The organism is Demequina ureilytica, from assembly GCF_048553575.1.
Classification (GTDB): domain Bacteria; phylum Actinomycetota; class Actinomycetes; order Actinomycetales; family Demequinaceae; genus Demequina.
Genome location: NZ_JBLZIE010000001.1, coordinates 98,586 through 155,734, shown reverse-complemented (window position 1 = coordinate 155,734; position 57,149 = coordinate 98,586). Strand labels below are relative to the sequence as shown.

Below are 57,149 nucleotides of genomic sequence, written 5' to 3'. Positions count from 1 at the left end.
GACCAAGACGGACTACATGGTGGGTGACGCTCTGGATCTTGATGGTCTGGAGGTCACGGCGACGTGGACCGACAGTGCCACGTCGGTGCTGACGGCGGATGAGTTCACGGTGACTGGTTTCGATTCGTCGGCTGCCGGTGACGTGACTCTGACGGTGACGTATGACGCGGACACGTCGATCACGACGTCGTTCGATGTCACGGTGACCGATTCGACGGAGCCACCCGAGTTCGTCGATGTCGATGACTCCCTGGAGCACTACGAGTCGATCATGTGGCTCACGGGTCGGGGCATCACCGAGGGTTGGGAGACCGAGTCGGGCACGGAATTCCGTCCGTTCAGGTCAATCACGCGTGATGCGATGGCGGCGTTCCTGTACCGCTATGCCGGTTCGCCGGACGTGACGCTGCCTGACGAGTCTCCGTTCGTGGATATCACCATGGATAACACGGAGTTCTATAAGGAGATCGTGTGGCTGGAGCAGCAGGACATCACCGAGGGCTGGGTGATGGCGGACGGCACGGAGTTCCGTCCGTTCGAGCCGATCACTCGTGACGCGATGGCGGCATTCCTGTACCGCATGGCGGGCGAGCCCCCGGTTGACACCTCTGGTGGTTCTCCGTTCGAGGACATCACGTCCCTGAACACGGAGTTCTACGAGGAGATTCTGTGGCTGGAGTCCACGGGCATCACTGAGGGTTGGGAGACGTCCACGGGCGTCGAGTTCCGTCCCTTCGGTGAGACCACCCGTGACGCGATGGCCGCGTTCCTCAACCGCTACGACAACCTGGCCGACTAGGCCCGGACAGCGAGTCGGGCCCCGGTCCTCCTCCCCCCAGGAGGGCCGGGGCCCGCTTGCTTGGCGGAGCACCCGCGTGGGTGCCCGCTGCTGCACAGCCCCACCTGAATTGCCACCACAGTTTTCTGCGCGACGAAGCGCCCCCCTCCCGGGTGACGCCTTGCCGCCGCTACCGGGAGGAAACCCATGCGCATCCCCACCCTTGTGCGAAGTACCGCTGTGCTGGCCGCGTCGGCCGCGCTGCTGAGCGCCGGCATGGCGCCAGCCGCGTCGGATGAAGCCGAACTCGAGCTTCCGCCGCTGTCGGACACCGTCAACATCCCCTTCGGCTTCGCGATCGACAACCGAGAGACCACCGGCGCGGCCGCAGAGCTCATGCAAACTCACGCGACGCAGTTCACGCCCGAGAACCACATGAAGCCCTACGCCTGGTACTCCGGGCCGGATCAGTTCTCGCCGTCGCCCATCATCGACACGCTGATGAGCTTCGCATCCGACAGCGACCTCGACATCCACGGGCATACCCTCGTGTGGCACTCGCAGTCCCCGGACTGGTTCTTCGACGGCGCGGACGGCGAGCCGTTGCCCGCGGACGATGAGGGGCGCGAGATCCTGCGCCAGCGCATGGAGACCCACATCTTCGACGTCGCGGAGTACCTCGCTGACGAGCACGGACTGTTCGGGGCCGGGAACCCCATCATCTCGTTCGACGTGGTCAACGAGGTCGTCAGCGACAGGGGCGACACGCCCGGGGGCCTGCGCGAGTCTGAATGGTTCCGGATCCTCGGCGAGGACTTCATCGACCTCGCGTTCCAGTACGCGGACGAGGCCTTCAACGAGACCTACGCCGCTCCCGGATCGGACCGGCCGGTCGCTCTGTACATCAACGACTACTCCACCGAGTGGCCCGACAAACGAGCGCGGTACCACGCGCTCATCAAGCGGCTCCTCGACCGCGACGTGCCCGTCGACGTGGTCGGCCACCAGTTCCACGTTCACTCCTCCGTATCGGTGCAGCAGCTGGACGACACTCTCACCGACTTCGAGGATCTCGACGTGGAGCAGGCCGTCACCGAGTTCGACCGCCCCACGGGGACGCCCGTGACAGACGAACGGCTCCAGGACCAAGCCGACTTCTACCGTGATGCCTTCCAGGTCTTCGCCGACACCCCCTCGGTGCGGGCGATCACGGTGTGGGGACTGACGGACGATCGCAGTTGGCTCGCCGACGATGGTGCGCCGCTGCTCTTCGACGCGCAGTTTCAGCCCAAACCTGCCGCCTTCGCCGTCGCCACGGTGGAGCGGATCTCGGATGAGCCCGCAGAGGTGGAGTCGATTGCGGTCACCCAGATGCCGACCACGATCGAGTACACGGTCGGTGACGAACTGGATCTGGCGGGCCTGGAGGTCACGTCGACGTGGACCGACTCGGCCACGGAGGTGCTGACCAGCGATGAGTTCACGGTGACCGGCTTCGACTCGTCGGTTGCCGGTGACGTGACGCTGATGGTGACCCTCGATTCTGACGCGTCCATCACGACGTCCTTCGACGTGACGGTCTCGGCTGCCCCGGTGGAGATCGAGTTCACCGACGTCACAACCGAGTCGTCGGAGTTCTACGACGAGATCGTGTGGCTCGCGAGCCGGGGCATCACCGAGGGTTGGGAGACCGAGGCGGGGACGGAGTTCCGCCCGTTCAGTGCGATCACTCGGGACGCGATGGCCGCGTTCCTGTACCGCTACGCCGGTGAGCCCACGGTGGACACCTCTGGCGAGTCTCCATTCATCGACATCACTCGGGCCAACACGGAGTTCTACGAAGAGATCGTGTGGCTCTCCGAGCAGGGCATCACCGAAGGCTGGGAGACATCGGAGGGTACGGAATTCCGTCCGTTCGAGCCCATCACTCGTGACGCCATGGCGGCGTTCCTCTATCGCATGGAGGGGAAGCCGGCCGTGGACACCTCTGGTCGTTCTCCGTTCGTGGACATCACGCCTAACAACACGGAGTTCTACCCGGAGATCACGTGGCTGGAGTCCACGGGTATCACCGAGGGATGGGTGGTGAACGGCGAAGCCGAATACCGTCCGTTCCACTCCACCACGCGTGACGCGATGGCCGCCTTCCTCTACCGTTTCGACCAGCTGCCCAAGTAGCCCGTGCCAAGGCCGATGCGCGGGCTTGCTTGGCCCGCGCATCGGCCCGATGCGCGGGCCGGGCCTGTGCGCGACTACCCTTGAGCGTATGGCTGGTAACTCACAACGTCGCGGCGCGACCCGAAACGCAGGATCGAAGAAGGGCGCCTCCGTCGGCACGGGCGGCAAGGGCCGCAGAGCCCTCGAGGGCAAGGGCCCCACTCCCAAGGCGGTGGAGCGCCCGTATCACAAGGCCTACAAGCTGAAGAAGAAGGCCGAAGCCGACGTCGCCAAGCGCCCTCAGCGCTCGGGCAGGGTCACGCCCCGAGACAAGACCTCGAGCTCTCACGAGCTGGTGATCGGCCGCAACAGCGTGCTCGAGGCGCTGCGCAGCCGGCTCCCCGCGGTCGCGCTGTCGGTCTTCAACCGGATCGACGCCGACGACCGGATCACGGAGATCGTGTCTCTCGCCGTCGAGGCCGGGATCGAGGTCCGCGAGGTCACCAAGGCGAACCTCGAAGCGCTGTCGGGTGGGAGCCCCCACCAGGGCGTCGCACTCGAGGTGCCGCCCTACGTCTACGCGGCGCCTGAGGACCTGCTGGAGATCGAGGGGCAGGCGCGGATCATCGCGCTCGACAGCATTCAGGACCCGCGCAACCTCGGCGCGATCATGCGCTCGGCAGCGGCGTTCGGCGCGACCGGAGTGGTCGTTCCCGAGCGCCGGGCCGCGGGTGTCACCGTCGCGGCCTGGAAGGTCTCCGCGGGCGCCGCCGCCCGCCTGCCCGTGGCTCGCGCCACGAACCTCACGCGCACCCTCGAGGCCTACAAGGCCGCGGGGCTCTTCGTCATCGGCCTGGATGGCGGGGGAGACGTCGACATCGCGGACTCCCACCTGCTCGATGGCCCCTTGGTGATCGTGGTCGGCTCCGAGGGCTCGGGGCTGTCACGACTCGTGCGCGAGGCTTGCGACCAGATCGCATCGATCCCCATTGAGAGTGACACCGAGAGCCTCAACGCCTCGGTCGCCGCGTCGATCGCGCTCTACGAGGCGCGCAAGGCCCTGGGCTGACGCCACGCCCTTCGCGGGCGGCGAGGCGACGCGCGCTCAGTCGGCGCTTGGGACCGAGGGCGCCGAGTGCTCGGTGGGCGCCGTTGGTGCCGTGGGCGCGGTCGCTGTGCGCAGCGACCGCCGCTCGACCATAGGGGGTTCCGCGTCCTCAGGCTCGGGCACGCCGCCCCACGCGTGGGTGTTGTCGTTGGCGTAAGGATCGGGCAGCTCGAACGTGTCGCCGTGCTCCTCGGTGAGCGCCGGCAGCTCTGCCGTCATCTCCGCGATCGAGCGGCCCAGGACGGCCTTCTCATCCGCCTTCTTGGGCAGCACGTGCTTGACGTACGATGCGGTCGCCACCGGCATCGGCACGTCGTGACCTGCGGCCTCAGCCAGGTACCAGCGGTGCTCGAGCACCTCGTGGAACACCTGCGCGGGCTCGAGCTTGCCCCGCAGGCCCCGCGGCACGGCGCGCACCGTCGGCTCGAACATGGTCGTCAGCCAGTCGTGCGCGGCATTCGCCTCGTCCATCGCGCTGTCGCCCTTCCAGGCGCGGTACTCGTCCAGGTCGTTCAGCAGCCGGCGCGCCTGGTTCTCCTGGACGTCCAGACCCGTGAGGCGCATCAGCCGCCGCTGATGGAAGCCGGCGTCGACCACCTTGGGGCGAATTGCGATCGCGGTGCCGTCCTCCGTCTGCTCCATGTCGATCTCGCCCAGGTCGAAACCCAGCTCGTTGAGCTGGCGCACCCGCTCCGCCACGCGCATCCGCACATTGGAGGTCGCCGTCGACACCTCGGTAAGTGCCGACCACAGCTCCCGGTACCGGCGCTCGAGGCGCTCGCCGATCTCGAGCGGGTCCACGCTCTCGTCGAGATCCTCGGACCCCTGCAGGTCCAGCAGCTCGCCGGTGATGTTGGTGGTCGCGATCTCGAGGTCGTACGCGCGCTGGCCGTCGGTGAGCCGGGTCTGCAGGTCGCCTGTCTCGGCGTCCACAAGGTAGGCGGAGAACTCCGACGCGTCGCGGCGGAACAGCGCGTTCGACAGTGACACGTCGCCCCAGTAGAAGCCCAGCAGGTGCAGCCGCACGAGCAGCACTGACAGCGCGCCGACGAGCCGCTTGAGCGTCCGGGGGCGCATCGCGGAGGCGAACAGCGCGCGGTAGGGCAGCGAGTAGGCGAGGTGCTCGGTCACCAGCGCCGCAGAGAGGTCCTCGCCGGAGGGCGTGCGCCTGCCCGTCACCACGGCGATGGGGTGCACGGTGGGGGCGTCGAGCCGCTGGAGCTCGCGCAGAATCGTGAACTCCTTATGCGCGATCTCGGGGTTGGTCTCCTTGATGGCGAGGACGTTGTCGCCATGGCGGACGAACCTCACGACGTGGCGCGACAGTCCGCGCGGCAGGGCCGCGATGTGCTCTTCGGGCCATGCGCTGAGCGGGATCTCCCACGGGAGCTCGATCAGGGCGGCGTCGGCGGCTCCGGTGATGTGCAACGGCATGCGGCAAGACTAACGGGCACCGGTGCGGACAACAGCGAAGGGGCGGCCCCGTTCGGGACCGCCCCTTCGCTTGATGCTGTCGCCGAGACTAGCGGCGGGTCGGCTCGATCTTCACTTCCTTGGAGATGCGCTCCCCGGTGGCCGCGGAGAAGATGTGCTGCTCACCCTCGCGAATCTTCACCCACACGGTGTCGCCCTTGCCGGGAACGTCGCGGGGGTCGATGCGCAGGATCATCTGCGCGTCGCCGGCCTGGAAGTGGATGTCCTTTGCGTCGGGGGCGTCGGTGGGAACCTCGCCGTACACGAAGGCGTCGGAGCCGAGCTCCTCGACCACGTCGACCTGGACCGGGATGGCGCCTTCGGTGTTGGGCGCCACGCGGTCGAGCGACTCGGGACGGAAGCCCAGCACCACGTGGTTCTTGTCCTCATCCTTGAGGTGCGACAGCGCCTCACGCTGGAGGGCAACCTGGCCGCGACCGACCTGTGCCTTGTCACCCTCGACACGGAAGGTACCGATGTTCATGGCGGGGGAACCGATGAATCCGGCGACGAACACGTTGGCCGGAGCGTCGTACATGTCGCGTGGGGTGCCGACCTGCTGGAGAACGCCGTCCTTGAGGACCGCGATGCGGTCACCCATGGTGAGCGCCTCGACCTGGTCGTGCGTCACGTAGACCGTGGTGGTGCCCAGGCGGCGCTGGAGGGCGGCGATTTGGGTGCGGGTCTGCACACGCAGCTTGGCGTCGAGGTTCGACAGCGGCTCGTCCATGAGGAACACCTGCGGCTGGCGGACGATGGCGCGACCCATGGCGACGCGCTGACGCTGACCACCGGACAGTGCCTTGGGCTTGCGGTCCAGGTACTCGGTGAGGTCCAGGATCTTCGCGGCGGCCTCGACGCGCTGACGGATCTCCGACTTGTCGATCTTGGCGATCTTGAGCGCGAAGCCCATGTTGTCGGCGACCGTCATGTGCGGGTAGAGCGCGTAGGACTGGAACACCATTGCGATGTCGCGGTCCTTAGGCTGAACGTGAGTGACCTCGCGGTCGCCCACCCAGATGCTGCCGGCGTCGATGTCCTCGAGACCTGCGAGCATGCGCAGGGAGGTGGACTTTCCGCAACCGGAGGGGCCGACGAGGACGAGGAATTCGCCGTCCGCGATGTCGAGGTCCAGCTGGTCGACGGCGGGCCGTTCGGTGCCGGGATAGATTCTCGACGCCTTGTCATAGGTAACAGTGGCCATGGTGATGGTCCCTTCACTGGCAGGTACGTGCCAGACGATCCGTGGTGAAGAGTGCCGATGTGGTGTCCACAGTGACACTGCCCCCGGCAACGATGCTGAGGGTGACCTCATCTTGCCATAGGGCGAACCGCCACGTCACCCCGGGAACGGTACGTTTGGATCATGGCCGGGGTGAAACGCGACACGGGCGAGGAGATCGGCGGATACACCGTCGTCGAGACGCTCGGGCAGGGCGGATCCGGGGCGGTCTATCGAGTCCGCGACGGGGGCGGCGAGACGTACGCCCTCAAACTCGTGGACGCCCAGCATGACGAGGTGGCGGCGCGTCGCCTGGAGCGCGAGGTGCAGGCGTTGCAGTCGCTGCGCCACCCCGCAGTGCCCCGGATTCTCGACGCCGAGCTTGATGGTGCCGAGACGTTCGTGGTGTTCGAGTACATCCCCGGGGTCAGCATCTGGCAGCACGTCCAGGATCATGGCCCGTTGTCGGGGCCGGCCCTCGCGGACTTCGCGGACCGCACCGCATCTGCGCTCGAGGCCGTCCATGAGGCGGGAGTCGTGCACCGCGATGTCACACCGTCGAACATCATGGTGGGCCCGGAGGGACCCGTGCTCATCGACTTCGGCCTCTCGCACCTCGAGCACGACGAGCGCCTCACTCGCGACGGGCTGGTCTCGGGCACCGCAGGCTACGTGGCCCCCGAGGTGATCGACGGAGCCGAGCCGGGGCCCATCGCCGACCGTTGGTCGTGGGCCGCGACCGTGGCGTATGCGCTCACGGGATCCGCACCTTTCGGTTCGGGCACGGGAGCCATCTCACGCACCCTCGCGGCGCAGGTGGAGCTTCCCGATGCGCCCGGTGCCGAGGCGCTCCGGGCGGCACTGGGCCGCGACATCGGCGCGCGACCGAGCCCGCGTGAGGTCGTCGCTGCGTTGCGGGGCGCGACGATCGCCCTGCCGGCGTCGGGCGAGCAGATGGCCGCCACCGAGGTTGCGCCGGGCCTCGCCGCGACATCCGTGATGCCCGCCAATGGAGCGTGGAACGAGGCAGGCTCGGACCCTACTGCCGGACTGACGGTCACGGCCGCGAGCCCCGTGAGCAGCGACGAGCTGCGCCGGCGCGACGCCGCCGATCCGTGGGACACCGCGGACGACGGCGAGGCGGGCGACGTCGACTACGCGGACGACGGCGAGGGTGACTACGAGGACGACGGCGAGGACGGCGCTGCACACGAGCGCGACCCTTGGGCCGCCGATGACGCATCGCTGCCGAGCGCACCGCGCCATCCCCTGATGACGCTCGCGTGGATGCTCGCACTGGCCGCATCGGCCGCACTCGCGCCGTTCATCGCCGCCGCGGCTCTCGTGCTGGCGGCCGTCCTGGCGAGGACGGCGCAGCGGCGCGCGGTCGGGTTGCAGCTCGCGCGCAGGCGGCATGGTCAGCGCCGGGGAGACGCCGCCATCCACGCGCTCGGCCTGCCCTGGCACTTGTTGCGGTCGCTGGGCGAGACCCTCCCGGCGGCAGTCTTGGCCGTCGCAGCGGGCGGGGGGGTGGCCGCGCTGTGCTGGTGGCTGGTGGACGAAGGGCGCTTCGCGGGCGGTGGCCTGGAGGATTGGGGGCACGCGGGAGCCCTGGCCGCTGGTGGCCTCGTCGCCGCAGCCACCCTGTGGTGGGGACCGTGGATGGAGGCGACCCGTGAAGGCGGCCGGCGGGTCGCGTCGGCGCTCGCTCCCACACGTGGGGTGGCGGTCGCCTGGACGCTCGTAGGCCTCGCCGCGCTGGGCGTCGTGGTGCTCGCGGTGTACCTGAACGCGTCCCCGCAATGGTGGCCCGCACCCCAGCTCCTGGGGTAGCAGTCCGGCCGGGAACCGCGTGCTCGTGCGGTACGTTGGCGAGGCGATGCGACCGTGCTCGGACGAGGCTGCGGCGCGCCTACCAGCGGAGGGGTTCGATGGCACTCAGAGAACGGTTTGGCACAGTCCAGCCGTGGCTCAGTCTGCTGGTCCGGCTGTCGATGGCCGTGATCCTGATCGCCGCCGCGATTCCCAAGATGCAGGACATCCCGAAGTCCATCATCGCCGTGCGCGCCTACCGGCTGCTGCCGGAAGAGGTGGTGCCGTTCGTGGGCACCATGCTGCCGTTCCTCGAGCTGGCGCTCGCGGCGCTCCTGCTGCTGGGCGCGTTCACCCGGCTCGCGTCGATCCTGTGGCTCGCGATGATGGCGGCGTTCACGTTCGGAGTGATCTGGGCGTGGGCCACTGGCCTGACCATCGACTGCGGCTGCTTCGGCGGCGGCGGCGAGGTCGATGCGAGCGAGACCAACTACCCGGCGCACCTGATGGAACGGCTGGGCTTCATCGCCCTCGGCACGTTCCTCGCAATCTGGCCGCGAAGCCGCTTCTCCGTGGATCAGTCGCTCGCGCCCGCACCCGAACCTGAACCCGAGACCCGATCCGCGCACTACAGTGCTGACCACACCTGAGACGAGAGAGTAGACCGATGGCCAAAAGCAAGGCGAACGACTCGAACGACAAGGCCTCTGCCGCCCGCAGACAAGCGCAGCAGCAGGTCAAGGCGCAGGAGCGCCGGACCGCGCTGTACATCACCATCGGCGCTGCGCTGGTGGTGCTGATCTTTGGCGGCATCGTGTACTTCATCGTCCAGCAGTCCTCCGTCCCGTCGCTCGACTCCGACGACGCCGTCGCGCCGATGGGGGCCGACGAGACGGGCGGCATCCTCATCGGCATGGACGGCGCGGCTGGTGGCGAGGCGCCCGAGGACGCCCCCCGCGTGGACATCTACGAGGACTTCATGTGCCCCGTGTGCGGCCAGTTCGAGGAGATCAACAAGGAGGACATCGACGCGATGCGCGAGGCGGGAGACATCGAGCTCTACGTGCACCCGATCTCGATCCTCGACCACACCTCGCAGGGCACCAACTTCTCAACCCGGTCGGCCAACGCCGCGGCGACTGTCGCGGATGCAGCTCCCGAGCAGATCGTGCCGTTCATGAGCGCGATGTACGAGAACCAGCCCGCGGAGGGCACCGGTGGCCTGACCGACGAGCAGATCGAGCAGATCGCGATCGATGCTGGCGTGCCAGAGGACGTCGCCGCGACCCTCGATGACGGCATCTTCAATAAGTGGGTCGTCGCCGCGACGGACCAGTCGTCGCAGGACGGCGTGCCCGGTACCCCCGCGGTGATGGTCAACCGCGAGATGCTCGACCAGCGCGACGTCCCGTACTTCCAGCCGGGAGCGCTGAGGGCGCACATCGAAGGCCTCTAGGCCACGCTCGTCACCAAGGTCCCGTCGGCACCGCCGACGGGGCCTTGGTGCGTCCGGCTCAGTGCGGTGCACGGGTATCCTGCTGGGACGGCGCACTCACGCGCTGCACCGCTGGCATGGCGCAATTGGTAGCGCACCTGTCTTGTAAACAGGGGGTTGCGGGTTCGAGTCCCGCTGCCAGCTCTCTTTCGACCCGACGCTCGAGAAACTCCTCGCGTCCTTTCGCCGCCATTATCCGCGGTCATTCCCCCACGCCCATGTGAAAATCGTCACATCTCTGTCGCTTGGCGAGAAAATCCTCAGTAGTTTTCCCACCAATGCCGATATATGGCAGGTATCACACTCTGCGAGTCGCAGCGCGTCGAGCTTTCGGGCGTGCGGATCGTGGAGTCTTGGTGAGTAAAACCGGACAAGAGCGCAGGCAGTACTGCAAGGCACGACGCTCGTCGAGAGGGTGCGGAAACTCTCGAGACGGGCGAGAACATCTCTGCGAGTTGCGGGCCGGGAACCTTGTGAGATCGATCACAACGAAACTTTCACGCAATTCGAAGATGACTCAAGACGCTGGGGGGAACCCCGGGGGAATCCACCCCCGGGGTGACCAGCAACATTCACAGAGGGGTTTTGGATATGGCAGACAAAAGGTACAAAAAGCGTAAATTCGCAGCGCTGGCACTGGCGCTGGTCGGCGTGGCCGGGCTGTCGGTCGCATCAGCGGCGACGCTCACCGTCGAGGCATCGAACGAGGTGGCCATCGGCTCCGGCGAGTTCACGTCATGTGACACGGCAGTCGACGTCGACTACACGTACGACGAGGACACCTTCCTGATCAAGAACGTCAACGTCACTGACATCGCGGAGCTCTGCAACGGCAAGGACGTCCGTGTCGTGCTGATGGATTCTGCAGACGCGGAGCTCGCCGACATCTCGGGCACCGTGGCGAGCGGAGCGTTCAGCGAAGACCTGTCCGCTCTGGACACCCCGATCACCATCCCGATCGGGACGAACCTGGGCGACGTCACCGTCATCATCGGCTAGCAGACAGATACCGCGGACAGGCGCTGATGGCAGCCATGCTCGACGCCAATACCGGCTCGCTCACCGCGAGCCGGTATTGGCGCGTGCTGAGGCAGGCCTTCGCGTGGGCGCTGTTGGCGGTCGCGGTGTACTTCCTGTGGCCGGCCGCCCTGGGTGGAGGCACCTCTCTCGTCATCGTGTCGGGAGACTCGATGGAGCCCACCTATCACTCGGGTGACATGGTGATCGCACGCTCGGGCGCACCGGCCGTGGGCGACGTCATCGTGTACGCGCCTGAGGGACTGGGCGGGGCTCAGGTGGTGCACCGCATCATCGGCGGCGATGCCGAGTCCGGCTGGGAGCTCCGGGGCGACAACAACGACTTCATCGATCCCTTCTATCCGGCTGAGGCCGAGGTCCGCGGGGTGGTCCAGGTCCACATCCCGAACGCCGGCGCCGTGACCATGAGAATCTTGAACCCGCTGGTGTGGTGCGGAGTGATCCTGGCTGCGCTGGTCGTGGCGCTGTGGCCGTCCGAGGGCAAGGACGAGGAGCAGGGTGACGACGAGCCCGAGCCCGAGTCCGATCCCGAGGACGAGGACGAGTCGGATGGCTCGGCCCCTGACAGCGAGGACAGCGTGGCGCCCGCAGGCGCTGTCGCCCTGGCGAGAGTTGCAGCGAAGCCCGCGTCACGGCGCAGGCATCAGCGCGTCGCGCTCGCCGCGTTGGCAGGCGGCCTCAGTCTTCTCGCGGTCGCGTGTGCCACGCCTGCGAGCGCCGCGCAGCTGACATTGTTAGTGGGCCACGAGCTCGCTGTGCTGCCCCTACAGGCGTGTGCCCCGGGACAGGCCGGAGGCGCTCCGGTGATCGACAGCACCGGGACTGACGGGACCTCGGCGGGAGTCTTCTCCGAGGTGAGTCTCAGCGGGGTTCCTGCTGCCTGTCACGGGCGGCCTCTCGAAGTGTTCGTGCACGATTCGTCCGGAACGGTGATCTCCTCGGGAAGCGAGACGGCCTCGGCCAGCCCGATTATCGCGATGAGCGGCTATGCGGCGACCTCCGTGGCGACCGTGGTCGTGCGCATTGGTGGGTGGATCTTCCCCACCACCTGGACGGCGCCGCTGCCACCGGTCCCCACGGAGCCGTACTCGTGCGTGGGTGCGACATCGGCGCCGCAGGGCACGGGCGAGGCGTGCACGGTGACACCCAAGCGCGGGAACACATGGGGCAGTCCCGGCTCGCGCCTGGGCCACCAGACCTTCTCGGTGGACACCAGCGCGCCGAACGCCATCGTCACCATCGACCTCAGCAAGTCGCCCTTCCCCGGGTGGACGGTCGCGGCAGTGATGACGAACGGGGATTGGATCAAGGTGCCCGGCTACTCGTGCTCGGAGCTTCCCCTCGTGCGGGTGTACGCCAACCCCGCTAACGGCGGCAAGAAACAGGGGGCCTACTTCTGGTACCAAGAGAGCGCGGCGGGCATCGGCAGCCAGAATGTCATCTGCCCTGGCCCCTAGGGCGTTCCCCAGCGGATCGGCGAGGCTCCCTGCTCCGTGAGCAGTGCGTTCACCCGCGAGAACGGTTTGGAGCCGAAGAACCCGCGGGACGCGCTGAGTGGACTCGGGTGTGGGCTCGCCACCTGCGGGACATCCCCGAGGAGCGGCGCGAGGTTCTGCGCGTCGCGACCCCACAGCACCGCGACGAGGGGTCCCGCACGCGACGTGAGCACCCGAATCGCGTGCTCCGTGATTGCTTCCCAGCCCTTCCCCCCGTGCGAGCCGGGCGAGCCCGGGGAGACGGTGAGCACGCGGTTGAGCAGGAGCACCCCCTGCTCGGCCCAGTGGGTCAGGTCGCCATCGGGCAGGGTCTCTCCCGTGTCGTCGCGCAGCTCGCGGGCGATGTTGACGAGCGAGCGCGGCATGGGATGGCCGGGAGGTACGGAGAAGCTCAGGCCCACGGGGTTGCCCGGCGTCGGGTAGGGGTCCTGGCCGACGATGAGCACGCGCACGTCGGCCAACGGCGCGTGAAAGGCACGCAGCACCGCGTGCGAGTCCGGCAGGTAGCCGCGGCCGGCCGCCATCTCTTCCCGCAGGAACGCACCGATGCGCGCAAGGTCCGGCGCCATCGGCGCCAAGGCATCCGCCCAGTCGGGCGCCACCTGGGTTCGCCATGCCTCCGACATGTGCGACACACTATCCTTGCGCCATCGCGCCCCCGACACTGCGAACCACGTCTGGCGCGGCACGGCCGCGAGCGGTCAGGAGACCGCCGACGGGCCTGAATGACATCTCTGTAGTTCGCCGGTAGTGTGGGGCTACCAATCGAGACAAGGAGGGTGCTCATGAGCGAGGCCGCACAAGTCGAGCACGCACCCGCCGTCGACCAGCTGTCCGAGCGCGACGCCGGTGTGCTGCGGTTCGAGCGCAAGTGGTGGAAGTTCGCGGGCGCCAAGGAGGACGCCATCCGCGAGCAGTTCGGCATGACGAGCACGCAGTACTACCAGGTGCTTGGCGCGCTCATCGACACCCAGGCCGCGCTCGCCTTCGACCCCATGCTGGTCAAGCGACTGCGCCGCATGCGGTCCGCCCGTCAGCGAGGACGTGCCACGCGCTCGTTCGACGCGGCGTCCCTTCGCTAGAGTGACCCGCGTGTCCGAGCACTACGAGCCAGACGAATTCGACGAGATCGCCGCCCAGGGCGGCCCAGTCGGCGTGCACCGCGCGCCGCGCACGTGGTGGAGCCGCGTGCTCCCGCCGCTGCTGGCCTTCGTCATCGCTGGCGCCGTGGCGTTCGCCATCGCCACCCTGCTGTGGAACCGCGACGTGGTCGGGGGAGCCGAGCCCACGGCCGAGCCGACCGTCACGATCACGCCCTCGGGCGAACCGTCGGTGACGGCGAGCCCCGTGCCCTCCGCGACCACGCAGGAGCCCGTCGCGTCCCCCACGCCTACGCCAACTCCGACCGAGACGGAAGAACCCGAGCCCGTGATCCTCTACGACTCCCAGGTGCACGTGCGCAATGGCGCTCGCATCCAGGGGCTCGCAGGTGAGCAGCAAGAGGCGCTCGCGGACGCCGGCTACACGAACCTCGAGGCGAACAACATCGACCCGTCGCTGATCCCGGACGGCACCAACGTGGTGACCTATGACGGCGAGCGCCTCGCCGACACTGCCCAGGACATCGCCGACATCCTGGGGATCGAGGCCGTCGACGGGGGCGGGACTCCCGGCGGTGCCGAGATCGAAGTCCTGCTCGCGTCCGATCCCGAGTCCTGACCCCGGCGCCCCCGCGCGGGGACGCGCAGGCTCTGCCCGCGCATCGGCGCGACCTGGGTGCCGCCCGCGCGTGCCCAGGGCGAAAAGTGGTCGACACGGTTTGCACTCGGAGGGGGAGAGTGCCAGAATCGGCGTTAGCACTCTCAATGCGAGAGTGCTAAAAACACCGGCTTCCGGGTCGAGGTGCAGGTTCGTGGCGTGAAGGGAACGCCCCGGGCCGCATCGTCCGTCGCGGGCGATTCGGAGCCACCACCCATCGAAAGAGGACTACACACCCATGGCAAAGATTATTGCCTTCGATGAGGACGCCCGCCGCGGCATGGAGCGGGGCATGAATGCCCTCGCCGATGCTGTGAAGGTCACCCTCGGCCCCAAGGGCCGCAACGTCGTGCTCGAGAAGAAGTGGGGCGCACCCACTATCACCAACGATGGCGTATCAATCGCCAAGGAGATCGAGCTGGAGGAGCCGTTCGAGAAGATCGGCGCCGAGCTCGTCAAGGAAGTTGCCAAGAAGACGGATGACGTCGCTGGCGACGGCACCACTACGGCCACCGTGCTTGCTCAGGCGCTCGTGCGCGAGGGCCTGCGCAACGTCTCCGCCGGTGCCAACCCGATCGCCCTCAAGAAGGGCATCGAAAAGGCCGTCGCGGCCGTCACCGAAGAGCTCCTCGCCTCCGCTGTGGAGATCGAGACCAAGGAGCAGATCGCTGCCACCGCTGGCATCTCCGCCGGTGACCCCGACATTGGCAACCTCATCGCCGAGGCGATGGACAAGGTTGGCAAGGAAGGCGTCATCACCGTCGAGGAGGCCTACCAGTTCGGACTCGAGCTGGAGCTGACCGAGGGCATGCGCTTCGACAAGGGCTACCTGAACCCGTACTTCGTCACCGACGGAGAGCGCCAGGAAGCCGTGCTGGAGGACTCCTACGTCCTGCTCGTCGAGTCGAAGATTTCGTCGCTTAAGGACCTGCTGCCCATCCTCGAGAAGACGATGCAGGCGGGCAAGCCGCTCACCATCGTCGCCGAGGACGTGGACGGCGAGGCCCTCGCGGCGCTCGTGGTCAACAAGCTGCGCGGCAACCTCAAGGTCGTCGCCGTCAAGGCCCCCGGCTTTGGCGACCGCCGCAAGGCGATGCTGCAGGACATGGCCGTCCTCACCGGCGGTCAGGTCATCTCCGAGTCGGTCGGCCTGTCGCTCGAGAGCGCCGGACTCGACATGCTCGGTACCGCGCGCAAGGTCGTCGTCACGAAGGACGACACGACCATGGTCGACGGCGGCGGCGCCGAGGACCAGGTCGAGGGTCGGGTCAACCAGATCCGCGCCGAGATCGAGAACTCGGACTCGGACTACGACCGCGAGAAGCTCCAGGAGCGCCTCGCCAAGCTCGCCGGCGGCGTTGCCGTCATCAAGGCGGGCGCGGCCACCGAGGTCGAGCTCAAGGAGCGCAAGCACCGCATCGAGGACGCCGTGCGCAACGCCAAGGCAGCCGTCGAAGAGGGCATCGTCGCCGGTGGTGGCGTCGCTCTCATCCAGGCGGGCACCAAGGCACTGGCCGGTCTGTCGCTCGAGGGTGACGAGGCCACTGGCGCTCGCATCGTCGAGCTGGCGATCACCGCGCCGCTGCGTCAGATCGCCGTCAACGCCGGTATGGAAGGTGGCGTTGTCGTCGAGAAGGTCAAGGGACTCCCGAATGGTCACGGCCTCAACGCCGCGACCGGCGTGTACGAGGACCTGCTGGCCGCTGGCGTCAACGACCCGGTCAAGGTCACCCGCTCCGCGCTGCAGAACGCCGCGTCGATCGCTGGACTGTTCCTGACGACCGAAGTGGTCGTCGCGGACAAGCCCGAGCCCGAGCAGGCCATGCCTGCCGGCGGCGGCGACATGGGCGGCATGGGCTTCTAAGCCCCTCCGCACACGCAGTCGACGAGGGCCCCCGAGAGCGATCTCGGGGGCCTTCGTGCGTCTGGTGCCAGTTCAAGCGGCCGATGCGCGGGCAGGGCGAGCGGGCCGCTTCGGTTCAGTGCGTCGTCAGCGCGGGGGGATCGGGTCAGCCGCGGCCGTGGCGCTCGGCGGCAGTCACGCGCAGGCCTGAGCCGCGCAGGCGCCTCACCAGCTCGCGGGTGCCGACAAGCACGGCACCCAGGCGTACGAGCTCGGGGTACATCTCTTCAGGCACGTCGACGTGGTCGCGGTCGAAGGCGCGCTCCGGGATTCCCGCCCGCGCGGCGAAGGCCAGGAGCTCCTCGACCGACGTGTCCGAGACGAGGTGTCCCCACACCTTGCCGTGGCGCGGCCATAGCGGTGGGTCCAGGTAGACGGTCACCGGGCGAGCGTACGCCCAGCGCGGGCGTTAGCGGGGCGCGAACAGCCGCGCAGCCGTGTCCTCGGCCTGTTGGTACTGCTCGGCGGCCTGGGACAGCGCCACCGTCAGCGCGTCGAGTGCGCTCTCCACCTGCACCTGCGCGCCGCGCCACTGCTCGAGCACTCCCATGAAGGCGGTCGCGGCTCCACCCTGCCACGAGCTTTCGAGCGCCGTCAGGTGCCCCATCATCGAGGCCACCTCCGCGCGGATCGTCTCGGCGGTGCCCGCGGCGCGGGCCGATGCGGTCGCCACCTCCGCGGCGTCGACGTGATAGCGGGTCATGAGGCCTCCTAGGGTCGTGGTGCGGCGGTCGTCGCACCGTGATTCGACGCTAGGCAGGCCTCGGCCGACTGGCCAGGCGGTGGCCAGCAGGCTGTGGATAGCGGGCGGACCTCGCCTCCCGTTACTTCGCGGGCCCCGGCGCGGAGAGCTCGCGCTGGATCCGGGCGAGCTCGGCGTTCAGGTTCTCCCGCGCCTGCCGCTCCCAGCCTCGCCCGAGCGGGCTGGTGTACAACGGGCTGCGGGCGAGCAGGCGACCCACGATCGCACGCCGCGCCTCGAGGTAGTCGTGCGCGGGGATGTGGGCGTACTCCTCGCGAACCTTGGTCAGATACGTCCGGTAGCGCTGAGGATCGGAGGCGAGGATCGCGAGATCCGCGTCCGAGAGCACCGCGCTATCGCCGCCGTCGGCGGGGGCAGTGTGGCGCGCCAGCCCAGCGACCAGAGCCGCCACCGCCTCGACGGTGGGTTCCGGGACACCCAGAGCGGTCAGCTCGTCGCGTGCCACCTCAGCGCTCGCGGCCTCATCCTCGCCGCCCCGCTTGGCGTAGGCGGCGGTCTCGGCGGCGTTGAACACGGCCCCGTGGTACCACGCCGCAAGCCGGACGGCATTGGCATTGTGAGTCTCCTGCTGAAGCTCATCCACGTGCTGGAGCAGATCCACGAGGTGCGCCACACCGTGATAGCTGCGTTCGGGCTCGCTCCATCGGGCCAGCAGGCGGCGTGCCGCCTCCTTGATCTCCTCGGGAGCAGCGGTGGCGCCAACGGCCTCCGCGGCGCGCGCGAAGGACGATACGAGCCAGGACGGGAAATCAGACGTAGACATGTGCACCTCAGCTGCCATCGACGTGCGTGAACGTCTCAGTCTGGCCCTGTGCGCCCCCTGCCGCAACGAGCAGCCGTGGCGCGTCCGCGCCGAGCCGCCCGCGCATCGGCCGTCGAGCGTCCCATGGGTAGACTGGGAAGGCGCCGAATACGCGGCGCCTGAGCAATACGCGAGGTTGATGTGCCCACCGGCAAAGTGAAGTGGTTCGACACCGACAAGGGGTTCGGCTTCATCGCGAGCGATGACGGCGCTGAGGTCTTCCTCCACGCCTCCGCTCTGCCTGCCGGAGTGACCGCGCCCCGGCCGGGCTCCCGCGTGGACTACTCGGTCGCCGACGGCAAGCGCGGTCCGTCCGCGATGACGGTCACGATCCTCGAAACTGCGCCTACGGTGTCGCAGGGCATGCGCAAGAGTCCTGATGACATGACCGCGATCGTGGAGGACCTCATCAAGATGCTCGATGGTGTCTCCACCTCGCTGCGCAAGGGCCGCTACCCCGATCAGGCCAAGGGACAGAAGGTCGCAGCCGTGCTGCGCGCCGTCGCCGACCAGCTGGAGGCTTGAGCCGACCAATGGATGCAGTACTCGAGAAGGCCACCGACCTCGCCTACGAAGCCGCAGTCGAGGCCGCTGAAGACCGCGACGCGGTCGGCCCGCACCTGTCGGTCACCAAGGACGCTGAGAGGCTCCTGACCCACCTGTTCGCCTGCACGCTGCCGGGATACCGCGGGTGGGTGTGGGCGGTCACCGTCGCTCGCCCGCCGCGTGGACGCGAGGCGACCGTATGCGAGGCGCATCTGGTGCCCGCCGACGATGCGCTGCTGGCTCCGCCCTGGATCCCGTGGGCCGATCGCGTGCGTCCCGGCGACCTCGAGCCATCGATGGTGCTTCCGCTCATCGCCGAGGACCAGCGGCTCATGCCCGGCTTGGAGCAGACCGGTGAGGACGAGGACATCCTCGAGATCTGGGAGCTCGGACTGGGCCGCGAGCGGGTGCTCGCCCCTGAGGGCCGTGACAGCGCTGCCGAGCGTTGGTACCGCGGCTCGCATGGCCCCACGGCCGCATCTGCCATCGCCTCCGCGGCGCCCTGCTCGACGTGCGCGTTCTTCGTGCCGCTGACGGGCTCGCTGCGGCTCGCATTCGGAGCGTGCACCAACGAGTGGTCGCCCTCAGACGGCCGAGTGGTGGCTGTTGACCACGGCTGCGGTGCGCACTCGCAGACGGACGCCGAGAACCAGAGTTCGCGGTGGCCCGCGCCGGATCCCGTGATCGACACTGACGCCGCGGATGCCGTGACCCTGGACGAACCGGCCGATTCCGGCGAGGCGGATTCCGACGGAGGTGCGGAGCCGGACGAGCAGGCTTCTCAGGCAGTTACTGCAGATCAGGCCTCAGCAGCTGATGGAGCAGCGGCCGGCGAAGCTGTGGCTGTCGATACGCCAGCTGCGGGGAGCGCCGCCCCCGCCGGCGAGGCCGTTCCGGCCGAGGAAGAGGCGCCTGAGAGCGCAGCCGAGCCGACGGAGGAAGCCGCGAGTGTGCGGACCTCAGAGACGGCAGAGACCGCGGCGACCGAGCAGGGCAGCTGAGGCGGGCCGTGCGTGACGAGCGGCGGCGAGCCGCTCAGCGGTAGTTGGCGGTGGTGTACACCGCGTTGCCGTTCGACGTGGAGGCCGTGCCTGCACCCATCGTGGAGTAGCCGGGGTTCATGACGTTGCGGCAGTGACCGCCCGAGTACATCCACCCGGCGTGCGCCTTGTTGACGGCGGCGGACACCGACATGCCGCCCGATGAACCGCTGACGGCGACGTTCTCGCCGCCGGGCCGGTTCGGATTGTGCGCCAGCGCCGAGCCGTTGCCCGCGTCGTCGCGAGAAGCCATGGACTGCGACCAGCTGGTCGCCGCTGAAGCGAGGCTGCCGGACCACGACAATGAGCCGACGCCGATGCGCGCGCGCTCCTTGTTCGCTGCCGTCAGCAATCCCTTGACCGAGCCCCCTGCGGAATAGGGGGAGGACGGTGCGGAGCAGTACGCGTCGGGTGACTGCTGTGCGGCCGGCTGCGGCGCGGCCGCCGATGCTGAGCCGGACGATGCGGACCCGCTCGAGGAGGAACCGGACGGCACGGACCCCGCGGTCGAACCGCCGGAGGAGCCGCCGTTGGCGACTGGAGCGCTGGCCTGCAGCGGCTCGGGCTCCGGTGCGAAGGAGATGTCGATCTGAGGGATCCCGGCAGTGGCATCGCCCGTGACCTCGGGGGCGACGACCGCGGCGAGCACGTCGGAGCGGGTCTCGACCAGCGCCACTTCCTGCGCTGTCTCATCGACGGGCAGCGACGCCGGCTGGGTCACGGTGTCGGGAGCGATCTGAGCTGCGGCGGCCCCGCCCGCGGCGGCGACCAGCAGCGGCACTGCGGCGAGCAGGAGGGTTCTCAACGGTCGACGGCGTCGTTCGCCGGTCCCGAGGACCTCCTGCTGTGCGCTCATGTCTGCAATCTCTCCACTATCCAGTCGATGCTCGCCGTGAGCGCCGAGACGTCATCCGGGTCCACCGCCGGGAACATCCCGACGCGGATCTGGTTGCGCCCGAGCTTGCGGTACGGATCGATATCCACCACTCCCTGGGACCGGAGGATCGTCCGCAGCACGGACGAGTCCACCGAGGGAGACAGGTCGACCGTAGCCACCACGGAGGAGCGAGCAGAAGGCTTTGTGACGAAGGTCTCAGCGAAGTCGGAGGCGTCGGCCCACTGATAAATGCGGCGTGCAGATTCCGCGGTGCGGGAGAGCGCGAAATCCATGCCGCCGTTGCCGTTGAGCCAGCGCAGCTGCTCGGCGAGCATGACGAGAGTGGCGACGGCGGGAGTGTTCAGCGTCTGATTGGCGCGCGAGTTCTCGAGCGCGGTAGCAAGGTCCAGCGTCGCGGGAATCCAGCGGCCGGAAGCGGCGATTCGCTCGATCCGCTCGATGGCGGCGGGGGACACGAGCGCGAGCCACAGCCCGCCGTCCGATCCGAAGCTCTTCTGGGGCGCGAAGTAATAGACGTCGGCCTGCGTCGGATCCAGCGCCAGCCCGCCGGCGGCGGACGTGCCGTCGATCACCGTCAGCGCGCCCTCCGTGCCCTGTGGGCGTAGCGCGGGCGCCATGGCTCCGGTGGACGTCTCGTTGTGCGGCCATGCGTACACATCGATCCCGTCGGCGGGCTCGGGCAGTGCGATGTCGCCTGCCGGGGCCTCCCGCACCTGCGAGTCGTCGAGGAACGGGGCCGCAGCGGTGGCCTTCGCGAACTTGGCACCGAACTCACCGAAGGCGCAGTGCTGCGCGCGCTGCTCGACCAGGGAGAACGTCGCGGCGTCCCAGAACGAGGTGGACCCGCCGTTGCCGAGGATCACCTCGTAGCCGTCGGGCAGCGCATACAGCTCGGAGAGCCCATCGCGCACCGCGCCCACGACGTTCTTAACGGGAGCCTGACGGTGGGACGTGCCGAGCACGTGAGGCTGAGCGTCGACGACGGCCTGGATCTGAGCGTCGCGCACGCGCGAGGGTCCTGACCCGAACCTCCCGTCGCGGGGCAGCAGTTCGGACGGAATGACGAGTTCTGGCGGCATGACATCAGGGTAGTGGTGGGCATGGCTGGCACACTGTTCCCCATGCACCTCATCACTCCTGCGCTGCGCGATTACGCGTGGGGCACCAGGGACGACATCGTGGGCCTGCTCGACATCGAGCCGACAGGCGGTCCCGTCGCCGAGGCGTGGTGGGGAGCCCACGAGTCCGGCCCCGCGCATGCGCACACGCCGAATGGCATCGAACGGCTCGATTCGGTGATCGCCGGCGAGCCCGCATCGTGCCTGGGTGATGACTGCGCGCGCAGGTGGGGCGTCCGACTGCCCTTCCTGCTCAAGCTGCTTGCAATCGACAAGCCACTGTCCATCCAGGTGCATCCCACAAGCGAGCAGGCACGGGCGGGCTTCGAGGAGGAACGGCGGGAAGGCTCCGTGGGTCCCTACGAGTTCCAGGACCCCTTCCACAAGCCGGAGATGGTGTTCGCACTCACCTCGCTGCGGGTGCTGGCGGGCGTGCGGCCTGTCGACGACCTGCGCTCCGATCTCCAGCTGCTCGGCACCCCCGACGCCGCCCGCCTCGCGGAGGCAGTGCAGGACGACATCGCCGAGTACATCTCTCTGGCGCTGTGTGGAGGCGCGGGCGAGGACACCCTCGCGGCGCTCGCAGAGCGCGGCCGCTCGGCTCCCGAGGGCTCTCCACTGCGAGTGAGCGCCGATGCGCTGGCACAGTTTCCCGGGGACGCGGGAGCGATGGTGGCGCTCGCCCTGAACGTCGTGGACCTCGCGGCCGGCGAGTCGTTATTCATCGGCGCGGGCGTGCTGCACAGCTACCAGCGCGGGCTCGGCATCGAGGTGATGGCGAACTCCGACAACGTCGTGCGCGGCGGCCTCACCCCCAAGCGCGTGGACGTCCCGCTGCTGCTGAGGCTCGCGAGCACCACCCCCGGCCCGGCATCGCGGCCCCGTGCCGACGTCGAGGGTGCGGCCGTGACCCTCGTTCCCGAGGTCGACGAGTTCGCGCTGACGGTGGTCACCGATGGCACCGCTACCGTTCCCGCCGGTCCCCGCGTGGTGCTCGTCGTCCAGGGGGAGGCGGAGGTCGAGTGCGATGACGGCACGATGACATTGCGCCGTGGACAGGCCGTCTTCGGGCGCTACAGCGAGGGGCCGATGCGGGTGCGAGCCCGCGGCGCGACGGTCGTCGCGCACCTTCCCGGGTAGCCACCCGGCGCATCTGCACCGCTATCCTGATCAGCATGTCTGAACGCTTATCCGTCATCGGAACCGGCTATCTCGGCGCCACCCATGCTGCAGGCATGGCAGAGCTGGGCCACGAGGTGATCGGCCTCGACATCGACGCCGAGAAGATCGAGCGGCTCAGCCGCGGCGAGGTGCCCTTCTACGAGCCCGGCCTGCCGGAGCTGCTGCGCAAGCACGTCGACTCGGGGCGGCTCCGCTTCACGACGGACGTGCGCGAGGTGGCGGAGTTCGCCGACGTGCACTTCATCGGCGTCGGCACCCCCCAGCTCAAGGGCGGCTACGGCGCCGACATGTCGTATGTGGACGCCGCGATCGAGTCGCTCGCGCCGTTGCTGACTCGGCCCGCGATCATTCTGGGCAAGTCGACCGTTCCGGTCGGCACCGCCGCCCGGCTCGCGGAGCGCGTGCGCGAGCTGGCCCCCGTCGGCGACGAGGCGCAGTTGGGCTGGAACCCGGAGTTCCTGCGCGAGGGTTTCGCGGTGGAGGACACCCTCCGTCCGGACCGCCTGGTCCTCGGCGTCGATCCGGCGAACCCTGGCCGCATCGAGGAGGTCGCACGCCGTGTCTACGCTCAGGCGCTGGCGCGTGAGACCCCCATCGTCGTGACTGACCTGGCGACGGCAGAGCTCGTGAAGGTCTCCGCGAACGCCTTTCTCGCAACCAAGATCTCCTTCATCAACGCCGTGGCCGAGGTGTGCGAGGCGACCGGCGCGGATGTGAAGGACCTCGCCGATGCGATCGGCTACGACGAGCGCATCGGCCGCAAGTTCCTGGGCGCCGGGCTCGGCTTCGGCGGAGGCTGCCTGCCGAAGGACATTCGCGCCTTCATGGCACGCGCGGGCGAGCTGGGCGTCGACGAGGCCCTGACGTTCCTGCGCGAGGTCGACAACGTGAATCGGCGCCGCCGCCAGCACGTGGTCCAGATGGCGGAACGCGAGCTGGGCGGAAAACTGGCGGATGCGAAGATCGCGGTGCTCGGTGCCGCGTTCAAGCCGGACAGCGACGACGTTCGGGACTCGCCCGCCCTCGACGTGGCCGGTCAGCTCCACCTGGCGGGCGCGCACGTGCGAGTGCACGACCCGGAGGGCATGGCCAACGCCGCCAAGGTGTGGCCCACGCTCGACTTCGCCGATTCGCCGGAGGACGCGGTTCGCGATGCCGACCTGATCATCGTCGCCACGGAGTGGAAGCAGTTCCGTGCGCTCGACCCGAACGTCGTCGGGGAGCTCGTGGCGCACAAGCGCATCATCGACGGTCGTAACTGCCTGCCGGCGGAGGAGTGGATCGCGGCAGGCTGGGACTACCGGGGGCTGGGTCGGCACTCGGCATGAGCGACCTCATCGACACCACGGAGATGTATCTGCGGACCATCTACGAGCTGATCGAGGACGACGTCACGCCCATGCGTGCGCGCATCGCGGAGCAGTTGGGACACTCAGGCCCGACGGTGTCCCAGACCATCGCACGGATGGAGCGCGACGGCCTGGTCATCGTCTCCTCCGACCGGCGGCTCGAGCTCACCGAGGCCGGCCTGCACGCCGCCGTGAGGGTGATGCGCAAGCACCGCCTCGCCGAACGTCTGCTCATCGACGTGATCGGCCTCGACCTGGCCCACGTCCACGAAGAAGCGTGCCGGTGGGAGCACGTCATGAGCGACCGGGTCGAGCGGCGGCTGCTCGAGCTGCTCGACAACCCCCGCTTCTCGCCGTACGGCAACCCCATCCCGGCACTGGCCGAGTTGGGACTGCTGGACGACCCGGATGCCCCGGAATCGGTCTCGATCTCGCTCGAGTCGGCGGCAATTTCTGGGGTGACCAGCGTCACAATCACGCGCATCGGAGAGAACCCGCAGGCGTCCGAGGGTTTCCTCGAGGAGGCCATCCGCGCTGGACTCGTACCAGGGGCGACGGTCGAGGTGAGCCTCGAGGACGATGCGGTGGTGGTGACCTCCGCGACGGGGTCCGTCGTGGTGTCCCGGGACGCCGCCCGACACCTCTTCGGGCAATCTCGACTTGGCGAATCATCACGAATTGGTAACATGGTCGACTAGTACATGAAAAAGCAGGACCTCGCAGGCCCCGGAGATGGCATTGGAAGCTAGGAATAGTTCCACTCGCAGGGCCAGGGAACATCAACGCGCCTCAGGTGCGGAAGGAACGTGATTTTGACGAACGGATACATGCGCGCCAGGACGCGTGCGGTGGCTGCCACCGCCGGAGCTGCCCTCGTGGTGGTTCCCCTGACGGGCGCCGCTGCTGCGGCCCTCGTCGCCCAGGACCTGACGGTCGACTCCGTCACCCCGAGCACCCTCGCGATCGAGACGCAGGCCGACGCCGCGTCCACGGATCTGGCCGCTGTTGCCGGCGAGGTCAAGGCCTCCGACGAGGCCGAGTTCGAGGTCTCCACGCCCGACATCGACGTGTCGGCACACCCCGAGCCCGAGCCCGAGCCTGAGCCTGAGCCCGTCGCGGCAGCGCCGCAGTCGACCAGTTCTTCCGGGTCGTCCTCATCCTCGTCGTCGGCTCCTGCGCGTCCGGTCGCCCAGTCCAAGAACGTCACGGCTGCGATCTCTGGCTCGGCGGTCATCGCCGAGGCCGCAAAGCACGTCGGCACGCCCTACGTTTCCGGCGGTGCGGCACCGGGCGGGTTCGACTGCTCCGGCTTCACTTCATACGTGTACGGCCAGTTGGGCATCTCACTGCCTCGCACCTCCGGTGCTTACTACAACGTCGGCACCCGCGTGTCGTCGCCCCAGCCGGGCGACATCATCGTGACGCCTGGCCACCTCGGCATCTACGCCGGCCCAAACCTGCAGATCGACGCGCCGAGGCCCGGCAAGACGATCCAGTTCCGTGGCATCTGGCAGAACAACCCCACGTACGTGCGCGTCACGGGCTAGTCCCGCCGCTCACCTCAAGAGCCGTCGCCGCCTTCGGGCAGCGGCGGCTCTTGGCGTCTGCGGGACCTTTCGTACGGAACATCGGTCATATCGGACACCGGGTCGCAGCGGTCAGTCCTGCCGCATAGGGTGGACACATGCGCACCTCATTCGTACCGCGGCTCGGCCGCGAGATCTCGCTCATCGGACAGGGCTGCTGGCAGCTGGGGGCCGACTGGTCCCACGTCGCTGACGACACCGCGCAGGACATCCTGCGCGCGGCGGCCGATGCCGGCGTCACCTTCTTCGACACCGCGGACGTCTACGGCGACGGCCGGTCGGAGCGCGCGCTTCGCGACTTCGTCGCGGACCGCGGCGGCGAGGGCATCACCATCGCCACCAAGATGGGCCGTCGCGCGGACCCGCACGAGGCGTCGCAGTACACGCTCGACAACTTCCGGCGCTGGACCGACCGCTCCCGCGAGAACCTGGGCGTCGACACGCTCGAGCTGGTCCAGCTCCACTGCCCGCCGTCCGAGGTGTTTGCGAACCCGCAGACATACGACGACCTGCGCACCTTGAAGCAGGAGGGACGCATCGAGAACTATGGCGTGTCCGTCGAGACGTGCGACGAGGCGCTCGACGCGCTGCGCGACCCCGATCTCGCCACCGTGCAGATCATCCTCAACGTGTTCCGCCGCAAGCCGCTCGAGCATGTGCTCGGCGTGGCTCGCGAGAACGGCGTGGGCATCATCGCGCGCGTACCGCTGGCGTCCGGCCTGTTGACCGGCAAGTACGACAAGCACACGACTTTCGGCGAGCAGGACCACCGGAACTTCAACCGCGACGGTTCCGCCTTCGACGTCGGCGAGACGTTCGCGGGTGTGCCCTACGAGGTCGGTGTCGAGGCCGCGCAGGAGGTGGCCAAGCTGACGCCAGAGGGCTGGACCACGGCCCAGTTCGCGCTGGCATGGATCGGCGCCGTCGGTGCCTCGACCATCATCCCGGGGGCCTCGAAGCCCGAGCAGGCAAGGTCGAACGCCGCAGCGGCGGACATGCCCGAGTTCGACGAGGAGACCCTCGCCGCGCTGGCCCACCTCTACAACGAGCGCATCCGCGAGCACGTTCACGCCAAGTGGTGAGATTCCGCTGAGCGGTCCGGTGCCGGTACCCTCGTAGGTGCCCCGCGCGCCTGTAGCTCAGGGGATAGAGCACCGCTCTCCTAAAGCGGGTGTCGGCAGTTCGAATCTGCCCAGGCGCACTTGTGAAGTACCTGGTAAGTGATTGGTTGGATGGGCACCTTTGCCCTTCAAGCCGCGCTCGGGCTCTCCGACATCCACATTTCATCCACGAGAGCCTCGCTTCTCTTCGTGTTCATGCTCGTTGCGACATCCTCCAGATCCGAATCGAAGAGGTCCGAATAGATGTCGAGGGTCGTTGAAGGCTTCTCGTGGCCGAGCATCCGTTGGACCGCTAGGACGTTCGCGCCGCCGCTGATTGCCAAGGATGCTGCGGTGTGACGCAGACCGTGTGGAGTGAGTCCGTCGAGCCCGGCCTCCTTGACGGCAGGATTGAATGCATCACGGCGGAAGTTGCCCTTCCTCATGGGTGTGCCTGCAGCCGAGGGGAAGACTAAGTCCTCCGGACCGAGTCCTTCGATCCTCGCCTGCAGAATCGGCACCAGGAACTTCGCAAGAACGATGGGCCGCCGCTCATAGTCCTTCGGGTCTTTCCAATGCATCGTCCCGCTATCGAGTTCTACGACCACCTCTTCGACCATGAGCCGGGGTCGAGAGCGCGCTAGGTCTAGGTACTTGACCTTGAGGCCTGCCAACTCGCTGAATCGCAGGCCGGTGTACGCGAGAAGTTGGATCGCGTCATGCCCTCCCGTGTGGGCGCGGGCGAGGCGCTCAACCTCTGCGACGTCAAGGTAGCGGCGGCGGCTTGACCTCGGGCGGGGGAGTCGAACGTCGTCGGCTGGGTTCGACGAGAGTCTTCGTGAGCGGACGGCCTGCTCGAGCACGCCTCTGAAGACGCCTACGACCTTGTGGATCGTGCGAGGTGCTAGCGGCGCGCGGCTGCCCGGACGTACAGAGACGCAGAGGTCGTTTACCCAGGCCTGAGCGGCTTCGTGCGTGACGTGCCGTATTTGGTACCGGCCCCACTTCGGAAGCACGTGGACACGCAAGATGGATGCTTGGCGCTCCCGCGTGGTGGCTTCCCAGGACGGATCACCCATCCATAGTGCTGCGAGTTCCTCAAATGTCATGCGCCCACGTGAGGGATCGACGTAATCGCCCCGTGTCATCTGGGCGTCAATTTCACGCTTGAACGCATCGGCGTCACGTTTGTATTCGAAGGTCTTCCCAGACTCCTTGCCGTCTGGAGCGCGCCACCGAACTTGGAACTTGCCGTTGTTTGCCTTGCGTACCGTCGCCGCCACTGTTCCTACTCCCCAGTTTCTTGGTTGAGTAGATTCCCAGTGCCGGGAGGGCGCTCGACTGTGCCCCCGATTGCATTCGCCCAAGGCGATTGCTGCGTGTCGCCTGTGAGGAAGGCTATGAAGCGCGGCACAAGGCTCTCGTCGATCCGGAGGCTCGTGGACCAAGTACGCACCGCCTGCTCGATGCTGTCGCGGGAACTTTTTCTGGCCCTGTCTAGTAGTTGTTTTTCGCTTCTCAGTACCTCGCCTCGTTCATGGGTGAGGCGCTCGACTCGGTCGGAGTAGTGCTGTAGCGCGACCACTATGTGTGTCGGCTCCGAGGAACTCGGCGCGGTGATCATCGTCTCAAAGTCGAGGCCGAAGACCTCACAGAAGGCGAGCACCTCATCTACGTTGACGCGCCGCGGAGGGTTGTCTTTCTCGAGGCGGTTCAGCGAACTAATGGCGACTTTGCAGCCAGCGGCGTCCATCTTTCGAGCGAGTGTTTGGTACGTCCAGCCCTCTTTCTCGCGTTCGTACTTCACGCGGGCTGCGATGTTCAATTCCGCTGTTCGGGGACGCTTGTTGCTGCGCGGTGTCATGGCTACCTCTCGTCTAGGGGTCCGGGTGCGTCTAAACGGGAAAACTGATTCTCGTATAGGGTTGACCTGCTGCTCTGTGGACCGTTACATTCAGACTACAGCCAAAAGGGATCAACATTTCCCGGATAGAGGAGTGGTCATGGAAGCAGAGTTCTTGACGACCGAGGAGGTCGCGGAATGGTGCAGGACGAGCCCGAGCACGGTCCACTACTGGAAGCACATGGGTCGTGGGCCTCGGTCTGCGCGTGTGGGCAAGCGCGTGCTCTATCGCAGGACAGACGTAGAGGCGTGGATCACGGACCTCTACGCTACCGAGGCGTTCTTTGCTGCCTCGAGTGAAGGCCGACGGTAACTGACTGTGCGCAAGGAACGGCGTGGTCGCAACGACGTGGTGTCGGTCCGTGCGGTGAGCCTCCACTCGCCTCGTTCCGCTCTAAGAAGAGGGGCGTTTCGCAGGTCTGAGGATGACGCGAAAAGTGGTCGCCGCACGTCGGCTCGCGCGCAGGGGCAGGTCCGGGAGTGCAGGAGAGGCAACAGAGTAGGCGTCACGCGCCAAGACCCTGCGCCGACATGTTCCCGGCGATTTGCTGCCGGACGAGGACCCAACGGAGGTCGAATCGCCGATCAACGCGCGCCCGCCGTTGCCGTCTTCGACGTCTGCATCGTGCTCTGCGAGCCTCGGGTTCCAATCGCCCCGCGCGGCAGGCAAAGCACTCAGCCCGGTCGACGTCGGCCATCATCCAGACGGAGGAAGACATGACAGCGGCAGATCAGGGCGCGGCTCGCAAGCCGCAGCAGAGCAAGACCTTCAAGCCCACCACGCAGCGCAGCATCCGGGTGGGGCGGGTGAAGGAGGACCCAATTTCGCCCCAAGACGTAAGGACAGTCACCGAACACCTCACGCTCGAGGAAATCTTTGACCCGACAGACGGCTGGAGGATCCTCCCGAGCGAGGAGACCCCAGAACTCGAGGGGGTCTACAAGATACTTCGCGACAACGAGGACGGCACCGTGACGGGAGTGTGGGCCAGGCCATACGACTGGGACCGAGCAGTCAAGGGCGACAGTAGCGAGCCCTGGGTAAGGATCCCGAATACAGAGCAACTCGAAAAGTTCGGTGTCGTTCCTCCGTCCGGGGTTGATCCCGACACCAAAATGAACTTCTACGAGGCGCTGGCCATCTTCCGCTACAACGGCGACACCGGACTCGCCGACGCACACGTGCGGTTTGCGCTCTCCGGCATGAGTAAGCCCAAGGGCACCGGCGAGAGTTTCCACGCCCCTACCACTGGCACCATCGGACGGAAGTTCACGTCAATGTGCGGGCACGAAATCATGTTCGCGCGGAACGGAGAGGGCGGGACCTGGTACCGATGGAAGAACAAGGGCTGGGTCACCGCGTCCGCCGACGAGATTGCCACCCAGGTTGCGGCACCGTTCGTCGGCATGCTGGTGGCGAGCAAGGACTTCTCGGCCCAAGCGCGCTCTATCGATACGGTGGCGACCTACCGCGCCTGCGTCAGTCACGCACGAGGGCACGAGGACGTGTCCGTCAACGCAGAGGGTTTGGACGCCAACCCGCACCACCTCGGCACGCCAGAAGGCACCGTGGACCTCAAAACCGGCAAGATACTCCCGCCAATGCCTACGCACCGAGTGACGCGATCTACCCGCGTGGAACCAGTACGAGGCGACGCCACCGAGTGGACCGAGTTCATGTCCTGGGCAATGAGCGGGGACCAGGACCGCGTCGACTGGCTGCAGGAAGCACTCGGTATGTCGTTGGTCGGCGAGGTGATGGACGAGGCCTTCTTCGTCTGCATCGGCGAGGGGGCGAACGGCAAGACGGTGATGTTCGAAGTTGTGCGCGAGTTACTTGGGACCACCGGCTCCGGAGGCTACGCGCAGAACGCTCCCCAAGGGTTCCTCACGTCCGGCATGGAACGTCACCAGACGGAGATCGCACGCCTGGACGGAGCGCGGTTCCTGACCCTGTCTGAGACCAAGGACGGGGCCCGGTTCAACGAGGACAAGGCGAAGAACCTGTCGAGCACCAACCAGTTGTCCGGGAACCTCATGAGGGAGAACATTCGCGACTTCAGCCCCACGCACACCATGTGGATCAGCACCAACCACATGCCGCAGGTTGAGTCCGGAGGCGCTGGCTTCTACCGCCGCATCAAGGTTGTGGAGTTTCTGGAGACAGTCCCCGAGCGAGAGCAGGACAAGAGCCTGGCGCGAAACTTCGTCAACGGTGAGGGTGGCGAGATCCTCAACTGGCTCATCGAAGGTGCTCGCCGCTACCTGGCCCGCGGCCGCCTACCCGAGTGCGCGGCCATAGAAGAGGCCGGCGAGCGCTTCCGCCGAAGCCAGGAGGGGCACACGATCGAGGAGTTCGTCGAGCAGTACTGCATCCTCGGCCGTGACGAGTTCGAGAGTGTGTCGAGCCTCTACGAGGCGTACCTCGAGGTCAGCGAGACGGCCGACGCCAAGCCGCTAGGCCGCAATAAGTTCTCGGCCGCAGTGGCAGAGGTTCAGGGAGTTAACAAGGTCCGTCGCAAGAGTGGCTACGTCTTCAAGGGTGTGGCGCTGGACCCCGATGCACTGACGTGAGCAAAGTGCACTTTCCGGCTAGCGAAAGTGCACCAGGAGAGGGAGACGCACCCCCGGAGGGCCGGCCACAGGCTGGTACACCCTCCGGGGGTGTACTTTTTTGCCCTCAGGTGTACCCTCCAAAACCCTAACTACACCGCCATAAACCCTGGTAAACCTCCGACTAGTGTACTTTGTGTATGTTCTGACTCCCTATCGACAAAAAAACCTCACACCTCTAGCAGCAGCACACCGGGTGGTTGTGGTGCATATAAGTGCACTAACTACACCTGCCTGTCTGTGGCGGTCAGGGCGAGTGGTTGACGGACAGGTGCTTGGCAGAGAAGTAATCCCTATCGAGCGCCCCCAGGGCGTAGTCCAGGTCCCCGTCCATGCCTAGGCCGAACACTCGCGTCACGTGCCCCGTGTCTGGATGCACCCACCTCCCGGCCACCGGAAAGTGGTAATGCCCGTGCAGCAGCAAGTCAGGCTGCACTCCCGACCCCGCCTTGGTGAACACCTCGCGGCACGCCTGCGCATACTCGAGGTCGGCCGCACCCCACTGGTTGGCCGAGCCAACTAGCCGCGACGCAATCTCGGGCACGCCCACCGGTGCGTCGTGAGCCACCATCACGTCCGCGTGGCTGGCCGTAACTGACTTTGCGACGTCATCCTCGGTTACTGCCTCTTGCGTTTACCAGACCTTGTCCGGTCCGTGCTTTTCGCGCCAAGCGCGGTCCATGCTGCCAGCGCCACTGAGCCGCACGAAGGTGCGGCCACCCACGTCAGTGCGCAGGCGCTTATGCGCGAGGGGTTACTGGGACCCGGAACTGTGGCTGGCGGCCTTCCCGCGCCGCTGTGCGCCAGACGCAGTCCCAGCCCACATGCTTGCCGGGGATAGCCAGCATCGTGATTTGGCATGACAGGAGTTACCTGTTCGTTCGGTCCCACGGGTGGACTCCGCGCATGCTCGCACTTACACCGAACGTGCCGAACTGGATTGTGACTGCGCTGTCTCGCGACAGGCGGCTTTCAGCCCTAGGTGCCTGCGGCCTCCGACAGCGCGCCGTACTGCCCAGCCCCCCTATCAGTCCGGGCTGCCGTTCGACGCGGAGGATGAGGTTCAGTAACCTTCCCCGTCGTGTTCTTTGAGTGTTGGGCCCGCTGAGTAGACGCCGTCTGCATAGTCCGCGATGACCGCTAGGTCGTCGTACTGCTGATCGAGTAGCGCGGCGAGGTCAGGGAAGTCGGCATACTCCTGTGTGTCGGGTAGTTGTCCTGCGTAGCGGAACGCGGTGCCAGTCGTGTCTGCCTCATGCAGCATCACAATGAACCGCGCGACCTCTCTTGGGAATGGCTCCGGTAGTGCGAGAGCAGAGTAGTGAGTACTGGCCGCATTCAGCAGTTTGTGTAAATTGTGGCCCAATTCGTCCTTGAACCGCTTTTTCGAGATGGCCTGTCTAAGTTCGAACGTGTCGCCTTCGACATAAGCGACGCGGATGTGCACGAGAAGGCGGATGAGGTTTTTCAGTTCGAGTTCGAACGCTTGCCGGTAGAGGGCGAGGAACGGCAGGAGGATGAGGTCGTCCTCATTGTTCCCCGCGAAGGACTTGGCGAGCCGTTGCGCGGCGAAGCGGTACGAGAGCGCGTAGTCCCGATCCGTCTGATAGGGGTATCTGACGACGAGGCGGCGATATACCTTGTTTGGCACCGATTCAAGCAGGCGGATGGATTTCGACGGTGGATGGTGCATGGCTCATCGTGGCACCATTTGGCTTCACGAAGCCAGCGATCTTTCACAGTGCGGGCTCGACGGCGCACGCCACGCCGTAGATCGATGGCCCTCCGTGATGGGCACGGCGATCAAGAGTTCGCGGCCAGGACCTCAACGACCTCTGGGCTCTCCGGCGACAGTTCCCGCCAGTCCAATTGAGCCAGTGCTTTGAGTGCCCGGCTGCGCTCGGGGACGCCGAACTTGGCCGCAATCATGAACCGTATTGCTTCGCGTGCAGTCTGCCGCACGTAGCCTTCTGGGTCGTGGGCAGCCAGGTGCCGCATCACTTCCGCTGGCGTCACCCTGCCTATTGCCAGTTGCTCACGGACTGAAGGAGAAGGATCCCTTGCCAGGTTCCAGAACACCCGCAACGGCACGGTGCGGTTCACGCAGACGACGCCCCGGATTCGTTCATCTTCATCGCGCGCTAACTCTTCGATGAGTTCCAGGGGTGAGTTAGGTGCTGCAGCCGCCTGCACCCTCAACTCCCGTCGCATATGAGCCAATCGCACCATCACATCCGGAGGGGCGGCGCGATTGGTAACCAACCAGCGAGTCACCTCGTCGTCTTGATCGTCAACCAGAGCGCGCAAGATTTGGGCAGGTGTGGACGGGTTGTGTGCGACACGTTTACGTACTTGCATGTCTGGGTCAGTGGCGAGCGCGTGGAGCGATTGGGCTGGTGCTAACGGATTGGATGCCACCCCGCGCCTGACCAGTACCGACTTGGCCTTCGCTGCTCGGGTCAACACGAGCGAAGACGCGTGCGGATGCGCGGCCGCGTACTGACGCACCGAAGCCACGTCGGCTGACAACATCGAGTCAATCTGACTCCTGGGGGTCGTGCGGTTCTGCGCTACGGCACGCCGAACTACCTCCGAAGGATCCTCTGCCAACGCCGCGAGGACCCGTTGGCTTACCCACGGGCTGCCCGCCGCCGCCGCACGCGTCGGGGGATCATCAGAGGACGCTAGGTTCTCAACGATCTCTATTGGAGCGCCACGATTTCGTGCCGCAGCAGCCCTGGCCTTCGCGTCTTTGCTATGTAATGCCGCCTTGATCGCCGAGACGTCCTCGGTGCGTTGCAGCCACCACGGCGATCCCACTGGGGCCGGTAGGTCCTGCGAGCGGGAGCCGGGAGTAGTGGCACCATGAGTGTCGATCTGCTCGGTGAGCCAGAAGTTGCGTGCCTTCAGCGTCAACTCGCTGTCTAGATGCCACGGCTCGGGAAGCAGGGGTAGGCGGACTTGCTGACCCGGCGCGTAGTCGCAGAACACCTCGATGTCGGTGTCGTTCGGAAGCACGCAGGCATCGAACCCCTGTGCCTCCAGTTCCTCCAAGACAGATGCGGCGTCAACCGGACTGCTTCCGACGCGTTCGAACAGCAACGAGCGCCCGGGACGCAGGTACGTGACGTCCACAACAGCGAGGGACCCCTCCCACGGCACGCACCGCACCACGTCACCGCGCCGCAAGAACACTATGTCCGGCGTCTCGACCAGCATGTAGAGACCGTGGCTGTCGGGCACTGCGACCGCGCGCACGCTAGTTTCGTCGTGTCCTTGGCACGCCTCGGGCTCCAAGAGCACCTGTACCGCGAACTCACGCATCATAAGGGTGACGTTACCGCTTGCATTTTCGCCATCGTCTGACTCGCTGGTGGGCCAGGGCGCGGTATGACTCGGTAACGCCCCTGGCTAGCGGATCCTCAGGCGATCAGCGCTGAAGTCTTGCCGCAGCATGTCGGGGAACTCGAACGCGACCACACTCTGCTTGGTGAGCCCTGCCCGACCGTTGATCCGGTGCGCCACCATACGCTGTCGACGCATCGAGCCCGCGGCCGCCGCCTCGGAGACCACCCAGCGGTCATCGCGCGAATCGGCGAGAGCAAAGGCTTGTTCCTGGTGTCAGACGCTGTTCGTAGTCTCGCGGTGGAGGTTCATCATGGGTGTGAGAGTCGTCGTTGGTCCCGGTCCCCTCGATGCTGGCTGGGGCGGTGCTGATGTGACTGTTCCGTCCTTACCGTCCGAGGTGGAGTGGCAACTGTCGCCGACGACGGCGATGTTGCTTGAAAAGGCCGGGCGGGCAATCGGCTGGCTCGAGCATGCGCACCGGTCCAATATGCCGTCCGAGGCCGGGATGTGGAACACGTTGCTCAATGAGGCACACGCATCTGCGACGCTCGCGTACGGCCCGGTGCGGAGGGATCGTGCGCGTGCAAAACTTGCCGAGGGCCGTGACTGGGTTAGCGACATGCATGATGCACCAACGGCGGCCGCCGGGATGCTGCAGGTGCTGACGGGACTGACCCCGCAACAACCACAGTGGCACCCAGATCCGATCGTCGCCGGGATGATGCGCCTGACCGAGTCGCAGCCGTCGGCTCTGAAACGTGGCGGCAGTGCTCTCCCCTCGTTCACCGAGGGTTTCGCTCAAGATGTCAGCGATTTGCTGTCGAACCACAACGCACCAGCGCTGGTCAAAGCCGCGCTGGCGATGCTGACGGCTGCAGCCGTGGACCCTGACGATCCACACACAGGCATGCTCGCCCGCCATCTTTTCCTACAGGTGCTGATGGAAGCCGACGGCTGCGCATACCAGTGGGTACCGCCAGTGTCCTGGGGGCTGCTGGCCAGTCCCGGCGATTGGGAGCGTGTGGCATCAGTGTTCGCTGTCGATGGCGCACCTTCGCGTGTGGCCGTCGACGACGCACTGGCGACAGTGTTCCGTGCCGTCGCACACGGCGCGATGACAATGGGCTACTTCGTCGAAGGAGCGGGCGGAGATGCCCGACAGATCGCGGCCGCGCTGAAGCCTGAGTCGCGTTTAGTGACTCGCAGCCAACGCAAGGTCATTGACGTGCTGGTCGGGTTGCACTCCGTCACCTACGCCCAGTTGCAGTCGCTCACGGAAGTGGGGCCGCGGACGCTATCCCGAGTGCTGGCGGAACTTGAAGCAACGGGACACGTGGACGTCAAAGCCCATCGCAGCGACCGTGCTCTCGACGTGGTCCGTGCTCGTCGCCTGCTGTGGAAGCCGGTACTGGAAGCCATTCGCCATTATCCGTTGCCCGGGGAGCCCTGGCCCGACGCCGCGTAGACGCGCGCTGCGAGGGTCATGAACCGGGTCCCATCGCCCCGCTCGCGAAGGTCCCTGAGCGCCACGGAGTAGAACCGTGACAGGTCCGTGGCACGAGGAACGAGCGGGCTGCCGACCACCACGTCCCTAGCCATGTGAGACAGGTACCACCGAGGCCGGGACAATCCTGCGGCCACAATGATCGCGGACGACCAGGACCGTGCGAGCACATCATCCACGCCGGCCGCGATCGCGCGCGCAGCGAACGTCGCCGCCCGCTCATACACACAAGGCACAGAGCCGTCTGGGCCGAAGTGGCCTGCCAGGTTGGGAAACCCCCCGGTGGTCAGATGTGCTTGTGCGAGGGCCGCGGCTGCGTCGTGGCAGACGTATATGTGGCGCATGCGCCGGGCAAGTACCTGCTCGGCCAGCGGCTTATCGGACGCGAAAGACTCGTCGACATTGCGCCAGCGTGCCGCCGCCTTTGGTTCGCAACCGAACGTGATCGCTGTGGCATCGAGTGCGAGATCGGCTTTGAGGGAAGTCGTTGTCTGGGTCAGTGCGCCTTCCCAGCGGTAGTCGCGCTCGCCCAAGTCCCATGCAGACTCGAACTCGAACCCGGTCGCGAGTGGGACGGTGTTGAGTCCGCTGATACCGACCGTGCGTCGGAAGGCGTGCTGGTCGTAGCGCACCCTCGGGGCGACCGCGGGGAGGTGACGTGCCGGGTGCAGCGGATGCGCGACGTCGGACAGGCGCACAGGGACCGGAGCAAACGCCACCTGTGGCATGACATCAACTGCGCCGTGTGCCGTTATCGTCATCGTCATCGTGCGCCTCCCTGTCAGAGGTCTCGGTGCAGCCGCAACGCGAGCCGCACAGTCGGATCGTTGGCATCGAACGTCGGGAACGCTCCAGTCGGACCAGAGGGGCCGAACGCACGGTCGAGCATCGTCACTGCTCCGGTGTTGTCGGGAGAGAGCCCGACTTGCAGGTGGCACCAATGCGCCCAAGCCTCGTCCCGACTGTGTTCGCCACCGTTGAAGATGAAGCGCGCCGGCCCACGACCATAGATCGCGGGACCGTCATCTCGGGTGATGACACCTCGTTCCCAATGCTCGAAACGTTGATCCCAGCACACCGCGGGCAGACCGCCTCCCCGATGTATCTCCCCCTTGTGGACGTACGCCCAATCATCGCCCCGGACTACCGCAGGCTTGTGATCCCGTGTGATGCGCCCGTGCTGGGCCCAGATCTCCCAGGTGGAGGACTCCAGTGCAGGCAGGTTCGGGTCCTCGCGGTGGAGGCGACCGGCTCGGTCCAGCCACCGGCGGTGCGGCCATGGCATGGCATCCCGATCCCATTCAGGTAGATCCAGGTCGCCGCGATCATCCTCGAAGCGCGCCTCCAGAGGAGTAGCCGAATCGGGAAGTCCCGCTTCCCACGCGCACCGCTCACACGTGGCCCGCTCGTCGTCATCCAAGTGCAACCCACGCGCGGCGCACCCGAACATCACTAACTCAGGAGCAGCGGCAACGTGCTCGATCTCAGCGGCCGATGCCGGAAGAGCGCCGCACGCCCACGTCTGCGTCAACGCCGTCATCGCCGACCGCCACGAACTCGCCGGCCAGGAGCGACACCGTGGCGATCGCAGGGGCGTGGGCTACGCGCGGAGGAAGGGCTGCTCGCGACTCGGCCGTAGGCTCTCGGTATACGGGATATGGACGCCGGGAACGCTGCGAGTTGTGTCGGGCACCTCCCGCACATCTCGTTTGTGGTGCCAATATCGTGGATGGCCCGTCGGTGGAGGTCAGGGTTCCGCCGAGCATGGGCGCTCCGGCGACCTCTCTTCCTCCTCATAGCCGCACAGTACCTACGACGTGTGACACGCGAATGGTGGCTGCTTTTCCACAGTTTCGGAGCCTGTCGGACGAGGAAAGGCCGTGCACGCCCGCTAGCCTGTTCACACGAACGGGTCTGCGTCTAGAGTTCCGTTGAGCACCGATGGCGGGAGTGAGTCGATGGTGAGCGAGTACAGACGGACCTGCAACGCGTGCGGCAAAGTGTGGCACACCCTCGTGGGCAAGGAAGAAGAACTCCGTCGCCGACTCGGCGCGAATGCGTCTCAGATGGTTGCAGGGTGTGGAAGTCCCAATACGTCGTCGCAGGGCATGGCTACGAGCAGGCTCATCAACGCCGACCTTGAGAGTTTGCGCACGTGCCCTGAGTGCGGGTCGTCGAACTACAGCGAAGAGACGGTCACATATGAGGACCCGACCGCTCGGTAGGTTCGGAAGTTGGGTAATCCTGGTGCTCTGGCAAGGACTACTCGGTCCCCGCTGGAACAGTCGGCGCAACGTGGTCTGCCGGTACTTTCCGACGTGCTCACAGTACGGTCGTTTAGCGATGGAGAGACACGGTCTCATCGGGGGAGCCCGCCGCACCATCCGTCGGGTGAAACGTTGCGTTCCTGCGAACACGGATACGTGCGTGGACTTCCCGTGAATCCGAGAACCGAAGCGGGTCCATAGGGCGCGTGAAAGACCAACTGTCTAGACCGCCGGGTGCGAATTCATCAGGTATCTACGAGGTCGACGTGGGATGCTCGTGCCGTGACAAGGTCCGTGTGGCACTACAGTTCCGCGCGCAACGCGCTGTCGATCGTTCGAAGCGGCGAGTTGTGGGCACACAGGTCTTCTCAGATGACGGACGACTCGCTTGAGATCGTTTACGCGCTCCGGCAGATCCGCCGCTTCGCACTCGACGAAGAGCCCGGTCTCCTCAGTGCCACTACCCGAGACCTCATTGCGAACGCCCTGGAAGTTCCTAACCCGAGCGAGCAGCAACGCAGCGTCTTCGTGCTGTCCGCCTGCGCGGACGGCGCATCCGACTATCTGTGGGACAAGTACGCGGGCCCAACGGGTGTTGCAATCGAGATCGCCACTACGCCAAGGGTGTTGTTACGCCGTGCGCTAGCAGAGCCCGAGCCGCTTACAGGCTGGTACCCAGTCGCTTACACGGATGACCACCAACGAACGCTGGTTCGCGACCTTGCCGACACCCTCGAGCGGAACATCAACTACGGCGAGCGTTATCCGACGCACCCGGTCTGGTCTCGATATGTGGGGCTGTCGGGACGGGACGTCGCAAGTCTGATTAGCCCGCTCGTTTCCACGATGAAGCACCCCGATTTCCTCTCCGAACGCGAGTACCGATACGTCGATCGACCTGGAATCGGAGACGCGATTGAGACCAACGCAGCGACTGGTCGCGACTTCACGCGAATCAAGCCGACCGACAGAGGTTTGCCGATCCTGAAGGTCGCGCTCGGTCGCGACTGCGGTGAGCGTCACTATGCGGAGATGCGTAGTTTGCTAAGGCGAAAGGACCAGTCGGCCTCGATAGCCAGACAGACTCGCTGAATCGCCCCCGACCAGTTGTTCATGCCGAGTGTGTTGTGAGCCCTTCATGCATATTGGCGCAGGCCCTGTCAGGTGTGTCGAAACGAACGTCGTTTGGTGCCGCTTGCTCTCGAGTCTGGAGCGCAGATCTCCACCGGGCGGGGACGCAATCCTCCGGGCACCAAGCAGTGTCCTACACGGTTGGTCCTCCACCATCGCGACGAACACTGGCAACGATTCCGCGGCTGGCACCACAGATGGCGGGCGTGGTGCGACTGGACGAATGGCGAGACCGGCGACCAGCAGAGCCCTTCCTGAGAATTGCCGGTCGTGTCTGCCACACCGGCTCCGCCAGTTTGGAGGTCGTGCACTAGCGGCCGCTGTGTGATCGCCGGATCCTCGTAAAGGCCCCGTGCGAGTTGCCGCAACTCATAACGAAGGTCGGTTCGCTCATGGGTACCCATTGCGGGCAGACACGCACGAGTTGCAGCAACTGTGCCCGGACTCTCGTTGGCGGACTCCCGTCGATACACAAGACTGCTCGCGAAGGTCCAGTGCGAGTTGCCCCAACTCTCGACGAAGGTCGGTTTTCACCTAGTTGGCCTTTGCAGCCGCGCACGCACGAGTTGCCCCAACTCTGGCCTCATCTGAGCAGTGCCAGTGCTGGGCCGCCGAGCGCGGGCTATGAACCCGACTGCGTCTTCTCGGGACGGCGTTCTGAACGCTCCGGGTGCACGCTCTGGGCATAGTCCCAGGGTCTAGCGGTGCTTGCAGCAAGCCGCAACGAAGGTCGGTTTTTCACTGGTCGCCCGTTGCAGCGATTTACGCACGAGTTGCCCCAACTCTGGCCCTTTCAGCGGCTACGCCCCCTCCACTCCCTTTGCCCTCACTGTGCCCGCCACGTGCCCACTCACCGTCAGTGAGACGGAGGGCGGGGTCGAGCCTCGCTTGCACATGGATCGAGCGATCCAGCGGGCACCAACCCAGGGGCTGTGCCTCCTCGCATGTGACGCCGTCCTCGCCGTGAATGCCTTGGCCCTGCTGCCGTCGCCTCGACGTCGAGCACGGGGCGGCACCGCTCGACAGTCGTTACTACCGCGAGTTCACGCATCCGGAGCACTTGGTGCCCCAAGACGGAAGGAACACTCCTATGGCTGCATCAGGAGACTTCAACCACGTCACGTTTGGTGTCGCCCACGAGGGCGTGGCTGACTCGTACGTTGTGACCGTCCTCGACGGAGCCCCCGTGCCTGCCCGCGCGTGCGCCGTCATTGGCCGCCTGTTGGCCGTCGAGTTGCTGCGCGACGCGGTGGAGCCACGGGTACTGCGGCAAGTGCTCGGGCCCATTTCGACCCACGGACCTCGGGTGCCTCAGGCCGGCTCTGCTCAAATTCGGCTCGACCGGCAGGCCGATCTCAGGGTCGGTGACGTGCGGCACCGTGGCCCTGGGGTGCTGTCTTGGCTGGCGTGCGGTAGAGGGCATCTGCGTTGCGCGATCGGGGCGGTTCTATGCTTTCGGCATGTTCTGCTTGTCGTGTGGGTCGGCTCTTGATCGGTACCGCTTCTGCTCGACGTGCGCGGCGTTCGCTGACATCACTGAGGATTCTTCCGGTGAGACGAGTTCTGACACTCAGGAAGATGCAGAGGGTTGAGGTGCGGATCGGCGTCGCTGTCAGTACGCGGTTCGTAGGGTGCTAGATCGAGCGGGACTGCCAAGAGTTTTGGTGGCTCGGTAGGTCATGTCGCTCATGCGCCGCTCGGACTTTCGGACCCCTCGGTCGCCGGGGCCCGGTGTGGCTCTCTTGGCTGCTGGCGGTGGTGGGCGCGCGGCAGACGACGGGACTGAGGGCGTGATGGTGAGCGAAGGGCGACGGAGGCGGCTGCGGAAAAGACGGCCGAGGCAGGAGGGCGGGAGCGGCGGATGGGTGTTGCGCGGCATGTCGCTCGAAGGGTTGGCAGACGAGTTCACGGCTTGCATCTTCGATTGGTCAAGGGAGCAACGGCCGGCAGAGTCAGGTGCGAGACGCTGGCTCTGGGGCGATCTCATGGCAGTCGACCTTGCCGATGTTGAATTTCCGCCTTTGCACCAACCGCGGTGTTCGAGGCCAGGCTCATCGGTCTGCGGCCGGATACCAGAGAGCCTCGTGTCTTGGCGGTGCCCTACCTTGGTGCGAGCAGTGATGGGTCCGCTACTCCATTCTCTTTAGAGGCTTTGGCGTCTGCTGCTTGCGAGTGTGAGCCAGTTCGCCACCTCTTCAATCGTCTCGGAAGGTCGAGGCGCAGTCCCGTAGACGACGATCTCGCGGTAGCGCGCGTGAGCAAGTGCAAGCGGAAGTAAAGGGTGCTCACGGAGCCGGACAACGTACGCGCCGGACGTCAGAAGGTCTCTCGTTTTCCGCTGGTCAACGGCCCTTCTCTCGTCGGATGAGTGCCAGTACGCACCGTCGTACTCGATGATGAGCAGCGCACCGTCCGGCAAGTCGACAGCGATATCCACATCCCAGAACTTGCGCGCCTCGAACTCTGGAGACTGCAGTCGCCTCCCGGACGCCGCAACACCAAAGCGGCGCTTCGCTGCGGCACCGTGGTCGAGTTCCACTTGCGACTTTCCCGACTGCTGGCACTCCGGGCAGCCCGCCCCGTTGACGCGGGCTCCTGGTGCCATTGGCCAGACGTGGTTGGGATCGGCCGCACATTCCCAGGTAGGTGTGAAGTCGAGGTCTCCAGTCGGCCTGACGTGCCAGGCACTCAGTGGGTTCGAGGCCGACCACTGTTTTGCGAGATCTGGGTGGTGATATGCGAGGGAGTCGAGGACGGAGTCGCAGCGCGGGCATCGGCGGCGTGAGCCTTTGTCGCGGTCTGCAGGACTGGCACACCACTCGTGACCACATGCACGGCAAAGCCACCACACCTGGCGCTTGGAACGAGGCCCCACGTCGCCGACTTCGCGTGAACTGTTGCGCGTGGGGTGCCATTGAGACGCGATCTCCGACCGCAGCCAGACCTCATGCTCGTCGGGGGCCGCAGCCGCACCGAGAGAAGCATCAACCGCTACTTCCTCGTCGGGCGTTTCCAGGACCGAGCCCAGGTGAGGAATGGGCAGCCCTTGCCGACGGCAGAACGGGCAGCCACGGTCGAGATAGGTGAGTGGAGTGACCCGCGGATGATGGCCGTTTGTGCAGGTGAATCTCCGCACCATGTGGTCGAGCACTGGGACGCGGTTGGGGTCGAGGTCGTCATCCCAGGCGTCGGCAAGGAGCGGTATGTCTGCCACAGCGAAGTGCGAGAGCCGCTCGCGTCGTTCCTGTCGCTCTGCGCGAGCACGCTCGTTGCATGCCGGGCATCCGTGGCCCGAGGTCATGTCCAGGACTTTGGCCTGGAAGCGGTGGTGGCACTCCGGGCAGGCCCACCACGCAATGAGGTGCGCTTTTTCGGTACGCGAGTTCCAGTCATTCGGATCGTTGCGCTCGTGATCCCACCATGATGCGGACGGATGACTAGAGTCACGCAACAGGGACTTTTTGCCGCGCTCGACGGGCGACTGCCGTCGCGCGTTAACGCGGCATCGGCAGCCGAATGCGATGTCACCGAGGCGTTGCGCGGAAAGGGCCCGACACTGCTTGCAACGGACGTGGTGCGGGTCGTTAGGCAGCGACGGCTCGGTCAACGGTCCGAGATAGTCAAACCCATGGGCCGAGGCCGTGCTCTCGGCTTCGGCGCGTGCGACGGGTACGACCGGTTCTGGCGCGTAGCCCCGGAGGTTCTCGCGATTCCTCGCGGCCCACTCGCGCCAGTGGCACGCTCGGCACACGCCGGACGTGTTCAGGTCCAGCCCCGAGGAGGCACCTGGAGCCTTTTCGAGCGCGTAATCGATGCGGTAATGCGCCTCGCAGCCGCACGAGACGCAGCGCGTGAGGGCGTGCTGTCCGCGCTTCGTTGGGATCTCGAGCAGGGTCACGCCAGCATCGAGATAGACCGCTGCCGTGTGCGGCTCGCACCACGCTGGGCGAGAGCGTGCTCGAAAGATCGCCGGCGACTCGCAACCGGGGTGGCTGCACGGCTGGTTTCGGTTCGTAGTCATGGTGACCGGATCTGGAACTTTGGAGTCGCTTGAGTGACTGACTGCTTGAGGGCAGGTCCCTCAAGGGGCCCCTGGTAGCGACTCGCACACGACACCATCTCCGTCGGCATCGAGACGCCCGACATCGCCGTAGTGCCGGTAGTAGCGGTCGTGCCACTCCTGGGCGTCGGACCAGCGCGAGAAGTCGCCGCAGTTCTTGGTGTCGCCCGGGTTCGGTGGCACCGCTCCGCCGCCCCCTCCGGTGCCGACTCCTACACCGACAGTGTCATCGAACCGGTACATGAACGCCGCCATCGCGTCACGGGTGATTGAGGAGAACGGACGGAACGTTCCGTCGGACCATCCGGTGGAGACGCCTTCGTCTGCAAGCCAGGTGATCTCCTTGTAGAAGCCGCCAGACGTGCGAATGTCTTCGAACGGAGACCGAGCGGGAGCGCGGTATGACGGCTCGCCCGCCAGCCGGTACATGAACGCCGCCATCGCATCACGAGTGACCGGACGGAATGGCTTGTACTCGCCGTCGGAGTAGCCCGTCGTCACCCCAGTCGAAGCGAGCCAGGTGATCTCCTTGTAGAAACCTGAACCGGGCTTGACGTCCTTGAAGGGAGACTTCGCGGGAGGGTTGAATGATGGCTCGCCGGCCAGGCGGTACATGAACGCCGCCATCGCGTCACGGGTGACCGGGGAGAACGGGCGGAAGGTGCCGTCGCTGTACCCGGTGGAGATGCCTTCCTCGGCAAGCCAGGTGATCTCAGCGCGGAACTGCGAGTCGTCGTTGATGTCGGTGAACGAGTAACCGCCCCCGGAACCAGACACCATCTTCGTTGGAAGGGTTACGGCCTTGGAACCGCATGAGCCGGAGAGGTACGTCGACAGCGCGGACTTCTCTGAGGCGTCCACGGACAGGCCCCACCGGTACTTCACCAGCACCCACTCAGTCGCGTACGTGCAGTGGTAGGCGTTGGCCGGTGGCATCCACTCGGCAGGGTCGCGGTCAGATTTCGACCGGTTCGACGACGCGCTCACCGCGATCAGCGAGTAGTCCACACCAAGGTCGTTGGCGAACTGCTCGCGCTGGGTGGATGTCCAAGTGTGTGCGCCGGACCTCCACGCTTCTGCCAGAGGCACCATGTGATCGACGTCGAACGAAGATGGGTCTGTCGTGGTCGTTCCATCGAACTTCGATGACCATGCACCTCCCGACAGGTAGCAGCCACTGCTGCTGACCGACGGCTTAGTCGTCGCTTCGTCGATCAGTACCTCGTATCGGGTGTTGCAGCCATCACTGTCGGCGTCGATCCAGTGGCGAAAGTTCGCCCGGTCGTACGTCGTCGTCTGCGTCTCAGAACGCACCGTCAGTTCCGCGAGCACGGCTGCTGCGGTCGAGGACGCTGCGGCCGCTGGTTGAGCCACCGTGATCGTGAGCGAGAAGGTCAGGGCCAATAGGGCCATGACCGCTAGCGGACGGGTCGTGCGCATGGATTGCTCCCTCAGCATTGGCATTGATCCGGAGGCTACACCTGGCTACGGCGGTGCGCCGTGTGCAAGATGCTAGGCAGCGTCTGCCGCAAGGGCATCTTCGTGCGCGGCCACCAGCGTGATGACGGTCGAGATCGTCTCCGCGGGTAGAGACCGCCACCGGCCCCGTCGGGCTCGAAGAAACTCACCGTCCCGCTCTAGCCAGCCGACGATGCGGCTATCCATTGCGTTGATAATCGCGGTCGCTCCGGCGCGCTCGGCGGCATAGAAGCGAAGTTGCGGAGCCATCACTCACACATCGTCGCCCGTTGCTCTGACTCCGGAGCAGCGAGGCGCTGGGCGTGCCAAAGATTCGTGTCGACCCTGGCCGCTACTCTCGAGAGAAGCGCCGACACGTTCAGCGCCAACGCTGGTGCCGCAACGAGGGGACGCATAGTGAGCAGGATCACGCAGCAGGAACTCGAGACACGGCCGAAGGCCTGCGCGGTCCAGACGACGCGGCCCAACATAAGACCTACGCTGCGGCGAGGCTCCTCCGGAAGCGAGCCACCATCGCTCCAACGCCCCCGACGCTTCGGCGGCACGCACGAGCATATGCCTGAGAACTTATAGGAGCGGATTGACGTGAATAACTTGGGAGGTCTTGCCCCGTACCCTTACCAGCAGTTGGCTTGTGCCCTTGCAACCCGCAAGTTTGGGGTCGGTGTCAAAGCGTTTGGTCGCGGTCCAGACGGCGGGCGAGACTTCACCTTTCACGGCCCGATGAACTGGCACGGCGACGGACAGCCTGAACAGGTCTGGAACGGATACACCGTGTTTCAGGTCAAGTTCAGAGAAGAGCACGACACCCGTAGAGAATCCGACACTGAGTGGTTTATACGGCGCGTCAAGGCCGAACTGAACGACTGGCTCTCGCCTGATAGCAAGCGCGACCCCATGCCTGACAACTTAGTCTTCGTGACGAATGTCCATCTCTCCTCGCCCCAAGGAGGAGGGTCTGATCAGGCTCAACAGATCCTCACCGAATTGTTGAACGAGCGCAAGACTGCGAGCAACGAACTTGTATCCAAACGGGCCAAGAAAGTCGTGCGCTGGGCGGTCTGGGACGGACGCGCTATCGACAATCTCGTCAGCGCATACCCCGATGTAAGGAGGGGGTTCCGCTCTCTGTGGACGACCGAGGACTTCCTCGAGATTCTAAGTCGAGACAGGGCAGTCAGGACGACGGAAGAGATACAAGGTGCTCTCGCAGAGGACGCCCGGAAGCGTCTATTGGCTGAGAGGTACATCCGGCTGGAGCAGTCTGGAATTAAGTCTGACGGAAAGGTCCTTCTCACGGACGGGGCGATCGACCTTCCGCTCTCATCGTCCACTGACAGCGCCAAGACAGCGCTGCGGGAGATCATGAGGATGTCTGATGCGTGCCACAACACCGATGCTCCGAACACGACGCCTCGTCATCACATCGTCCTAGTCGCCGGGCCTGGCAACGGCAAATCTACGATTGCCCAGTTGCTCGCACAGATTTACCGTGTCGCCTTCCTTTCTCCACGCGATTCATCAGGTTCTACCTATCGTGATGCCGCGGCCGCCGTTGACGCAGCACTCGAGCGTCTCGGGCTCACCCGCCCGCAGAATCGCCGTTGGCCTTTCCGCATCGATCTCGCCAAGTACGTCGACAGGGCGGGGCAGCCAGATGGCGAAACCGGAATCTACCGCTGGATTGCTTCGGAGATGAGCGCCGGAGATGGAAGCGCTGAGGTCAAGGCCCGCGAGATCAAGCAGTGGCTTGCTGACTGGCCCTCGCTCCTCATCCTCGATGGGCTCGACGAGGTGACCGAAGTCGCCTATCGGAGAAAACTCATCGCAGAGATTGAGACTCTGATCGCTGAAGCCGAACAGGACGGAGCGGACCTTCAAGTCGTACTGACGACACGCCCAACAGGAGGTGAGGACCAGGAGATTCCGGAAGGCAAGTTCCTCACTTTCGGATTGGGGAGGCTAGCGCCTGATGCCGCTCTTGCCTTTGGCAAGCAACTTGTGACCCTGAGGAACGTCGGTGACCCAGACCAAGTTGTTCGGGTAGAGAGTCGTCTCGAGTCAGCATTCTCTAACTCGTCTCTCGCGCCGTTCATTGGAACGCCGCTCCAGGTGTCGATTGTCTCGTTCTTGGTTCAGACCGCCGGCGACCTGCCTTCGGGGCGTTTGGCGGTGTTCGACGGCTACTACGAGGCAGTCCTCCGAAGGGAGATCGACAAGCCGATACCCCTCTCCAAAGTCTTGCAAAAGCACGCTACTCATATCGAGACGCTCCATCGCCAGGTTGGGTTTGTGCTTCAGTGTCGTAGCGAGCGCGCGGCCGGTGCTGCGGCGACAATGCCCATAGACGAGTTCAGACGGCTAGTCGGGGACACGCTCACGAACGCAGGGTTTCCACCAGACTCTCCGGACGTTGACCAGATTCTTGAGGCTGCAACTTCGCGGCTCGTGCTACTCGCTCCGCGCGAGGGAACCCCGGGAATCGGATTCGATGTGCGACCGATCCAGGAGATGTTCGCCGCAAAGTGGATCACGAGCAAGGAGCCGGATCTCATGTGGAGTGCCCTGCCGGTGGTCGCTGCCAGCCCTCAGCATTGGAAGGACACCTGGCTATTTGCTGTAAGCGACGTCTTCGGGCGTGGAGAGGCATCGATAGAGCGGCTCACCAATTTGGTACTCACCCTCGACGATGAGCCGCCGTACCGATTGGCAAGCATTGTGCCTCTCAGCCCGATGCTCGCGGCAAGCATTGTTGACGACGGAATCGCGGATGCCTGGCCAAAGTTTCTGGAGCGGCTGTGCAACAGGGCAGCCGTCATGATTTGGGGCAACGCACCGTGTGATCCCCTCCTCTTGGCCCGCGCGTTGTTGCGCGCGGCATCGATCACGCCGGAACTGCGCAGGACGGTATCCCGCCTCCTTGACGAAGGTGACGCGGGAAGCGAACGTGCGCGCGAAGTGACTGGTCGAGTCAGGTCGCTGGTGGGACAAGTCGTAACAGAACTTGGGGTGGACGCCAGACTCCACGGCTTGTCCACCGGCTCAGCGCGTTCGAGTACGGGAGTGGCCCTTGAGTCGTCGAAGGGCGAAGTGAGGGAGACTATGCGGCGTCGACTCGACCTCATCGAGCACGACCGGGCACTATCAGCAGACGAGTGTGCGGCACTGAAACAAGTTGTCCGGCTCCTCCACACTCCTCGTGAGCCAACTGCTGTTGAACAGGCGGCGCTCGACACGGTCGCATGCAATGGGAACTCACTCCAGGCGCTCCAGAGCGCGCTGTCTGGTGATGTGTCGCCCGAAGTGGCTCGACGCGTGCGGGATCTAATTGTCGTCAGAATTGAACGCGAACCCATTGGAGACAGGGTGGGTCAGATTCTTGGTTGACGCGACAGGTTGACGCGCGTTGTCCGGGAGCGCGCATATAGAAGCAGCGTGCACGCCATCCGTGTAGCCGTCTCGGTGCTGGGCGGTGCGGCGTGGATACTCTCCGAACGCAAGCCCTAGAGACTCACCGGAGGGACCTTTCCTTGTACGCACAAGAGCACACCACAATCCGCATCACACCAGCCCAGCAGGAACTGCTGTCACGCCTGGCCGAAAGGCTCCGCGACCGTGAGTTCCTCAGCGAGTTGCTCACCACCCATGACCCCGACGATTCTGGGCCGGCATCGATACTCGACATCGCCAAGGCACTAAGTGGTGCTGCCGACGGGAAGTCCGTCACTTTCCAGCCCCCGTCCAAGTACGTCGCCGTCGCCGACATTCGCGCCGGATTTGGTATCACCCAGGAAACGATGCGCCGGTGGTGCGCACGCCTCGGGATCACCATGTATCGAGCCAACATTGGCGTCGAGTCGTACCTGGCGCGGGACGACTACGACAAGTTGCGCCAGTGGCGCTTCGCACGAGAGCACCCGAACCTTCCGTGAGACCGCCGGAGAGGCTCTACTGCTCGCGCGAGGCAGGCAAGACGTTAACCGCTGCGGGGCATCCCTTCTAGCCTGGTCGCTCTGGGGCGTTCGCGTTCCACGGGGTGGCGTTCCGGCGCGGAGCGCCGGCCAGGCGGGCGATCAGCCACGTGAGACCGCACACACTGAGCAGGGCAAGAGGAATGACAACTGTTGCGAGCAGTGGGATACCCTTCCTGCGTATGTTGAAGACCAAATGTGAGCCCGCGTTGCGGGTTGCCGCGACGGCGCTGTTGGCTTTAGGTCTGGCGGGCTGTTCCGGAGACCCAGCGGAACTCGCGCCGGACCTACCTCCGGTCGTCACAATGAGTTCCCCCGCGCCAAGCGAGAGCGCGCCTGCGGAACCGACCGAACCTTCACCGCACCCCAGCGAGTCCTCCACCGCAACGCAGAGCCCGGCCGACGGGACACTTGAAGCATGTGCCCTCACATCGGAGCAACTTGAAGCAGTAGTGGAAATCGAGATTGGTGAGTCATCCGAGGATCCCGCCTACGGCTACCCAGGCGACAAGTTGTGCTACTACGACGCAGGCGGCTGGCCTTGGTACACCTATTTCTTGCCTGCCGGTAGCGACCATGCCTTCTCGCAGCGGGTAGGGGTCGAGAGCCGGCACCCCGATGCACAGCCCTTGGCGCTCGACGGCACCCGCGACGGGCTGCTGTACGACGAGGGGCAGCAGGCAGTTTTCGAAGTTGGAGATCTCTTCGTGAAGATTGAGGTCCCACACTCGGACGGTGTCGGTCACGCAGAATCGGTCGCCGCAGCGATCGCGACGTCACTCTCTACCACCCAGTAGTTGCGTCCGAGTGCTTGCGGCGGAAGCCACGCGGCGCACTGCAGGACCGCCAACGTGCCGCTGGAAGTTAGCCGCAGCCAGACCGCCCGAATCAACGGGGACGACTCAACAGCGCCGCCCAAGCGGCAGGCCGACATTAACCCCTGCGCTCGTGGGGCCCGGGCAGACACAAACACGGACTCATTGCTGTTCATCCCGGTCGGGCATTCGAGCACTCAGAGTGTCGAGACCCACGTCTTCGGCTCCGCTCGACATGCGGAGCAACAGGTCTTGACCACAATCAAACCCGACCGGCTCCCCAATAGCGGCCTCGTCCTCGTTGAAAGAGATGCTCCAGCAAGCGACCGCGCCGAAAGAGGAACTGCCGCCGCCGTGGTTACTCTTCGCGAACCCATGCGAGATGACCTGCAACTGATCCGCCCCTTGCCCGTCGGAGATCGGAACGAGGTACGAACCCCTTGAGAGGATCGGCATATCGTGGACCTCCACTTCGCGGAAGTCTCCGTCAAAGCAGTCGACGGTGAACACGTCCCTCAAGCCCAAGTCGTACTCGCCTTCCGCCACGCTTTCGAGACACCAGAGCGACTCGGCGTAGCCATGCGCGGCATCATTGAGTCCGCGGTCTTCAGCATCCGCGCGCGCGTTCTGACCGCAGCCCGAGGTCATCAGCAAACCGAATGCGGCCGCGACTGCGAGTACTTTCCGCACGAGGGAATCTCTGGAGCGGCCTGATCGCGAACCAATCCCGTCACCATCAGCCATGATCATTCAGCACCTGCGCCAACGTGTCTGAGTAGAGGTCGGTTCTGTGATCCGCGGCATGGAGCACTGCCCACATGAGCCACGGCCTATGCCGAAGAAATGCCCAGCAACACCGGCGATCATATTGCTCACCGTATCGGAGATAGTTCTGTCTTTGCCGAACACTCCGTCGCTATCGACCTACGCCTCGCGCTCTCGGTCTGGCTCTAGCCAGGTATCGGGTTCATAGCGAGATGGCATGTACTGGCAAGTTGAGAGGAGATCCCGTGCGTCTGACTCTTCCAGGTCAAAAACTGAGATGAAACTCGGAAGGTGCCACGCCTCGTTCACCTTGATGAGTCGCATGAGTCTAGGGCTTACCGCGCCACTCGCACGCCAATGCGCGGCCTCACTCCTATGTTCTGCGTATACGCGCTGTCGCAGTTTCGCAGACGCGAGCGACTCGCCACGTTTGAGGGCTTCCCATGCCGCTCCGGATAGAACCACGTCGAGGAGCCAGAAGTCTGGAGCGCCACCGCCTCCGCGGCCAAAGTCGTCCATGTAGAGGGTGTCGTCACCTACGAGCCCTTGGACTTGTCCCAGTGTCACGTCTTCATCGATGAGGCACCAGGCGTGGGCGTGGGGATTGTCAGAGCGGATGCCGTCTTCGATCAGCAGCAGACTGAAGGTCGAATCGTTGGCAGCGAAAGAAGCGCGCAATAGACCAGAGAAGGTCGCGGTAGAGGGACCAGCAATGTGCTGGCGCTCGAAGACTCCCGGCTCGCGCGCGAATGCGACCGAAACCTCGGTGGTGTTGTCACGTCGTGTGCACATCCCAAAACTCCTTGCTCGACCGACGAGCGCGATGGCCATGTGGGGGAGACTCCCGGGCGGACGACTACAGCGCGCATAGAAGCGCGCGAGTCTTTCGGATAGGCAAGAGCGTATCGGTTTCCCCAAGGGGGCAACTTGCGCGTGCCCCCACTGCTAGCGTCACAGCGATACGCCGATTCCGATCACGTCAGAAGGCTTATTCGCCATGGTAGGTCCGAGCAGAACCCAACTAGAAGCGCGCGTGCTCCGCGTCGTCGAGAATGTTCGTCAGGGCGCTCAGGCAGAAGACGACGCCTGTGAACTGAAGCGTGATTGGCCCTCCTTGAAGAAAGTCAGACAACTCGCAGGCGCGGCGAACAGGTCCAACGGGGCTGAACTCATTTACGTGATCGGGATCGATGAGACCGATGGGTCTTTGCACCAGACGTCAGGGTTGGATGCTGCCGACTGGTGGGCCGGGATGCAGGCGAAGTTCGACCAGGTAGCGCCTGAACTCGTTCAGCATGTCGTCGTGAACGTTGATGAGGAACACGTCGTTGTGGCGCTTCAGTTCACGACGGATCGAGCCCCGTACGTTGTCAAGACGGACGGCGGAAGTCCCGAGTTCGAGGTGCCAATACGCGAGGGGTCTCGAACCAGGAGCGCCCACAGGCACGAGGTCATCCGAATGCTCCAGAACGTGGCTCAGGTGCCACAAATGACCTTCGCATCTGCACAAGGCACGATGGTGTGGCAACCTGCGATGGACCAGAGCCAGGCCGCGTGGGACTCATGGCCTGAGCATTGCAATGCCGAGTTCACCTTCGAGATCTTCTTCCAGAGCCACTACGACAGCATTGCATTCCTGCCGTGGCACCTGGCGACCGCCAGATTGGATGCAGCGAATGTCAGTTTGCCGCTCACCCTCGCGCCGCGCCCGTCGAACAAGCCCAGGGCGATGGAGCCTCAAGGCATCCACCTACGCCATGACGGCATCGCAGTAGCGGGTTCCGGCGTTGCAGGTTTGGTCGCCAACGGCGGACAGATCGACCCCGCATACAGGAACATCTTCGAGAAAGTTGAGAGCCTACGCATCACGGTCGAGTTCGTAGCGAGCGTACATGGACCCAAGGTCTCCGTGTCGGCACACCTGGCCCGCAGCCAGAGCGCTGTCAAGGCCTCGTTTGGTGGGCAGGGCCTAGGCCGCTTCGTGCTGAACTAGTAGTACGCGCGGCCTGACTTGATGTGACGACATCGTTTGGAGAGCGCTGGCGCGTGCCTGGGCCTCGCACTCGGATTTCGCAAGTGGCCGGGACTGAGTGACATGCTGGAGGCCGTACAGGTGCGTTCGCCAGACAGGGTGCACAGGCTGGTTGCTCCGCAAGTCGACGTCGTGCACTTGCGCCCCCTTGGTGACTGGCCAAGTGACTGGCGCGGACTGAGGGCGGACGCGCGAATCGAACCCGAAGGCAAGATAGGTCGGACCTGTAAGGCTGGGCGCTTCGGCATTGTCGAGGGCGATCGCCGACAGAATGGCTACCCGCGCTAACTGTATGAAGCGTGCCACGCGCGCCAAGTTCGGCGGTTAAGTTCGAAGTCCGGCTCGACCCTTGTTGGCTACAAGTGCAACCACGAGGCGGCCTAGTTCAGATACATGGACGAACACTCCCACTCGACAGCCTTCTCGAGGTTGAGCGCGTACTTCGGCGGGCGCGGTGCACCTTCGGTCTCATCACCTATGCGTGCTTGACGCCCTTGCGACATAACTGAGAGTCCACCTCCGAGGATGGCTGCGCTAACGGCACGCGTGTCGTCGAAGCGGTAGGCAGTAAGCACATTCGGACGGAAGCGCATCTTTCTGGCGCGGCTCCAGTTTGCGTTCGAACGGACTGGTAGATGACCTTTCGCGGGACGGGTCGTTTCGCGGTGCCAGGTGTAGAACTCGCCAGTCTCATCGAAAGTCGCCTCCCCGCCAAGGACAACGAAACCTATCCCGGTATCCGCGGCGCATACGTCGACAGCCGCTCGATCGTTGAGCGGGGCCGCCGGCCGTCCAGGTGTGCGCTTGCCGGACGGGATCCAAAGCGAGGCATCCGTGTGCGTCTTGAGGTCCCACACGTAGCGGTACGCGTAGTCGAAGGTGGTGCTTCCGTGCGTCTGTGAAGGGCCATCCGTGGGGCGCGGACCGAGAGCATCATGCAGCGCTCGCAAGCCGCGGTATTCGAAGTACCACCCCGGCCACTCGGTTTGACGCCACTGGCGGTAGCCGTCGTCCCGCATTTGCACGACCGCTGTTCGCGCGTCCCATGTGTCGCCAGCGAACTCGCCGTGCAGGATTCCTAGGAGTTGCTGTGCCTCAACGTCCGGCGCGTCGGTGCGGTGACCGTAGCGGTCTCGGCAGAGGCGCTCAGCGCCTCCCAGCACAACGTTGAGCCCTTCGAGCGTGATCGTGTACCCGGTCGACCCGCAGGTGTCTGTCCATACGACGCCGAGCGCGTCGGCAACGGCTTGCCCGAGGTCGACTTTGGACAACGTTCGATCCACGTGTAAGTCTGCGCCGACGACGAGGTTCGTGAGCACCGACTTGCGTTCCTTGCCTCCTGGCCCGAGTTCCTCTGGTCCGGATCGAGTTAGGGAGGAGATGCGGTTCACGGCCTCCAGTTTTGACCGGGCAGGAGTAAACCATTCCCACAGGGGCCCGGTGAATTGTTGCGGCAGCACACTTGAGCGGGGAAGCGGGTGGCTTCGAAAGTAGTCGTCGGCTGCTTCGAGTAGGGCGTTCAAGCCAGCCAGCGTCACTTGATCTGATTGCGTGGCGGCCCGGCGGGGCCAGGCAATGCCTAGGGCGTCAGCCAACAGCGCGCCGAGCGTGCCATTGGTGAGATGCACCGGCACGTCGACCTCGAGAGCGTGCGCGAGGGAACGTAAAGCCCGCTTGGGCCCACGCGTCTTCACGACCACTCCGCCGGCGAGGCCGTTCATGCGCACTTCGGCCTCCGAGACGGAGAGCGCTGGAGCAAAGTCAGACATGCCACGTAGCGTGTCACCTCAATGCAGGCAGCAAGTTCCTGGCACGCCCGCCACAGCCGGAATAGCGCTGCGAAAGGGAGCTAAAGTTACCTCATGGTCACACCCAGTCCGTCCCCGTCCACGGGGTTCTCGTACGCCGACCTGTTCGCGGGTGTCGGCGGCTTCGCAGCAGTGCTGCGCGCAATGGGCGGCTCGCACGCATACGCAGTTGAGATCGATAGAGCAGCCGCAGGCGTCTACGCACGCAACTGGGACCACGACCCCTTGGGGGACATCACGGAAGACGCCAACGACGAAGTGATGACCATCCCATCCCACGACGTGCTGGTCGGTGGTTTTCCGTGTCAGCCTTTCTCCAAGTCTGGCGCACAGCGCGGAATGGACGAGGTGAGGGGAACGCTGTTCTTCCACATTGAGAAGGCGATTCGGGCCCACAAGCCGACGCTGATCGTGCTCGAGAACGTGAGGAATATTGCTGGACCTCGTCACCGACACGAGTGGGAAGTCATCATCAACCACTTGCGCGACGTCGGCTACCAGGTTTCGTCGGTACCAGCAGTGTTCTCACCGCACAAGATCGCACCCGAGCACGGAGGCGCACCCCAAGTGCGTGAGCGGGTCTTCATCACTGCGACCCTCGTGCCCGAGGGCATGGTGATGGACCCGGAGCCGGAACCCGTCGTCCTCCCGCCCGAGGTCCAAATGGACCGCGAGTGGGATCTCTTTGCGGACCTTCCGATCGATGACACCGCCCACGTCCCGGGCACTGAACTCAGCGAGGACGAGACACGCTGGATCAACCATTGGGAGGCCATGGTTCAAGTCATGCGCCAGTGGCGTCAGAGTCAAACTAGGACAACCGGTGAGGCACTTCGTCGGCTTCCCGGGTTCCCGATCTGGGCTGATGCATGGGTTTCCGAGAGGCAGCGTGAAGCGCTGCTGGACGGTGCACCGAAGTGGAAGGCAGACTTCCTGCGTAAGAACTTTGACCTCTATGACGCGTTACGAGACATTGATCCGAAGTGGATGAGCACGTGGCTGACGGAAGTGCGGAGGTTCCCGGAGTCGCGACGCAAACTCGAGTGGCAGGCTCAGGATTCAGAGTCGCTGTGGGATTGCGTCATCTCGTTCAGGCCGAGCGGCCTAAGAGCGAAGCGCCCTACCCACTTGCCTGCGCTGGTGGCAATCACCCAGACCCCGGTACTTGGACCGTTGCGGCGCAAACTCTCTGCGCGAGAGGCCGCACGACTACAGGGCCTGCCGGACACGTTCGACTTTGGCGATCAGCGCGATGCTCTCACCTTCAAGCAAATGGGTAACGGCGTGAACACCGGAGTGGTGTGGAACGTGATCAAGGCCCACGTCTCACGAGACCGGCATCTGCTTGAAGGGTCTGCTCAAGGAAGGGCATTGCTCAGCGCAGTCTCGGAGGCTCCAAGCAATCCCCGGGTCGCCCTCGCCAGAGCGGCAGTCAGCGAGTTCACCGTGAGCGCACCTGCCTGACCCCCCGCATGCCCGATCGGGTCCGCGCTAGATCTGGCTTTGGCCACTGACGAGGCCAGTCACTGCCACGAGAGGCGCACCTTCTGGTCGAAGGTATTGAAGTTGAAGTGTGACGAGTTCAGAGCGTCTTGAACCGCGGCGAACACGTCCTTATCCGACAGTTTGCTGATGCCGCCGACCGAAAGGCTGGTGCCCACAGAAGTGGATGCGGTCCAACCGGCAAGGCTCTGTACCCCATCCTGGAACGGGTCGGGCCATCCCGACAGCGTAGAAGCGAGTTCGACGTGCGTGGCGATAGACGTCGTATCGTCGGCCGCAAGATTCCAGTCAGCCTTCCAAACGGATGCAACGTCGCCGTACTCCCAACGCAAGCGACGGTCGACTTCCTCTCGCTGATTTGGGCGCTGCTCGGTCGCAACGCGGAAGATTGCCTCTGACATGCTCGCCGGACCCGCAGCCGCCGCGAGGCCGTTCCACCACAGTTCAGCGTTCCAGGCGTACAAACGAATCGTGCCCAACCCACCATCGGCATTCGCGACTAGCCATGGCAGGATCTGGCGATCGTAGAAGCGCGGTGCGTGTCCTCCGATCTCGAGTGCCGCAAGGAGTAGTTGCGCCGTGCCCAGGGGGTACTTGTACTGAATCCCATGGGCTGACTCGTAACCTTGCATCGCCCCAATGCCTGCTGCCGCGGACAGGTTCAGCGAGCCGAGTTGCTCAACGCTCGTCTCGACGGACATATCGAACAGCCGCAACGAGTCCTTGTACGACCCCTTGCCCGGCTTTGGACGCCAGAGCAACGGATGGTTCGAAACACCGGGGCACTTGCGATTGAAGAGGTCGACGCAGTAGGTCGAGCCCGAAGTGAGGAGTGAGTCCAGCCTCCCATGAGAGGGGTGGATCAGTAGTCGCCCGCCCTTCGATAGCAATGCACCGATCTTCCAGCCAGTCACTGCACTCAACATCTGCGACGCCAGGAGGCCATCCATATCCGCGTTCGCAACAATGGAGTGTGGCTTGCCGCTGTCGATCATCTGGCGTAGCACTGAGACGGGAGAGTCGGCCCTTCCAAGGTCAAAGACCGACTCCATGGTGGCCATGACCAGTCTGCGGCGCGCTGGCAAGGTCGCCTGTCGCAGTTGCCACGCGTTCTCGGTGCCCATGCTCGCTAGTCAACCCCATTTGGTGCTGTTAGTGCCAAGCAGTGCGTGGTTGCCCCTAGGCACCGGCTGGACTGCGGTCCACCCCGCACGGCTGTAAATCTTCCCCGGTTTGGAGGCGCTTCTTGTCGCTTCTGGAAGTGAACTCGACTTTGAACTAATCGAGAACGGCCCTCACGGCTCAACCGTCCCGGCCGACCGCTGC

At 65.3% G+C, this 57,149-nt stretch carries 51 protein-coding genes and 2 tRNA genes (1 of these 53 only partly in view); 30 read left to right on the top strand and 23 right to left on the bottom strand.

The features are described from left to right. The 3 genes from ACNI3K_RS00675 to rlmB form a co-directional block, all read left to right on the top strand. Positions 1-799, top strand: partial view of a carbohydrate binding domain-containing protein gene (locus ACNI3K_RS00675; protein ID WP_419389939.1) — the 3' portion only. The gene continues 2,642 nt to the left of window position 1, outside the view; 799 of the gene's 3,441 nt are visible here — the last part of the coding sequence; the start codon falls outside the window, past its left edge; the stop codon is at positions 797-799. A 186-nt stretch (positions 800-985) separates the two neighbouring features. Beyond that, positions 986-2,956, top strand: a complete 1,971-nt coding sequence (locus tag ACNI3K_RS00670; RefSeq protein WP_419389938.1) for an endo-1,4-beta-xylanase — start codon at positions 986-988, stop codon at positions 2,954-2,956. A gap of 88 nt (positions 2,957-3,044) precedes the next feature. Next, positions 3,045-4,004 (top strand): 23S rRNA (guanosine(2251)-2'-O)-methyltransferase RlmB, encoded by a 960-nt coding sequence (rlmB, locus tag ACNI3K_RS00665; RefSeq protein WP_419389937.1) that lies wholly within the window; start codon positions 3,045-3,047, stop codon positions 4,002-4,004. A 36-nt stretch (positions 4,005-4,040) separates the two neighbouring features. Here the strand turns inward: rlmB and ACNI3K_RS00660 are convergent, their stop codons facing one another. Both ACNI3K_RS00660 and ACNI3K_RS00655 read right to left on the bottom strand, forming a co-directional pair. Continuing rightward, positions 4,041-5,477 carry a DUF4032 domain-containing protein gene (locus tag ACNI3K_RS00660; protein ID WP_419389936.1) on the bottom strand — a complete coding sequence of 479 codons (1,437 nt, stop codon included), beginning with the start codon at positions 5,475-5,477 and terminating at the stop codon, positions 4,041-4,043. Between the two features lie 88 nt (positions 5,478-5,565). Continuing rightward, positions 5,566-6,720 carry an ABC transporter ATP-binding protein gene (locus ACNI3K_RS00655; protein WP_419389935.1) on the bottom strand — a complete coding sequence of 385 codons (1,155 nt, stop codon included), beginning with the start codon at positions 6,718-6,720 and terminating at the stop codon, positions 5,566-5,568. A 162-nt stretch (positions 6,721-6,882) separates the two neighbouring features. On the opposite strand from ACNI3K_RS00655, the gene ACNI3K_RS00650 reads away from it, so the two are divergent. The 6 genes from ACNI3K_RS00650 to ACNI3K_RS00625 all read left to right on the top strand — a co-directional run bounded on the left by ACNI3K_RS00650 (position 6,883) and on the right by ACNI3K_RS00625 (position 12,540). Continuing rightward, a complete protein-coding gene (locus ACNI3K_RS00650) occupies positions 6,883-8,571 on the top strand; it encodes a serine/threonine-protein kinase (protein ID WP_419389934.1) in 1,689 nt (562 codons plus the stop codon). A gap of 98 nt (positions 8,572-8,669) precedes the next feature. Next, positions 8,670-9,200 carry a MauE/DoxX family redox-associated membrane protein gene (locus ACNI3K_RS00645; RefSeq protein ID WP_419389933.1) on the top strand — a complete coding sequence of 177 codons (531 nt, stop codon included), beginning with the start codon at positions 8,670-8,672 and terminating at the stop codon, positions 9,198-9,200. Between the two features lie 17 nt (positions 9,201-9,217). Next, positions 9,218-10,006 (top strand): DsbA family protein, encoded by a 789-nt coding sequence (locus ACNI3K_RS00640; RefSeq protein WP_419389932.1) that lies wholly within the window; start codon positions 9,218-9,220, stop codon positions 10,004-10,006. A 110-nt stretch (positions 10,007-10,116) separates the two neighbouring features. After that, a tRNA-Thr gene (locus ACNI3K_RS00635) sits at positions 10,117-10,189 on the top strand. 447 nt (positions 10,190-10,636) lie between these two features. Continuing rightward, on the top strand, positions 10,637-11,044 hold the full coding sequence (locus ACNI3K_RS00630; RefSeq protein ID WP_419389931.1) for a hypothetical protein: 408 nt from the start codon (positions 10,637-10,639) through the stop codon (positions 11,042-11,044). A 26-nt stretch (positions 11,045-11,070) separates the two neighbouring features. Further along, positions 11,071-12,540 (top strand): signal peptidase I, encoded by a 1,470-nt coding sequence (locus tag ACNI3K_RS00625; RefSeq protein ID WP_419389930.1) that lies wholly within the window; start codon positions 11,071-11,073, stop codon positions 12,538-12,540. On the opposite strand, the gene ACNI3K_RS00620 is transcribed toward ACNI3K_RS00625, so the two are convergent. Further along, positions 12,537-13,205 carry a uracil-DNA glycosylase gene (locus ACNI3K_RS00620; protein ID WP_419389929.1) on the bottom strand — a complete coding sequence of 223 codons (669 nt, stop codon included), beginning with the start codon at positions 13,203-13,205 and terminating at the stop codon, positions 12,537-12,539. The genes ACNI3K_RS00625 and ACNI3K_RS00620 overlap by 4 nt on opposite strands. A 159-nt stretch (positions 13,206-13,364) precedes the next feature. Here ACNI3K_RS00620 and ACNI3K_RS00615 point away from each other — a divergent pair, with 159 nt between their 5' ends. The 3 genes from ACNI3K_RS00615 to groL all read left to right on the top strand — a co-directional run bounded on the left by ACNI3K_RS00615 (position 13,365) and on the right by groL (position 16,201). Next, the gene (locus tag ACNI3K_RS00615) at positions 13,365-13,661 is read left to right on the top strand and encodes a DUF3263 domain-containing protein (protein ID WP_419389928.1); all 297 of its coding nucleotides are present in this window, start codon (positions 13,365-13,367) and stop codon (positions 13,659-13,661) included. A 10-nt stretch (positions 13,662-13,671) separates the two neighbouring features. Further along, the gene (locus ACNI3K_RS00610; RefSeq protein ID WP_419389927.1) at positions 13,672-14,298 is read left to right on the top strand and encodes a LytR C-terminal domain-containing protein; all 627 of its coding nucleotides are present in this window, start codon (positions 13,672-13,674) and stop codon (positions 14,296-14,298) included. A gap of 277 nt (positions 14,299-14,575) precedes the next feature. Then, the gene (gene groL, locus ACNI3K_RS00605) at positions 14,576-16,201 is read left to right on the top strand and encodes a chaperonin GroEL (protein WP_419389926.1); all 1,626 of its coding nucleotides are present in this window, start codon (positions 14,576-14,578) and stop codon (positions 16,199-16,201) included. A gap of 145 nt (positions 16,202-16,346) precedes the next feature. Here the strand turns inward: groL and ACNI3K_RS00600 are convergent, their stop codons facing one another. The 3 genes from ACNI3K_RS00600 to ACNI3K_RS00590 all read right to left on the bottom strand — a co-directional run bounded on the left by ACNI3K_RS00600 (position 16,347) and on the right by ACNI3K_RS00590 (position 17,766). Next, positions 16,347-16,622 carry a DUF4031 domain-containing protein gene (locus ACNI3K_RS00600; RefSeq protein WP_419389925.1) on the bottom strand — a complete coding sequence of 92 codons (276 nt, stop codon included), beginning with the start codon at positions 16,620-16,622 and terminating at the stop codon, positions 16,347-16,349. 27 nt (positions 16,623-16,649) lie between these two features. Next, entirely contained in the window at positions 16,650-16,943 is a 294-nt protein-coding gene (locus ACNI3K_RS00595; protein WP_419389924.1) for a WXG100 family type VII secretion target, read from the bottom strand. Between the two features lie 121 nt (positions 16,944-17,064). Beyond that, positions 17,065-17,766 (bottom strand): HD domain-containing protein, encoded by a 702-nt coding sequence (locus ACNI3K_RS00590; RefSeq protein WP_419389923.1) that lies wholly within the window; start codon positions 17,764-17,766, stop codon positions 17,065-17,067. Positions 17,767-17,946: 180 nt separating this feature from the next. Here ACNI3K_RS00590 and ACNI3K_RS00585 point away from each other — a divergent pair, with 180 nt between their 5' ends. Together ACNI3K_RS00585 and ACNI3K_RS00580 are read left to right on the top strand one after the other, a co-directional pair. Further along, the gene (locus ACNI3K_RS00585; protein ID WP_419389922.1) at positions 17,947-18,330 is read left to right on the top strand and encodes a cold-shock protein; all 384 of its coding nucleotides are present in this window, start codon (positions 17,947-17,949) and stop codon (positions 18,328-18,330) included. Positions 18,331-18,338: 8 nt separating this feature from the next. Continuing rightward, positions 18,339-19,352, top strand: a complete 1,014-nt coding sequence (locus tag ACNI3K_RS00580; protein WP_419389921.1) for a DUF3027 domain-containing protein — start codon at positions 18,339-18,341, stop codon at positions 19,350-19,352. Positions 19,353-19,386: 34 nt separating this feature from the next. Here ACNI3K_RS00580 and ACNI3K_RS00575 read toward each other — a convergent pair whose 3' ends face one another. Further along, positions 19,387-20,247, bottom strand: coding sequence for a CAP domain-containing protein (locus tag ACNI3K_RS00575; RefSeq protein WP_419389920.1), 861 nt, complete (start codon positions 20,245-20,247; stop codon positions 19,387-19,389). Further along, positions 20,244-21,368: a phosphoserine transaminase gene (gene serC, locus ACNI3K_RS00570; protein ID WP_419389919.1), complete on the bottom strand. Its 1,125-nt coding sequence runs from the start codon at positions 21,366-21,368 to the stop codon at positions 20,244-20,246. Before serC ends, ACNI3K_RS00575 begins: the two co-directional genes overlap by 4 nt. Positions 21,369-21,389: 21 nt before the next feature. Between serC and manA the strand changes: the two genes are divergently transcribed. From manA to ACNI3K_RS00540, 6 genes are all read left to right on the top strand, one after another. Next, on the top strand, positions 21,390-22,547 hold the full coding sequence (manA, locus tag ACNI3K_RS00565; RefSeq protein WP_419389918.1) for a mannose-6-phosphate isomerase, class I: 1,158 nt from the start codon (positions 21,390-21,392) through the stop codon (positions 22,545-22,547). Positions 22,548-22,582: 35 nt separating this feature from the next. Beyond that, positions 22,583-23,917, top strand: a complete 1,335-nt coding sequence (locus ACNI3K_RS00560) for a UDP-glucose dehydrogenase family protein (RefSeq protein ID WP_419389917.1) — start codon at positions 22,583-22,585, stop codon at positions 23,915-23,917. After that, a complete protein-coding gene (locus ACNI3K_RS00555) occupies positions 23,914-24,636 on the top strand; it encodes a metal-dependent transcriptional regulator (protein WP_419389916.1) in 723 nt (240 codons plus the stop codon). Before ACNI3K_RS00560 ends, ACNI3K_RS00555 begins: the two co-directional genes overlap by 4 nt. Positions 24,637-24,750: 114 nt before the next feature. Beyond that, on the top strand, positions 24,751-25,485 hold the full coding sequence (locus tag ACNI3K_RS00550; RefSeq protein WP_419389915.1) for a C40 family peptidase: 735 nt from the start codon (positions 24,751-24,753) through the stop codon (positions 25,483-25,485). 137 nt (positions 25,486-25,622) lie between these two features. Continuing rightward, a complete protein-coding gene (locus ACNI3K_RS00545) occupies positions 25,623-26,606 on the top strand; it encodes an aldo/keto reductase (protein ID WP_419389914.1) in 984 nt (327 codons plus the stop codon). A gap of 46 nt (positions 26,607-26,652) precedes the next feature. Beyond that, a tRNA-Arg gene (locus ACNI3K_RS00540) sits at positions 26,653-26,725 on the top strand. 48 nt (positions 26,726-26,773) lie between these two features. Here ACNI3K_RS00540 and ACNI3K_RS00535 read toward each other — a convergent pair. Both ACNI3K_RS00535 and ACNI3K_RS00530 read right to left on the bottom strand, forming a co-directional pair. Continuing rightward, positions 26,774-27,907: a tyrosine-type recombinase/integrase gene (locus ACNI3K_RS00535; protein WP_419389913.1), complete on the bottom strand. Its 1,134-nt coding sequence runs from the start codon at positions 27,905-27,907 to the stop codon at positions 26,774-26,776. Positions 27,908-27,912: 5 nt separating this feature from the next. Further along, the gene (locus ACNI3K_RS00530) at positions 27,913-28,431 is read right to left on the bottom strand and encodes a helix-turn-helix domain-containing protein (RefSeq protein ID WP_419391116.1); all 519 of its coding nucleotides are present in this window, start codon (positions 28,429-28,431) and stop codon (positions 27,913-27,915) included. Here ACNI3K_RS00530 and ACNI3K_RS00525 point away from each other — a divergent pair. After that, positions 28,349-28,840: a helix-turn-helix transcriptional regulator gene (locus ACNI3K_RS00525; RefSeq protein WP_419389912.1), complete on the top strand. Its 492-nt coding sequence runs from the start codon at positions 28,349-28,351 to the stop codon at positions 28,838-28,840. The genes ACNI3K_RS00530 and ACNI3K_RS00525 overlap by 83 nt on opposite strands. Positions 28,841-29,244: 404 nt before the next feature. Further along, a complete protein-coding gene (locus ACNI3K_RS00520) occupies positions 29,245-31,101 on the top strand; it encodes a DNA primase family protein (RefSeq protein WP_419389911.1) in 1,857 nt (618 codons plus the stop codon). Between the two features lie 286 nt (positions 31,102-31,387). On the opposite strand, the gene ACNI3K_RS00515 is transcribed toward ACNI3K_RS00520, so the two are convergent. From ACNI3K_RS00515 to ACNI3K_RS00505, 3 genes are all read right to left on the bottom strand, one after another. Continuing rightward, positions 31,388-31,711, bottom strand: coding sequence for a hypothetical protein (locus tag ACNI3K_RS00515; protein WP_419389910.1), 324 nt, complete (start codon positions 31,709-31,711; stop codon positions 31,388-31,390). Between the two features lie 492 nt (positions 31,712-32,203). Beyond that, positions 32,204-32,833, bottom strand: a complete 630-nt coding sequence (locus ACNI3K_RS00510; protein WP_419389909.1) for a hypothetical protein — start codon at positions 32,831-32,833, stop codon at positions 32,204-32,206. A gap of 110 nt (positions 32,834-32,943) precedes the next feature. Then, positions 32,944-34,467, bottom strand: coding sequence for a hypothetical protein (locus tag ACNI3K_RS00505; protein ID WP_419389908.1), 1,524 nt, complete (start codon positions 34,465-34,467; stop codon positions 32,944-32,946). Positions 34,468-34,885: 418 nt separating this feature from the next. Between ACNI3K_RS00505 and ACNI3K_RS00500 the strand changes: the two genes are divergently transcribed. Then, a complete protein-coding gene (locus ACNI3K_RS00500) occupies positions 34,886-35,953 on the top strand; it encodes a hypothetical protein (protein ID WP_419389907.1) in 1,068 nt (355 codons plus the stop codon). Here the strand turns inward: ACNI3K_RS00500 and ACNI3K_RS00495 are convergent. Then, the gene (locus tag ACNI3K_RS00495) at positions 35,914-36,759 is read right to left on the bottom strand and encodes a hypothetical protein (protein WP_419389906.1); all 846 of its coding nucleotides are present in this window, start codon (positions 36,757-36,759) and stop codon (positions 35,914-35,916) included. The two genes, ACNI3K_RS00500 and ACNI3K_RS00495, sit on opposite strands and share 40 nt — an antisense overlap. Positions 36,760-36,773: 14 nt before the next feature. Then, on the bottom strand, positions 36,774-37,412 hold the full coding sequence (locus ACNI3K_RS00490; RefSeq protein ID WP_419389905.1) for a hypothetical protein: 639 nt from the start codon (positions 37,410-37,412) through the stop codon (positions 36,774-36,776). Positions 37,413-38,047: 635 nt separating this feature from the next. Here ACNI3K_RS00490 and yidD point away from each other — a divergent pair. Together yidD and ACNI3K_RS00480 are read left to right on the top strand one after the other, a co-directional pair. Next, positions 38,048-38,434: a membrane protein insertion efficiency factor YidD gene (yidD, locus tag ACNI3K_RS00485; protein ID WP_419389904.1), complete on the top strand. Its 387-nt coding sequence runs from the start codon at positions 38,048-38,050 to the stop codon at positions 38,432-38,434. A 197-nt stretch (positions 38,435-38,631) separates the two neighbouring features. Continuing rightward, positions 38,632-39,351, top strand: coding sequence for a DUF2971 domain-containing protein (locus tag ACNI3K_RS00480; protein WP_419389903.1), 720 nt, complete (start codon positions 38,632-38,634; stop codon positions 39,349-39,351). 1,138 nt (positions 39,352-40,489) lie between these two features. Here ACNI3K_RS00480 and ACNI3K_RS00475 read toward each other — a convergent pair. The 4 genes from ACNI3K_RS00475 to ACNI3K_RS00460 all read right to left on the bottom strand — a co-directional run bounded on the left by ACNI3K_RS00475 (position 40,490) and on the right by ACNI3K_RS00460 (position 45,181). Further along, a complete protein-coding gene (locus ACNI3K_RS00475) occupies positions 40,490-40,687 on the bottom strand; it encodes a hypothetical protein (RefSeq protein ID WP_419389902.1) in 198 nt (65 codons plus the stop codon). An 846-nt stretch (positions 40,688-41,533) separates the two neighbouring features. Then, positions 41,534-43,288, bottom strand: a complete 1,755-nt coding sequence (locus tag ACNI3K_RS00470; RefSeq protein ID WP_419389901.1) for a zinc-ribbon domain-containing protein — start codon at positions 43,286-43,288, stop codon at positions 41,534-41,536. Positions 43,289-43,471: 183 nt separating this feature from the next. Then, entirely contained in the window at positions 43,472-44,890 is a 1,419-nt protein-coding gene (locus tag ACNI3K_RS00465; protein WP_419389900.1) for an S-layer homology domain-containing protein, read from the bottom strand. A gap of 72 nt (positions 44,891-44,962) precedes the next feature. Continuing rightward, complete coding sequence (locus tag ACNI3K_RS00460; protein ID WP_419389899.1) at positions 44,963-45,181, bottom strand: hypothetical protein; 219 nt, start codon at positions 45,179-45,181, stop codon at positions 44,963-44,965. A gap of 471 nt (positions 45,182-45,652) precedes the next feature. Between ACNI3K_RS00460 and ACNI3K_RS00455 the strand changes: the two genes are divergently transcribed. The 3 genes from ACNI3K_RS00455 to ACNI3K_RS00445 all read left to right on the top strand — a co-directional run bounded on the left by ACNI3K_RS00455 (position 45,653) and on the right by ACNI3K_RS00445 (position 49,697). Next, positions 45,653-48,316: an NACHT domain-containing protein gene (locus ACNI3K_RS00455; RefSeq protein WP_419389898.1), complete on the top strand. Its 2,664-nt coding sequence runs from the start codon at positions 45,653-45,655 to the stop codon at positions 48,314-48,316. 143 nt (positions 48,317-48,459) lie between these two features. Continuing rightward, a complete protein-coding gene (locus tag ACNI3K_RS00450; protein WP_419389897.1) occupies positions 48,460-48,861 on the top strand; it encodes a hypothetical protein in 402 nt (133 codons plus the stop codon). Positions 48,862-49,352: 491 nt separating this feature from the next. Next, positions 49,353-49,697 (top strand): hypothetical protein, encoded by a 345-nt coding sequence (locus ACNI3K_RS00445; protein WP_419389896.1) that lies wholly within the window; start codon positions 49,353-49,355, stop codon positions 49,695-49,697. Positions 49,698-49,877: 180 nt separating this feature from the next. Here ACNI3K_RS00445 and ACNI3K_RS00440 read toward each other — a convergent pair whose 3' ends face one another. Next, the gene (locus tag ACNI3K_RS00440) at positions 49,878-50,465 is read right to left on the bottom strand and encodes a hypothetical protein (RefSeq protein WP_419389895.1); all 588 of its coding nucleotides are present in this window, start codon (positions 50,463-50,465) and stop codon (positions 49,878-49,880) included. Positions 50,466-50,639: 174 nt separating this feature from the next. Then, on the bottom strand, positions 50,640-51,311 hold the full coding sequence (locus tag ACNI3K_RS00435; RefSeq protein WP_419389894.1) for a hypothetical protein: 672 nt from the start codon (positions 51,309-51,311) through the stop codon (positions 50,640-50,642). Positions 51,312-51,513: 202 nt separating this feature from the next. Between ACNI3K_RS00435 and ACNI3K_RS00430 the strand changes: the two genes are divergently transcribed. Then, the gene (locus tag ACNI3K_RS00430; RefSeq protein ID WP_419389893.1) at positions 51,514-52,473 is read left to right on the top strand and encodes a hypothetical protein; all 960 of its coding nucleotides are present in this window, start codon (positions 51,514-51,516) and stop codon (positions 52,471-52,473) included. Between the two features lie 419 nt (positions 52,474-52,892). Here the strand turns inward: ACNI3K_RS00430 and ACNI3K_RS00425 are convergent, their stop codons facing one another. Next, positions 52,893-54,281: a hypothetical protein gene (locus tag ACNI3K_RS00425; RefSeq protein WP_419389892.1), complete on the bottom strand. Its 1,389-nt coding sequence runs from the start codon at positions 54,279-54,281 to the stop codon at positions 52,893-52,895. 93 nt (positions 54,282-54,374) lie between these two features. Here ACNI3K_RS00425 and dcm point away from each other — a divergent pair, with 93 nt between their 5' ends. Then, entirely contained in the window at positions 54,375-55,784 is a 1,410-nt protein-coding gene (dcm, locus tag ACNI3K_RS00420; protein ID WP_419389891.1) for a DNA (cytosine-5-)-methyltransferase, read from the top strand. 59 nt (positions 55,785-55,843) lie between these two features. Here dcm and ACNI3K_RS00415 read toward each other — a convergent pair whose 3' ends face one another. Next, positions 55,844-56,947 carry a hypothetical protein gene (locus ACNI3K_RS00415; protein WP_419389890.1) on the bottom strand — a complete coding sequence of 368 codons (1,104 nt, stop codon included), beginning with the start codon at positions 56,945-56,947 and terminating at the stop codon, positions 55,844-55,846. Positions 56,948-57,149 lie beyond the last annotated feature (202 nt).

Bases quoted from the DNA above. Each gene is read 5' to 3' on its own strand.
- ACNI3K_RS00640 (WP_419389932.1), top strand. From the start codon at position 9,218: ATGGCCAAAAGCAAGGCGAACGACTCGAACGACAAGGCCTCTGCCGCC.
- ACNI3K_RS00505 (WP_419389908.1), bottom strand. From the start codon at position 34,467: ATGATGCGTGAGTTCGCGGTACAGGTGCTCTTGGAGCCCGAGGCGTGC.
- ACNI3K_RS00645 (WP_419389933.1), top strand. From the start codon at position 8,670: ATGGCACTCAGAGAACGGTTTGGCACAGTCCAGCCGTGGCTCAGTCTG.
- ACNI3K_RS00555 (WP_419389916.1), top strand. From the start codon at position 23,914: ATGAGCGACCTCATCGACACCACGGAGATGTATCTGCGGACCATCTAC.
- ACNI3K_RS00560 (WP_419389917.1), top strand. From the start codon at position 22,583: ATGTCTGAACGCTTATCCGTCATCGGAACCGGCTATCTCGGCGCCACC.
- ACNI3K_RS00670 (WP_419389938.1), top strand. From the start codon at position 986: ATGCGCATCCCCACCCTTGTGCGAAGTACCGCTGTGCTGGCCGCGTCG.
- serC (WP_419389919.1), bottom strand. From the start codon at position 21,368: ATGCCGCCAGAACTCGTCATTCCGTCCGAACTGCTGCCCCGCGACGGG.
- ACNI3K_RS00655 (WP_419389935.1), bottom strand. From the start codon at position 6,720: ATGGCCACTGTTACCTATGACAAGGCGTCGAGAATCTATCCCGGCACC.
- ACNI3K_RS00525 (WP_419389912.1), top strand. From the start codon at position 28,349: ATGGCGACTTTGCAGCCAGCGGCGTCCATCTTTCGAGCGAGTGTTTGG.
- ACNI3K_RS00630 (WP_419389931.1), top strand. From the start codon at position 10,637: ATGGCAGACAAAAGGTACAAAAAGCGTAAATTCGCAGCGCTGGCACTG.
- ACNI3K_RS00440 (WP_419389895.1), bottom strand. From the start codon at position 50,465: ATGATCATGGCTGATGGTGACGGGATTGGTTCGCGATCAGGCCGCTCC.
- ACNI3K_RS00625 (WP_419389930.1), top strand. From the start codon at position 11,071: ATGGCAGCCATGCTCGACGCCAATACCGGCTCGCTCACCGCGAGCCGG.
- ACNI3K_RS00660 (WP_419389936.1), bottom strand. From the start codon at position 5,477: ATGCCGTTGCACATCACCGGAGCCGCCGACGCCGCCCTGATCGAGCTC.
- ACNI3K_RS00650 (WP_419389934.1), top strand. From the start codon at position 6,883: ATGGCCGGGGTGAAACGCGACACGGGCGAGGAGATCGGCGGATACACC.
- manA (WP_419389918.1), top strand. From the start codon at position 21,390: ATGGCTGGCACACTGTTCCCCATGCACCTCATCACTCCTGCGCTGCGC.
- ACNI3K_RS00545 (WP_419389914.1), top strand. From the start codon at position 25,623: ATGCGCACCTCATTCGTACCGCGGCTCGGCCGCGAGATCTCGCTCATC.
- ACNI3K_RS00595 (WP_419389924.1), bottom strand. From the start codon at position 16,943: ATGACCCGCTATCACGTCGACGCCGCGGAGGTGGCGACCGCATCGGCC.
- ACNI3K_RS00575 (WP_419389920.1), bottom strand. From the start codon at position 20,247: ATGAGCGCACAGCAGGAGGTCCTCGGGACCGGCGAACGACGCCGTCGA.
- rlmB (WP_419389937.1), top strand. From the start codon at position 3,045: ATGGCTGGTAACTCACAACGTCGCGGCGCGACCCGAAACGCAGGATCG.
- ACNI3K_RS00425 (WP_419389892.1), bottom strand. From the start codon at position 54,281: ATGTCTGACTTTGCTCCAGCGCTCTCCGTCTCGGAGGCCGAAGTGCGC.
- ACNI3K_RS00520 (WP_419389911.1), top strand. From the start codon at position 29,245: ATGACAGCGGCAGATCAGGGCGCGGCTCGCAAGCCGCAGCAGAGCAAG.
- ACNI3K_RS00515 (WP_419389910.1), bottom strand. From the start codon at position 31,711: ATGGTGGCTCACGACGCACCGGTGGGCGTGCCCGAGATTGCGTCGCGG.
- ACNI3K_RS00580 (WP_419389921.1), top strand. From the start codon at position 18,339: ATGGATGCAGTACTCGAGAAGGCCACCGACCTCGCCTACGAAGCCGCA.
- groL (WP_419389926.1), top strand. From the start codon at position 14,576: ATGGCAAAGATTATTGCCTTCGATGAGGACGCCCGCCGCGGCATGGAG.
- ACNI3K_RS00620 (WP_419389929.1), bottom strand. From the start codon at position 13,205: ATGTCGGAGGCATGGCGAACCCAGGTGGCGCCCGACTGGGCGGATGCC.
- yidD (WP_419389904.1), top strand. From the start codon at position 38,048: ATGCGTCTCAGATGGTTGCAGGGTGTGGAAGTCCCAATACGTCGTCGC.
- ACNI3K_RS00510 (WP_419389909.1), bottom strand. From the start codon at position 32,833: ATGCACCATCCACCGTCGAAATCCATCCGCCTGCTTGAATCGGTGCCA.
- ACNI3K_RS00435 (WP_419389894.1), bottom strand. From the start codon at position 51,311: ATGGCCATCGCGCTCGTCGGTCGAGCAAGGAGTTTTGGGATGTGCACA.
- ACNI3K_RS00465 (WP_419389900.1), bottom strand. From the start codon at position 44,890: ATGCGCACGACCCGTCCGCTAGCGGTCATGGCCCTATTGGCCCTGACC.
- ACNI3K_RS00615 (WP_419389928.1), top strand. From the start codon at position 13,365: ATGAGCGAGGCCGCACAAGTCGAGCACGCACCCGCCGTCGACCAGCTG.
- dcm (WP_419389891.1), top strand. From the start codon at position 54,375: ATGGTCACACCCAGTCCGTCCCCGTCCACGGGGTTCTCGTACGCCGAC.
- ACNI3K_RS00495 (WP_419389906.1), bottom strand. From the start codon at position 36,759: ATGACGATGACGATAACGGCACACGGCGCAGTTGATGTCATGCCACAG.
- ACNI3K_RS00455 (WP_419389898.1), top strand. From the start codon at position 45,653: ATGAACTGGCACGGCGACGGACAGCCTGAACAGGTCTGGAACGGATAC.
- ACNI3K_RS00590 (WP_419389923.1), bottom strand. From the start codon at position 17,766: ATGTCTACGTCTGATTTCCCGTCCTGGCTCGTATCGTCCTTCGCGCGC.
- ACNI3K_RS00480 (WP_419389903.1), top strand. From the start codon at position 38,632: ATGACGGACGACTCGCTTGAGATCGTTTACGCGCTCCGGCAGATCCGC.
- ACNI3K_RS00415 (WP_419389890.1), bottom strand. From the start codon at position 56,947: ATGGGCACCGAGAACGCGTGGCAACTGCGACAGGCGACCTTGCCAGCG.